Here is a 56,622-nt window from a genome sequence, read left to right as displayed (position 1 = left end):
GCCGTGCTGCACGGGCGCGACGTCGGCGACATAGCCCGCCGACTGCATGAGATCGCGGATCGAGTCGCGCTGCTGATCCAGCATCAGGCTGGTGTCCTTGCGCGCGGCCGCGAGGTGAACTGAAACCTCCGAGCCGACGAGGCGAAGGCGTACCGTGACGTTGCCGAGCGCCGGCGGTTCGAGATTGATCGTCAGGATCTTGAGCGGCTCAGGCGCATTGGTCTGCGACGTCGCGAGATCGGGGGCGGTGGACGCCGTCGGAGCCGGCGATTCCTTCAGCTCGGCGACGACTGCGTTGGCGACTTGCTGCGGGGCGCTGAACTGCGCCGGTGGCAGATGGGTCTCCTGCTGGACCACGGTAACCTTGGTCGCTTCGGGCAATGCGTCCCGCGCCGAGGCTTTGACGGCGCGCTCGACATTGGCCGTGACGGCCTCGAAGCCTTGCGTCGCGGGCATTGGCTTCGACGACACATCGCTGCCTTGTTGCGCGGCTGCCGCCGCCTGCGAAGGCGCGGCCTGCGAGCGCGTGCCCGTTGAAGCGGCAGCGGGCGGCGCGGGCTCGGCAGAGGTGACCTTCGCGGTGCCCTGGACCTCACGCTTCGTCGTGGCAGAGCGCTCGTCGCGCGCAGGCGCGTCCTTCTTGTCGCCCGCCGGCGATTGCAGCAGCGGCTTCACGGCCGGCACGGCGGCGAACTGCTGTTCGACGACCGCCGGAATGCTCGATCGGGCCGAAACATCGGTCTTCGCGCCGTGGTCGACCGGAGTTTGCGTCTCCGGCGATCTTTCAGTTTTCTCGTCGGACGATTTGCGAATGGGTTCGGACTCGTCGTCGGCCTCGGTGCGTTCGCGCGCCGTCTTGTCCTTGTCGGCCGGGCGCGCGAGGTGCGTGCGCAACGATCCGGCCTTCGCGCTCGTGTTGCCGCCCTCGTCGTTGAGCGCCCGCTTCGCGAGATTCGAGACGGTGTGCAGCAGATCGTTGAACGACGAATCTGCCGGCGATTTCGTTCCGGCGGATTTTCCCGAGCGCGATGCGCCGCGCACGTTGAGGCTTTCGGCGAGACCCGAAAAGACCTGTCCGGAGGTTCCACTGAGCTTCGTCATGGGCGATCCCTGGTAAGGCGTTCGAGTTCGCCGAGCTGCTTCCGCGCGCGTGCAAGCGTCTCGGTCGACGCGGCGAGATCGAGACGCGCCGGCGTGACCGGAGGCTTGTCGGCGGCGGCGGTGGATCCGCCCGCGAACGGCTTGCGGACATCGAGTGCGAGCTGCAACGTCGCATTTAGCAACGGAACGTCGCGCTCGGGCAACTTCGAGCGGTCGAGGGCCTTCAACTCGGCCACACCGCCGTCATACTCGTCAGTGAGCGCCCGCGAGACGCCGCGGAAGAAATGCGCGCGCTCGCGATCCTCCGACGCGTCGGCGCTAAGCGTCAGCGCACGCTCGCCTGCAAGCCGGGTCACCGCCAGCCGTCCATGCACCATCGCGGTGCGCGCGATCACGAGATAAAGCTTGAGGCGGCTCGCGCGGTCGATCTGCTCCAGCAGAGTGACGATCCGCGCAAAGCGGCGCTCGTCGAGAGCAATGCTCGATTGCGTCAGGCCGGAGGCGAAGCGCTGCCAGAAGTCCCCGGCATAGACCGAGTTGCGGTAATGGCGGATATAGGCGAGCGTCAGGAACTCGAACTTGTCGAAATCCTCGGCCTGCCCGACCAGCAGGATCTCGCGCCGCAGTGCCGCCTCCTCCACCAGCGTGCCCGGCAACAGCAGCCGCGCGTCGTCCAGGCGCTCGATCGCGAGCGATGCCTCGGCGCGCGCGAACAGCGCGCCCTGGACCAGCGCGACCTGTCCGCCCAGGCCTGTTGGCAGCGTGCGCGGCTTGACGTCCTTGAGCAGTTCGCGCGCTTCGTCCTGGCGGCCTTCGACATAGGCCAGCGCACCATTGAACAGCCGCTCGTCGACGTTCAGCTTGTCGCGCGGCAGCTTTCGGACGACCTGCGGCCCGCCGCCGCTGAGCAAGTAGATGATGACGGCCTGGCCGTTCTGCGCGTTGCCCCACACGCCCGGATCGGCGGCGAGGAACTTTTCGCCGACCTGCCGGGTCAGCGCGATGTGGCTGCCATGCGCAGCGGTGTCGCCACGGGCAATGCCATCCTGCACCGTCTGCAAGGTGCGCACGAGCTCATAGGGCTCGCCCGAGGTTGATGCCGGGGACGGTGCCGGATCGGCAAACGCGCACACCGTCGTGAACGGCAGCAGCAGCAGCGCGGCGCGCAGGAGCGGCCTGATCAAGGGCGCTTCTCCCGGATCAGGATCTCGATCCGGCGGTTCTGAGCGGCAGCAGGATCATTCGTGAGTTTCGGCCGCCGATCGGCGTAGCCTTCGACATGCTCGATCCGCTGCGCATCGACACCGGACCGGACCAGCATGTAGTAAGCCATCTGCGCGCGCGCGGTCGACAGCCGCCAATTGTCGTAATTCTCGGACTTGTACGGCCGATTGTCGGTGTGGCCGCGGACGATGATCATGCCCTGGCGCTTCGTCAGTAGCGGCCCGATCTTGTCGATCACGCGAATCAGCTCAGGCCGCGGCTCGGCCGAGCCGACCGCGAACATCCCGAAGCTCGCATCGTCGGTCAGGCTGATCAGAAGGCCTTCCTCGACCTGGCGCACCTCGGCCACCGGGCCCGCACCGGCCTTGATGTCCGATAGTGCATCCGCGATCGCGGACTGTAGTTGCTTGACGGTCGGCTGCTGGGTCTGTGCCGCATCGCGCGATTCGGAATTCTTCGCTTGATCGCCGGGGCGTGGCTGCGCGGCGGCATTGGCTTGAGCGCCAGCCTGGGCGCCCGGTTGCGGCGCATTTGCCTGGGCACTGCCATCGCGTTGAGCCTGCGAAGGCGCAGGCCCCGGCGGCAGCAGGGGCGACAGGCTTGCAGACGACGCGTCCGCGTTCGGCGCCACGCTTCCGCCGGCATCGTCCTGCTTGGCACGTTGCGCCTGCGGCTCGCCCTGACCTGTCCCGGACGCGTTGTCGCGCGCGGACGCGTTCGGCTTTGGCTCGCTGTCGACGAAGTGATCCGCATCCTTGGACGTCTGCGGCGTCAACTTCCAATAGCCGGGATCGAAGGGATCGCGGTAGGCATCGCCGCCCTTGAGGCCGTCCTCTTCGGCGGAGGTCAGCGCGCCGGCACGGCGCTGGCCCGAGGCCTGGTTCGCGCTGTTGGCGATCTCGGCAAGCGTCGCATAGGGATCGCGGAACAGAACCTTCTCTTCGAAGGAGGCAGGCTTCTCCGCCGTCGGCGAGTCTCCGCGACGTTCTTCGTTCGGCCCGGCCGGCTGACGCTTGCCGTCCTGGCCTTCGAACTGCGTCGGCTCCTTCTTGCTGAGATCCTTGAGGCCCTTCGGAGCGGGTGCGTTCTCCGCGAGCTTGATCGGGTTGAAATAGCTCGCGACCACCTGCTTCTGGTCCTGGTTGAGCGCATTGAGCAGCCACATGACCAGAAAGAACGCCATCATCGCGGTCATGAAGTCCGCATACGCGATCTTCCAGACGCCACCGTGATGCGCCTCCTCGGCGAAGGCGCTGCGCCTGCGGATGATCACCAGCTCGTGCTTGACTTCTTCCATGGCGGACTACCGGCGCGCCTCGTTCAGACGTTCGCTCCACGCCGCAATCTGCGTCTCGATCACGGTCTGGTCGGCGACAACACGGACCTCGAAAGTGTCGGCGGCTTCGTATTCAATCCCGGTTCGCCGGGCCGTCTGGAGCTGCGAGCGCACCAGATCGAGCAATTCGCCCGGGCCGGTGATCTTGAACACCGGCACCGGCGAATTGCCGGTCAGCGCTGCGATCTGCTCGACCAGCGATCCGATCGCCTTGTCACGGACGGCGTCGGCGAGGAAAGGCAGCAATATCCGCGCAACCGAGCTTGCGATGTTGGTTTCGATCTCGCGGCAGGCCGTCTCGAAGCCGCCCACGATCGTGGCCGCCTGCTGGTCGGACCATTTGGCCCGCTCCTCGCCGAGCCGGATCGCGCTGCGAACGCGCTCCTCGGCGACCCTGGCATCGCCTTCCGCGACACCGGCGGCGTGACCGCGACGATAGGCATCTTCGAGAAGATTGGCCGACGGAGCTTCCGCCTCGGGCGCCGGAAGCGGCGATTGAAGCTGCGGCTGCGATTGGACCTGACGCGGCGGCTGAGGCTGAGGCTCGCGCCGCACCTCCATCGGCCTTGTCAGCACATCCTGGATCTTGGGGGGCGGAGGCGGCGGCGGAGACTTGGCCCGCCCATTCGCGTCGAACTGCGTCAGGAGTTTTCCGATAGCCGCGTTCATGCTGCCTCCTCGCGTCGCATCCAGTCTTTAAGGATTGCTGCCGCCTGCATCTGATCGAGCCGGACGATCTGCTCCAGCCGCTTCTGCGGCGTCCGCTGCATCTTGCCTTCGAGATCCTCGACGAGGTTGAGCTCGGGGTCCTGACTGTCGGCCAGTGCAAGGGCCGTTGCAGCCTCGAGCTCGGCGGCCTCGGCCGCCTCGGTCTGCTCCTGCGCTGCGCGATGCGTCAGAATGCCGTTGACCGCGGGGCGAAGGCCGAACCAGACCAGCATCGAGGCAACGGCCAGGATGGTGACCGCATTGATGACGCTGCCGAGCTGCTTGTTGATCATCTCGACGAAGCTGATCGGCGGCACCGGCGCCAGTTCGCGCGAGCCTTCGATGAAGTCGACGGCCGTGACCTGGATCTGGTCGCCGCGCTGCTTGTCCAGTCCGCCTGCCGTCGCCGCGAGCTGGCTGATCTCGGCGAGCTTGCTGTCGACGATCGCCTGGTTGCTCTTGTCGCCGAGATCGGCGACGAGCCGCGCGCGATTGACCAGCACGGCGATGAAGAGTTTCTTGACCAAATAGCCGTCGCTCACCGTCGTCGTTGTCTTGGACGATACCTCGAAATTGGTGACGTCCTCGCGGCGGGTCTTGTCCTCGCTGGAATTCTTCGTGCCGCCGCTATTCACCTGCTGGTCCGGCAGGTTCTGCTGCACCGTGGTCGGCGTCGAACGGTCCGCATTCTGCGACGATTCCTTCTCGCGCACGTTCCGGACCGAACGCTCGGCGCGGCTCTCCGGGTCGTAGACCGTCTCGTTGGTCTGCCGCTTGTCGGTGGAGAGCTGCGGCGCGACGCTCACCTCGAAATTGTCCAGACCGAGATATGGCGTCAACGCCTTGCGGATGTTCTCCTGCACCATCCCGCCGACCGTCTTCTGGAGGCTCGCCATCTTGGTCGGGGCCGCGCTGGCTTCGTCCTCTTCGGCGAGCAGCATCGAACCATCGGCATCCAGCACCGTCACCTTGTCGCGGCTCATGCCGGGAATGGCCGCCGCGACGAGGTGGCGGATCGACTGCGCCGTGCGCGCCTCGATCGCGCCGTCGGTGCGCAGTACGACCGACGCCGAAGGCGGCTGCTGCGTCGCCCGGAACGAGCCGCGCACCGGCATCACGATATGCACCCGCGCCGCCTTGACGCCCTTCATCAACTGCACGGTGCGCGCGATCTCGCCTTCCAGCGCCCGCAGCTTGGTCACTTCCTGCATGAACGAGGTCAGGCCGAGCGAGCCGATCTTGTCGAACAGCTCGTAGCCGGAATTGGCGCTGGTCGGCAGCCCCTTCTCGGCAAGCAGCATCCGCGCCTGCATGGTCTGGCTCGGGCGCACCGAGATGGCGTCGCCGGCCGTATTGACGTCGAATGTGATATTCTGCTCGCGCAGCGCGGCGCCGATGCGCGTCACGTCTTCGCGATTCAGGCCTGTATAGAGCGTTTCGAACTCAGGCCGGCTCAGATAATAGGCGCCGCCGACGACGGTGACGAGAACGGCAAAGCCGATCAGTCCCAAGGCCATCAGGCGTCGCGGCCCAAGCTCCAGCAGATTGTTGAGCAGTTGCTGTACCTGCGCACGACTGAGCAGCATGTGACCTCGTACCAATGCGAACGTATGGGACACTCCGCTGCCAACCTTGTCTGAAGGTTGCGCGAGGAGGCGAATGTGTCGGTTCGCGGGCGAGGCGTTGCAATTTTACAAGGGTCCTGGACGACGCGATCAACTCAGCAGCAACAAGCGGGCGCACGGGCGCATGGCAGCGCAATCGGCTGCGGCGTGTTGCATGACGTCTGGCGTCGGAAGAACTTCCATTACGGGCACATCTTGTGCCGCCACACCCGCCGGTCATGGCAGGGACCGTGCTCCCGGGGGGAGCACGGTTGTTTCCAAAGCCGAAGCTTACTTGAACAGCGACAGGATGCTCTGGCTGTTCTGGTTGGCAATCGAGAGCGCCTGAACGCCGAGCTGCTGCTGAGTCTGAAGGGCCTGAAGGCGGGTCGATTCAGCATTCATGTCGGCGTCGACGAGTTGACCGACACCGCGATCCACCGAGTCCATCAGGGTCTTGACGAACTCCGTGTTGGTCGAGATGCGGTTCTTGACGGCGCCGAGGTCGGCGGCGGCCGAGGACACCGAGTTGATCGCAGTGGTGAGCTGCGTGATGTACCCATCGAGCGTGGTCTGGTCAGCCGTCGAGTCGGTCAGCGCGGAGATGTTGATCGTGTTGACCGACGCCGGGCCGCTCACCTTGTCCAGGATACCGGTCTGGGTCGCGGTATAGAGCGAGTAGTTGGCGATCGTCAGGGTGATGGACCCGATCGTCGGCGTGCCGCCCACGCGCGAGAACGACGACACCAGGTTGAAGGTCGCCGGGGTGGCGGCGGTCGTGCTCAGCCAGTTCACGCCGTTGAAGGTTGCCGCATCGGCGGTACCCTTCATCTGCTGCTGGATCTGGGTGATGTCGGCCTGGATCTTGGTGCGGTCGATACCAGCGGTCTTGGCTTCGACCAGCAGCGCCTGCAGCTTGGTCAGGCCGCCGGTCTTGTCGCCGACAACCGCGGTCAGAGCGGTGTATTCGGTGTCGACGGTCGCAGCCGACAGACCGAGCGAGTCGGAGACGGCGGAGAGCGCGGCGTTGTCGGCGCGCATCGACGTCGCGATCGACCAGTAGGCGGCGTTGTCGGAAGCAGTGGCCACGCGCTGGCCGGTCGAGATCCGGTTCTGCGTGGTCGCGAGCTGCGAGCTGACGCTCCGGAGGGTCTGGAGCGCGGTCATTGCAGCGGAGTTGGTAAGCAGGCTCGAGGCCATTCTTGACGTCCCTTTGAAACGGATTGAATTGATTTTGGGGACATACCGGGCTTGCACCGGTACGGCGGGGCGGCATCATGCCTTTGGGCGGCCGAAGAGCGGGCCCAACCTGTCGTAGCGGCGACGATAGCGCGCGAAGTTTGTGCGAGGCTTGTGGCGACGTGGCTGGACCGCAACACGTGAGCCAGGAGGTCACGACGCGTGACGAGCGTACGCCAAATGAAAAGGCCGCGCTTCGCGAGAAGCGCGGCCTTCCCGGATGGTTTTGAGGCTTAGCCGCGGAACAGCGACAGGATGCTCTGGCTGTTCTGGTTGGCGATCGAGAGCGCCTGAACGCCGAGCTGCTGCTGGGTCTGCAAGGCCTGAAGGCGGGTCGATTCCGCATTCATGTCGGCATCGACGAGTTGACCGACACCGCGATCCACCGAGTCCATCAGGGTCTTGACGAACTCCGTGTTGGTCGAGATGCGGTTCTTGACGGCGCCGAGATCGGCAGCGGCCGAGGCCACCGAGTTGATCCCGGCCGTGACCTGCGCAATGTAGCCATCGAGCGTGGTCATGTCAGCCGTCGAGTCGGTCAGCGCCGCGATGCTGATCGTGTCGATCGATGCAGCGCCGCTCACCTTGTCCAGGATGCCGCCCTGGGTCGCGGTATAGAGCGAGTAGTTGGCGATCGTCAGGGTGATGGACCCGATCGTCGGCGTGCCGCCGACGCGCGAGAACGACGACACCAGGTTGAAGGTCGCCGGCGTGGTCGCGGTCGTGCTCAGCCAGTTCACGCCGTTGAAGGTCGCCGCATTGGCGGTACCCTTCATCTGCTGCTGGATCTGGGTGATGTCGGCCTGGATCTTGGTGCGGTCGATACCAGCAGTCTTGGCTTCGACCAGCAGCGCCTGCAGCTTGGTCAGGCCGCCGGTCTTGTCGCCGACAACCGCGGTCAGAGCGGTGTATTCGGTGTCGACGGTCGCAGCCGACAGACCGAGCGAGTCGGAGACGGCGGAGAGCGCGGCGTTGTCGGCGCGCATCGACGTCGCGATCGACCAGTAGGCGGCGTTGTCGGAAGCAGTGGCCACGCGCTGGCCGGTCGAGATCCGGTTCTGCGTGGTCGCGAGCTGCGAGCTGACATTGCGGAGGGTCTGCAGCGCAGTCATTGCAGACGAGTTGGTGAGCAGACTTGAACCCATTTTTGATGTCCCTTTGAAGATTGAACTGTTTTTGGGGACATACCGGGCTTGCACCGGTACGACAGGGCGGCGTCATGCCTTTGGGCGGCGAAAAAGCAGGCCCAACCTGTCGTAGCGGCGACGATAGCGCGCGAAGCTTGTGCGAGGCTTGTGGCTCTGTGCCCGGACTGCAACAGGGCAGCCGAATTTGCGGCGTGCGCGCGGCAACACACCAAACGAAAGGGCCGCGCTTCGCGAGAAGCGCGGCCCTCCCCAGATGGTCTAAGGCTTAGCGGAACAGCGACAGGATGCTCTGGCTGCTGTTGTTGGCGATCGAGAGCGCCTGCACGCCGAGCTGCTGCTGGACCTGGAGGGCCGCCAGGCGGGTGGACTCCTGGTTCATGTCGGCGTCGACGAGCTGGCCGATACCGCGATCAACCGAGTCCATCAGCGACTTCACGAAGTCCGTGTTGGTCGAGATACGGGTCTTGACGGCGCCGAGGTCGGCGGCGGCCGAGGCCACCGAGTTGATCCCGGCCGTGACCTGCGCGATGTAGCCATCGAGCGTGGTCTGGTCAGCCGCGGAGTCGGTCAGCGCCGCGATGCTGAGCGTGTCGATCGACGCCGCGCCGCTCACCTTGTCCAGGAAGCCGCCCTGGGTCGCGGTGTAGAGCGAGTAGTTGGCGGTGGTCAGGGTGATCGAGCCCGTGGTCGGCGTGCTGCCGACGCGGGAGAACGACGACACCAGGTTCACGGTCGCCGGGGTAGTGGCGGTCGTGCTCAGCCAGTTCACGCCGTTGAAGGTCGCCGCATTGGCTGTCGCCTTCATCTGCTGCTGGATCTGGGTGACGTCCGCCTGGATCTTGGTGCGGTCGATACCAGCGGTCTTGGCTTCGACCAGCAGCGCCTGCAGCTTGGTCAGGCCGGAGTCCTTGTTGCCGATAACCGTGGTCAGAGCGGTATATTCGGTGTCGACCGTCGCAGCCGACAGACCGAGCGAGTCGGAGACGGCGGAGAGCGCGGCGTTGTCGGCGCGCATCGACGTTGCGATCGACCAGTAGGCGGCGTTGTCGGAAGCGGTGGCCACGCGCTGGCCGGTCGAGATCCGGTTCTGCGTGGTGGAGAGTTGCGAGCTGACAGACCGCAGGGTCTGGAGCGCGGTCATGGCGGTCGAGTTCGTAAGCAGGCTTGACATTGCGAATGTCCCTTTGATGTACGCGTTACATTTTCACGAGGGGACATACCGGGCTTTCACCGGTACGGAGGGGCGGCATCATGCCTTTGGACTGATGTGGGTGGGGTCCAACCCGCCGTGCCGCATTGCTAGCACGTCGAATCTTGCGCCGAGATTAAGATCGGCTTGAATTTCGCTGTAATATCATATAGTTAACATTACCCTCTGCTAACCATAGACCGGCACTTTTCGCTAACCATAACCGGCCGGCGATCGCGGTCGCTACGAGAACGACCGCACCAGTCCGGAGGCCAGCAGGTTCCAGCCGTCGATCAACACGAAGAACAGCATTTTGAACGGCAGCGCGATGATCGTCGGCGGCATCATCATCATGCCCATCGACATGGTAAGCGTCGCCACGATCATGTCGATGACCAGGAACGGCAGGATGATGAGGAATCCGATCTCGAACGAACGCCTGAGCTCGGAGATCATGAAGGCCGGAATGATGACGCGCATGTCGATGCGCTTGTCGTCGAACTTCTTGCGGAAGCTCTCCGCGGCGAGTGCCTCGAAGGTCTGGAGATCCTTGTCGCGGACATGGGCCAGCATGAACTCGCGGAACGGATCGGTGATCTTCAGATAAGCTTCTTCCTCCGAGATCTCGTTCTTCATCAGCGGCTGGACGCCGGTTTCCCAGGCGCGGTCGAAGGTCGGCGCCATCACGTAGAAGGTCATGAACAGCGCGAGGCTGATCAGCACCAGATTGGCCGGCGTGGTCTGAAGGCCGAGACCGGAGCGCAGGAACGACAGCGCCACCGCAAATCGCGTGAAGCTCGTCACCATGATCAGCAGTCCCGGCGCCACCGACATCACCGTGATCACCGCCATCAGCTGGATGATGCGGCCGCTGGTGGAGCCGTTGCCCGGCGGCAGCAGCGAGTTGAGGTCCGGAATCTGGGCCAGCGCCACCTCGGGCAGCACGACCAGAACCAACGCGAGCAGCAGGACTCTCACTCTCACTGAATCACCAAGGTCTCAATGATCAATTCGCGGATCTTGCCCGACGAGCGGATATTGGCGCGCTCCGTCAGGTCGTCGCGCAGATGCTGAAGACCCCGCGATCCCTCGAACTGGCCAACCGATGCCGACCGCAGATAGGTCACGATGTCCTCGCTGATATGGGCGGCCAGGATGCCGGCATCCTCGTCGCTCATGCTCTCGGTCACCATGGAGGCTTCGACACGGGCCCAGTTGTTGGCCGGCGCGGCGAGATTGGTCACGATCGGGGACAGCTTTCTCAGCCGTGCACTGCCGGCGTAGCTCGTGGCAAGGGGCGGCGGCGTGGCGCTCTTCTTCGCGTCGGCGGCGCGCTCCGCGGCCGCGAACAGCTGCAGGCCGGCAACCGCGCCCGCACCGATCGCGATCAGGGTCAGCACCACAATGGCCGCAATCAGGCGCATCACGTCCCCTGCCCTCGCGGCGCGGCGCGGTCGGCGCGATTCTCAGAATGGTGCCACGGCGTCATAGATCCGATGTCCCCATCCAGGCTGCTGCACGTCAGACAGATTTCCGCGACCGCCATAAGCCACGCGTGCCTCAGCGATCTTCTCGTAGGAGATCGTGTTGGTGCGCGAGATATCGCGCGGACGCACGATGCCGCCGACGTTGAGCACGCGCATCTCGGTATTGACCTTGAACTCCTGCGAGCCGCTGATCATCATATTGCCGTTGGGCAACACGTCGGTGACGATGGCGGCAATCGACAGCTTGATGTCTTCGGTACGATCGATCTGACCGTTCCCCTTGATCTGGGTGTTGGTGTTCAGATTGGCGCTGGTCGAGCCCTTGTCCTGCCATCCGGCGACGTCCATCAGCCAATCCAGCCCGAACTTGATTTGCGAATCGCGCGAACGATCGGTCTTGTTGTCGAGCTTGGCCTTGTCCTGCATCGAGATGATGACGGTCACGACGTCGCCGGTGCGCCGGGCACGGGGATCGCGATAGAGATCCGTGCCGTCGTCCCAGGTCGAGCGATAGCTGACGGGCGTACGCATGCGGGGCGTCACCGGAATCGGATCGGCCTGTGTCCTCAGGCCGGTGCCGACCGGCGACAGTCGCGGACCGGTCAGCACTTCCGCGGGATCGCCGATGCACCCGGTCAGCATCAGGAGCGGCAGGATGAGGATCAGATTCTTCATCTATTTGGTCTTTCCGTCATCCACGCGACGCATTCCGCCGAGCAGATCGGCAAGGTGCGCCGCGCGTGCCGTCTCCATCTCGTTGAAGATCGCGCTCGAGCTCCTCGGACTGAGTTTTGCAAGCACGGCGGCGGCGGTCTCGTCCGCCATCCCGGCGATCTGGGTCGCCGCGGCATCCGGCTTCATGCGCGAATAGATCTCGACGACGCTGGCTTCGGCCTTCTTCAGGAAGTCGTCACGCAGCGCCATCCACTTCTCGTATTCGGCGCGCTTGGCCTCGACCTCGGCGATCCGCTCCCGGAGCTGGGTCTCGGCCTTCTCCAGCTCCCTGAGCTGCCAGGCCAGCCGCGCATCGACGGCGGGGTCGGCGACATTGCTGCAGAACAGGGCGACCTCATTGTCCGCAGGTACGGCAGCCTGTGCCGGTGCGGGCTTCGGCGGCGCCGTGACGCTGCCCGGCTTGGCCGGGCGCGCGGGCGCGACTGCGGGCGCTGGCGCGGGCTTCTCGGGAGCCGGCACGGCCCCCGTGATCGCAGGTCCGGAATCTTCGGCGGCCCACGCCGTCGCCCGGAACGACGCATTGTCGCCCGGTATCGACGAGGCCGCCGGATACGGCTTCTGCGGTCCGGGCGCGCGGGCACGCGCGAACGACAGCAGGTTGAGCGGCTTCGACGGCTTGGCCTCATCCAGCGCCAGAACGGGCGAAGCGCATCCGAGCGCGCAGGCCGCGACCAGGAGGAGGAGTTTGGCTTTGTGATCCAGCTTCAGCATCGGGCCGCGTGCGATTCTCGGTCGAGACCTGAGCATTGAGCGACCAAGCTTGCACGACGCTTGTGCATCATTGCACGATGACGTCGGCCTGGAGTGCGCCGGCCGTTTTGATCGCCTGGAGGATCGCGATGATGCCCGACGGCTTCAAGCCGATCTGGTTCAGCCCGCGCACCAGGCGCTGGAGGTCGACGCCGCTCAGGATCGCCACCTGCGATCCGGCCTCGTTGGCCTCGACCACCGTCTGGGGAACGACCACCGTCTGCCCTCGCGAGAACGGCGCCGGCTGCGACACCACGGGAAGCTCGGTGACACGAACCGTCAGGTTGCCATGCGTCACGGCGACGGTCGATATGCGCACGTCGCGCCCGATCACCACCGTACCGGTCCGCTCGTTGATCACCACTCGCGCCGGCGTGTCCGGCTCGACCGTCAACTCGCCGATTTCGGCGAGGAAGCGGACGGGGCCGATATGGCGCGGCTTCGACAGCACGATGGTGCGGTAGTCGCGCTCGAAGGCGATCTGCGCGCGGTAGCGGCCACCGGCGTAACCGTTGATGGCGTCGAGAATGCGTGTCGCGGTGACGAAATCAGGGTTCTTGAGCTCCAGCACCAGGAACTCCATCTCGTGGAGGCTTCCCTGCACCTCGCGCTCGACCAGCGCACCGTTCGGGATGCGGCCCGCCGTCGGCGTGCCCTGGCTGACGTTCTGTGCCTGCCCTCCCACACTGTAACCGGCGACCGTGACCGCGCCTTGCGCCACCGCATAGACCGCGCCGTCCGCCGCCCGCAGCGACGTCATCACCAGCGTGCCGCCGAGCAGCGAGGTCGCATCGCCGAGCGACGATACGGTCACGTCCATGCGCTCGCCCGCCCCGATCGAGGGCGCCAAATCCGCGGTCACCATGACGGCTGCGACGTTGCGTGTGCGCAGCGTCGTCGGACGCGGGGGATTGTTGGTGCTCGTGGTTTCGTTCCTGACGTTGATGCCCATGTTCTCGAGCATCGATTGCAGGGACTGCTCCGTGAACGGAGCGTTGCGGAGCGTGTCGCCGGTGCCGTTCAGGCCGATGACGAGGCCGTAACCGACGATCTGGTTTTCGCGCAATCCCTTGATGTCCGCGATGTCCTTGATGCGGACGGCCGCCTGGGCGCTGGCGGCGGAAACGAGCAGGATGAGCGCAAGCAGGAATCTGGTCATGATCCATCCACGACCTTGACGGTGCCGTCCGGCTGGACGACGCCTCTGATGATCACGCCGGTGTCGGTGTTTCGCACCGGGATGAGCGCGCCGGTCGCGCCCGACTGCATCGCCGCGCCGTAGGTGACGATCGACAGGCCGCTGTCTTCCACCACGACCTTGACCATGGCGCCGCGGGCAATCGTCCAGGGATCCTCCACCGAATTGGTCGGAATCGGCTGGCCCGGCAGCAGCGCGCGCCGTGCCATGCGTCCGACCAGGATCTGGCGTCCTTCGATGAACATGGCAACGCCGAGCACATTCGGCGCGAAGGCACGTTCCGTGATCATGTCGTCCCGGATCAGCTCGCCGGCGCGGATCGACACGGCCGGCACGGGAAGCCGCTTCTCCTCGGCCGCAGCGAGGCGCGCCGAGACGAGAACCAGCAGCACGGCGGCCAACCCGCGCACCATCAAGCCCACCCTGTTCGACATCGAGAACACCGGAACTAGCGCATGCCCTTCGAGACCGTCTGGGCCATTTCATCCGAGGCCTGGATGACCTTGGCGTTCATTTCGTAGGCGCGCTGCGCCGAGATCAACTCGGTGATTTCCTTGACCGGGTCGACGTTCGAGGCTTCGAGATATTGCTGGTTGAGCTTGCCGTATCCGGAATCGCCCGGCAGTCCGACGACCGGCGTGCCGGACGCCGTGGTCTCGCGATAGAGGTTGCTGCCGAGCGGCTCGAGGCCCGCTTCGTTGGCGAAATTGGCGAGGTTGAGCTGGCCGATCTGCCGCGGGTTCACTTCCGTATCCAGCTTGGCAAACACCTGTCCGGTCTGGTTGACGACGACCTGAACCGTTCCCTGCGGTATCGTGATTGCGGGATCCAGCAGATAGCCGTCGGTGGTGACGAGCTGGCCGTTGGCGTTGGGGCTGAACGAGCCGGCGCGGGTGTATTGCACCTCGTTGTTCGGGCCGAGCACCTGAAACCAGCCGCGGCCGTTGATCGCGAGGTCGTAGGGGTTGCCGGTCTGCGTGAGCGCGCCCTGGATGTGCAGCTTGCGGATGGCCGTCGACTTGACGCCGAGGCCGAGATTGGAGCCTTCCGGGATCGGCGAGGAGCCATTGACGTTCGCGACGCCCTGCATGCGGTCCATCTGGTAGAACAGATCGGTGAATTCCGCGCGCGCACGCTTGTACGACGTCGAATTGATGTTGGCGATGTTGTTCGCGATGACTTCGATGTTGGTCTGCTGGGCGTTCATGCCCGTGGCCGCAATGGCGAGCGATTTCACAGCTTCATTCCCTCAGATCAAATCGACATCCGGACGACTTCTTGGTAGGCCTGCACGATCTTGTCGCGAACCGCGACCGCGGTCTGCAAGGCCTGCTCGGCCGACATCAGCGCCTCCACGACCTTCCGGGTCGATTCCTTGCCCTGCATCGCCGAGATCGACGCCGCTTCGCCCGCCTTCAGCGTCCCGATCGCGTCCGTCGTCACCTGCTTCATCACCGATTCGAATCCGACATCGTCGGTGGACTGAATGGCGGTCGGTGCCGCCGGCGCGATGGCCTGCGTCTCGGTCGCGCGGCTCGCCGCTTGCCCGGCGGAAATCGCGGTGGATGAAATTGCCTCAAGCATTGTCAGCTCCTCAGCAGGTCGATGGTCATGCCCAGCATCGACCGCACCTGTTTCACGACCTGGAGATTGGCTTCATAGGATCGGTTGACTTCCCGCATGTCGGCCATCTCGATCATCATGTTGACGTTCGGCAGCTTGACGTAACCGGCCTTGTCGGCGGCGGGATGTCCCGGCTCGTACTCCACGCGGTACGGCGTGGTGTCGACCCCGATCTCCTTGACCTTCGCAAGCTGCGCGCCCGAGGCGCGGTCCATGGCGGCATCGAAGGTGATGGTCTTGCGCTGATACGGATCGGCGCCGGCCGTGCGCCCCGTCGAGGTCGCGTTGGCAAGGTTTTCCGAAACGATGCGCATGCGCGTCGACTGCGCTTCGAGCCCGGAGCTCGCGACTGTCAATGACGCTTGCAGTGAGTCCAGCATGTCAATTCACCTCAGCTCTTCGCGCTCGACAGCAGCATGCGGTGGAACGACCGCACGACCGCCGAGTTCATCGAGTAGTCGCGACTGACGTCGCTGCCCTTGATCATTTCCTGCTCGAGGCTGACGGAGTTGCCGGAGTGAACCACTTCCCAGCTGTCCTTCTTCGCGGTCTTCCGCGTATCGGTCTCGGCCGCGGACAATTGCATGTGCGAGGGCGACGTCGTCGCGAGCCTGACCGGCGTGGCGTCGAGCACCTTGTTGAAGGGCTCGACGTCGCGCGCCTTGAAGCCCGGCGTATTGGCGTTGGCGACGTTGGTCGCGATGGTCGACTGGCGGAGCTCGAGGTACCGCGCCTGCGACGATGCGAGTTCGAAGAGATAAAGCGGTCCCACGACGGCCCCATGCTGATTTCTTAAGATTAAGTTTAGGGCCGCAAGCTTTCGTCAGGCTGATGCAGCCGACGCTATGCTCGGAAATCTACTGAACCTTCTCGGTCCGCGGCGCCTGCTTGGACTGCAGGAAGTAGATGATCTCGGCGACCGGCCGGAAGAATTCCGCCGGAATCACCTGGTCGACCTGAACCGCCTCATAGAGCGCGCGCGCCAGCGCCTTGTTCTCGATCACCGGGATCCGGTTCTGCTCCGCGACTTCGCGGATCTTCAGCGCGATCACGTCCATGCCCTTGGCGACGACCATGGGCGCTGCATTTTCCTCGCGCTTGTAGCGCAGGGCGATCGCGAAGTGCGTCGGGTTCGCGATCACCAGCGTCGCGCGCGAGGCGGACGCGATCATGCGTTGGCGCGACCGGTCGCGCGCCAGCGAGCGCAGGCGCGCCTTGATCAGAGGATCGCCTTCCGCCTGCTTGTGTTCGTCCTTGATCTCCTGCTTGGTCATGCGCAGCTCGCGCCGCCAGTGGAAGCGCGCCCAGGCGAGATCGATCGCGACCAAGACGATGGTGGCGATGCAGATCGCCGAGACGATCCGCATCGCGATGTTGAGAATCATCTCCGGCAGCGCGACCGGATCCGTGTACATCGCCTCGAACGCCCTGGCTTCGGACGAGCGCAGCACGAACACGACGACGACCGTCACCGAGACGAGCTTGAACAGCGACTTGGCGAATTCGACGAGGCCCTGCGTTCCGAACAGCCGGCTCCAGCCGCTGATCGGGGAGATTCGCGACAGCTGCGGCTTGATGCGCTCCAGCACCAGGCGCGGCGCATTCTGCAGCAACGATGCGGCGAGGCCGAACACCGCCAGGGTGACGACCAGCGGCACCAGGAATCGCAACGCCTCGAGGCCCACCACCGTGAGCAGGTTGCGCGCGTCCGCGCCGTTGCTGAGAGGGAAGCCTTCGGGATCGTCGAGCAGGCTCTTCAGCGTCGGCGTCAATTGCTGTACGCCCTGGCCGATCAGGAACGCCTGGATCACCATCAGCGCGGCCATCGAGGCGAAGATAGAAGCCTCCCGAGAGACCGGGATTTTGCCCTGTTCGAGCGAATCGCGGACTTTCTTCTCGGTCGGCTCTTCTGTCTTGCTCTCCTGATCGGATGTTTCTGCCATGCCCGTTCAGCGGTCAGCGGAAGACCAGCTCGTCCTCCTGCTCGGGGTTGAGCTCGATTTCGCCCTTTTCCGCCAGGTCGAGTGCAAGGTCGGTGATGACGCGACGCGCCTCCAGCACATCGCGCTGGTTCGACGGCTCGCCGATGGCGAGTTCGTGCTCGACGACGCGGCGGACGCGCGAGGCAACCGAGGACAGGATGAGTTCGCGGAAATGCTTGTCCGTGCCTTTCAGCGCGATAACGATGCGATCGGTCGGCACCTGGTCGAAGATCATGGTGCGCGCCTTCGGGGTCAAATTGACCACGTCGTCGAAGGTGAACAGCAGTTCCTTCAGAACTTCGGCCGACTTCGGACGCTTCTCCGACAAGCTCTTCAGCATGTCTTCGATATGGCCGCGCTCCATCTTGTTGATGATGTCCGCGACGCGCGCGTAGGTGTCGGCGCCGAGGTTGCGGGCGAAATTGAGCGTCAGGTCCTCGTGCAAGGTCTTCTCGAGGACTTTCATGGCGTCGTCGACGATCGGCTTGAGGCTGAGGACGCGCCGCATCAGCTCATTGCGCAGGCTCGACGGCAGCTGGCTCATCACCTTGGCGGCGCAGGACGGCTTGACCTTGGACAGGATCAGCGCCGCGGTTTGCGGATGCTCCTTGGAGAGGTACGTCGCCAGCGAGTTTTCCGACACCGACGAGACGCGGTCCCACACCGACCGGCTCGAATTGCCGAGCAGGTCCGACATGATTGCCGAGACCTGGTCGGCCGGCAGCACGTCGCCCAGCACGGCTTCGAGACCGCCGATGGTGCCGAGAATGTTGGCGCCCATCGAGAACTGCTGAGCGAACTCCTCGACGATCGACTCGAGCTCCTGCGCGGTGATCGGCCGCAGCTCGGCCGCGGCCTTGGTGACGATGCGGATATCCTGCGGCTCGAACTGCGAGAGCACGCTCGCGGCCGCCTGCCGGCCCATGGCCAGCAGGAGTGCCGCGACCTTTTCCGTTCCGCCTAGCGTGGCAACGCCTCGCTGCTTGATAGGAGCGACGCCGACCTGTGCCGCCATGATCAGGTATCACCCTGCCCCAGCGGTCCGACGATCTCTGTGAGCGAGACGCCGAAGCGGGAATTGTCCTCTTCGACGACGACCACTTCGCCGCGGGCAACGACGCGGCCATTGACCACGACGTCGACGGGCTCGCCGACGCGGTGATCGAGTGGAACCACCGCGCCGCGGCCGAGCTTCATCAGGTTCGCGACCGGAATGGTCGCTGATCCCAGCACCACCTGCATCGTGACGGGAATGCGCAGGATGGCATCGACATTGGCGAATTTGCCGGTTTCCTCCGCCGTGCGCGCGGCGATCTCCGCCAGCCGCTCCAGCGGAGACGCATCGGTCTCTCCCGATGCCGATGCAGACTCATAGTCGAAAGATTGCGCCATTTGGTATCGCCTCTTGGTATTTCCGCTCCCGGAGCGCCGCGACGGTCCGATCGCACGTGTTCTGCAAGTCCCGAATTCAATGCTTGTTCGCCTCGGCGCCGCTCACGGTTGAGGCCGGTTGGAGCCCGCTCCGCGCGTCGAGCGCCGCAATCGCCTCGTGGGCCTGATCTATCTTCGTGCTCAGCACATTGGCGAGCCGGCCGAGATTTGCAGTGGAATCATGCGCGGCGGTGATGACGGTGTCGAAGGCGCCCGCCGTCTCGTGGACGATGGTCGAGAACTCGCCCTGGTAACTGCGCAGCCGCGCCAATTCGCGGTGCATCCGGGTCACCCTCATGCTGGTGAACGCCAGCGCGATCAGCAGCACGGCATCAACGAGATAGGATATCATCGACGAACTCCCGCTTCTGATCGACGGGATCCGCCACCTGCATGGCGTAATAGCCATCGAGCTGGCCGATCTGACACCAGAACAGCACCTGGTTGTTGCTCTCGAGCCGGGCCAGCGTGCGTGGCGTGGCCTCGAGCTCCAGAACCTGCCCCACCTTGAATTGCACGACGTCCTCGAGGGAAATCATCTTCTCGTCGAGCACCGCGCTCAGCGTCACTTCGGTACGGTGAACCTCGCTCTCCATCTGCTCGCGCCAGCGCGGATCAGCCGCGCGGCCGTCGCTGACGACGACGTGGGCGAGCTTCTGCCTGAGCGGATTGAGCGCGGAGTGCGGAATGATCAGGAACATCTGGCCGCCGCGATAGAGCGCCTGCACCATCATGTTCGCGCAGATCGACATATTGCTGGCGCGCCCAATCGCGAGCGACGCCATCGCCGTCTCGACTCGCTCGACACGGAAGGTGACATTGGAGGTGCCGGCGAAGGCGCCCTGCAGCGCCTTGGCGAACCGCTCAAACAGTGCCTGGACCAGCCGGATCTCGATGTTCGAGAAGGTGCGTTCGACGTCGAGCGGCGGTTCGGCGCCGTCGGAGCCGAACATCGCCTCGACCATGGTGAATACGAAGTCGCGATCCAGCATGATGATGACGCGCGAGTCCCACTGCTCGGCATAGAGCACGGCGGCAACCGCGTTGCCCTCATAGTCCTTGATGATGTCGCCGAGCGGGTCGTTGGTGATGCCGTTGACGGAGAAGTAGCACGGCGTTCCGGCCATCGGCTGCAGGCTGTCGGTGCACGACGCCGCCATGCGATCGAAGATCACATTGAGCATCGGCATGCGTTCGATCGATATGCCGGCGGCGTCCAGCAGGTAGTTCGGCAACTGCTTCCGCTGATCGACGTCGAGGTCTTCCGTCATCATGCGCGGGCAGCCTTCGGTTCAGTCTCGGTCGCGACGGCCTTGGGACCTGCAATCGTCTCGTTCTCGACCACGTCGATCGACGGCCGCTCGCCACTCGCGATCATCTTGCGACCGTGCTCGACTGCGATCTGCGGCATGGCGCCGTTCATGAACGCCAGCAGCGTCTGCTTGACGATGATATAGGGCCGGCAGCGCTTCTCTCGCGTCATCTTGATCTTGATCGCGAAGGGCGAGAGGACGCCGTAGGACAGGAAGATGCCGGCGAAGGTGCCGACGAGCGCCGCGCCGATGAAGCCGCCAAGGAGCTTCGGCGACTGGTCGAGCGCGCCCATGGCCTTGATGACGCCGAGCACGGCGGCGACGATGCCGAGCGCCGGCAGCGCCTCGGACACGACCACCATCGAATTGTAGGGCGCCAGCTTGGCCTTCACGATGGTGTGGATCTCTTCGTCCATCAGCGCTTCAATCTCGTGCGTGCGCGCATTGCCCATGATGATGAGGCGGACATAGTCGCAGATGAACTGCAGCAACGGCGGATCACCGAGGACGCTCGGGAACGCCTTGAAGATCTCCGAGGACGCGGGATCGTCGATATGCGCCTCGACCTCGTTGCGGCCCTTGCCCCGGAGCTCCCGCATCAGGGCATGGAGCGCCCCGAGCAGATCGAGGTAATAGCGCTCGCTCGGCACCGCGCCGGTGATGGCCTGCATGCAGGCCACGCCGGTATCAACGACCGTTTTCCACGGATTGGCGACGATGAAGGTGCCGATCGCGGTGCCCAGGATGATCACGAATTCCCACGGCTGCATGAGCACGGCCAGATGCCCGCCCATGGCGGCAAATCCGCCGAGCAGTGCCGCTACCGTGATGAAAATCCCCACGAAACTGAGCAACGCGCCACTCCATCGCCGATCCCATCGGGAATATCTAGTCGGCGACGCTTGCGCGAGGCTGGCTTCGTGGTCGCCAGCCCCGCGCAAGCAATTGGCGGCAGCTTGAGACGAAGTCGCAACGGCGGCCAGAGGGGCGCGTGCCATGCTATCCACGATCGCGGACTACACCAGACTGACCAAGGACATGGGTAAATCGCTGACGCAGGTCGCGGCCCAGCCGGACGTCAGCCGCGACACCGATTATTTTCTCAGCCATATCGGCAATGTGAAGACGATCGACGACTTCCTGAAGGACTATCGCCTCTACTCCTACGCGATGAAGGCCTTTGGTCTCAGCGACATGACCTATGCCAAGGCGTTCATGCGCAAGGTGCTGACCGAGGGTGTCTCCGACTCCAAGAGCTTCGCCAACAAGCTGACCGACACCCGCTACCGGCAGTTCGCCGCCGCCTTCAATTTCGCCGCCCTCGGCGACAAAGCGACCCAGACCGCCGCCGCCACGACCGGTACGGCGACCCAATACGTCACGCAGACGATGGAGGAGAAGGCCGGCGACCAGAACGAGGGTCTGCGGCTGGCGCTCTATTTCACCCGCAAGGCCTCCACCATCAGCACCTCCTACCAGATCCTCGCCGACAAGGCGATGACGCAGGTGGTCCAGACCGCGCTTGGCCTGCCGTCGACCATCAGCGCGGCAAACATCGACGCCCAGGCCAAGTTGATCACGAGCAAGATCGACCTCACCGATTTCCAGGACCCGGCCAAGGTCACCAAGTTCGTGCAGCGCTTCGCCGCGATGTGGGATGCGACCCAGGCCCAGAACGACATCAACAATGGCAACTCGACCAACTCCGCGCTGGTCCTGATCGGCGGCGCGTCGTCGATGGCCGGCCTGGATACCGACATGCTCGCGAAGCTTCAGTCCATCCGGTTCGGAAAGTAAGTCATGCAATCGGCCCTCTATGTGGGATTGTCGGCGCAGGTCGCCCTCGAAAAGCGCCTCCAGACGATCGCCAACAACGTCGCCAACGTCAACACGGCGGCTTTCCGCACCGACGTCGTAAAGTTCGAGACCGTGCTGTCGAAGGCCGGCGCGAACCCGGTCGCCTTCTCCTCGCCCGGCGACAACATCATCTCGCGCGAGATGGGCAGCATCACCGAGAGCGGCAACCCGCTCGACGTCGCCGTGGTCGGACAGGGCTGGATCGCCTTCGCCGGCCCGAACGGCACGGTCTATACGCGGGACGGCCGCCTCCAGCTCGCCCCCAACGGCGACCTTCAGACCGTGTCCGGCTTCCCCGTGATCGATGCCGGCGGCGCGCAGATCACGCTCGACCCGAACGGCGGACCGATCGCGATCGCCCGCAGCGGCGCGATCACCCAGGACAACAACGAGATCGGCTCCATCGGCCTGTTCAACATTCCCGCCGATGCCAATCTCGAGCGCTACGGCAATTCCGGCGTCACGCCGGACCGGCCCGCGACCGCCATCGCCGATTTCTCCCGCGACGGCTTCAAGCAGGGCTATGTCGAGGGCTCCAGCGCCAATCCGATGATGGAATTGACCAAGCTGATCGCGGCTTCGCGCGCCTTCGACGGCACCAATTCGATGATCGAGGGCACCGAGAGCTCGCTCCAGAACGCAATCCGGACGCTGGGCGAGCCGGGCAAATAGACTGCGCTACATGCGCATTGAGGGTGGACGGTTTCCTTGAACGCTCTTCGGCAACTCGAGTGGGCGCTGCTGGAGCTTCAGCAGAGCACTCCCCTGGCCAGCGTCAGCGGCGCGATCTCCGAGATCGCTCCGACGCATTTCCGCGTCTCCGGCCTGTCGCGCTTCGTCAGGCTTGGTGAATTGATCGGCGTCAACTCCGGCGGCAAGCCCCAGATCGGCGAGGTGGTGCGGATCGACAGCGAGGGCATCATCGCCAAGCCGTTCGACCGGCAGTTCGCCGGCGGCCTCGGCTCGGTCGCCTACCGGATGCCGCCACTGTCCTTCGCGCCCGATCCGAGCTGGAAGGGCCGCGTCATCAACGCGCTCGGCGCGCCGCTCGACGGACAAGGTCCCCTCACCCCGGGATCGCGCACCGTCTCGGCGGAAGCCGAGGCGCCGGCGGCCATGAAGCGGGCGCGCGTCCACAAGCCGCTGCACACCGGCGTGCGCGTCATCGACCTGTTCGCCCCGATCTGCGCCGGCCAGCGCGTCGGCATCTTTGCCGGCTCCGGTGTCGGCAAATCGACGCTGCTGGCGATGCTGGCCCGCAGCCAGGGCTTTGACACCGTCGTGCTGGCGCTCGTCGGCGAACGCGGCCGCGAGGTGCGCGAATTCATCGAGGACGTGCTCGGCGCCAACCGCAGCCGCGCCATCACCATCGTATCGACGGGAGATGAAAGCCCGATGATGCGGCGGCTGGCACCGAAGACCGCCATGGCGGTCGCCGAATATTTCCGCGACCGGGGCGAATCGGTCCTGCTGGTGGTCGATTCGATCACCCGTTTTGCCCATGCCGCCCGCGAGGTCGCCCTCGCCGCCGGAGAGCCTGCGGTCGCACGCGGTTACGCACCGACGGTCTTCACCGACCTGCCCCGCCTGCTGGAGCGCGCCGGCCCCGGCGAGGAGGGATCCGGGACGATAACAGGCATTTTCTCCGTGCTGGTCGACGGCGACGATCACAACGAGCCGATCGCCGACACCATCCGCAGCACCCTCGACGGCCACATCGTGCTCTCCAGGCACATCGCCGACCAGGCGCGCTATCCCGCCGTCGACGTTCTGGCCTCGGTCTCCCGCCTCGCCCACAACGTCTGGGACCCCGAGGAGCGCGAATTGGTGAGCAAGCTGCGCACCATGATCGCCAAATACGAGGACACGCGCGATCTTCGCCTGATGGGCGGATATCAGACGGGGCGTGATTCGGGTCTCGACCAGGCCGTCGACATGGTTCCGAAGATCTACAGCGCCATGCGGCAGGACGCCTCGGCAGGGCCGAGCGCCGATCCATTCCGCGAGCTGCGAGACATGCTCAAGGGCGACTAGCCGGGCGCGGCCGGCGCGCCCGTCGTCGTCGTCCTGCTCATTATCGCGACAGTCGATCACGCATACCGCTGCGCCTCCGGCGCATGCGCACCCGTCGCCGACTGCCGCTTTCCGTCGCGCGCTAGCATCGGCCGTTCGGTGGAGATCGCGCCGCCGAGGCGAAAGCGATCCGGCGAACCCGTCTCGCTGTCATTATCACAACAACCGCTGCGTGCAATCCCTACGAGTTCCATTGCCGATTCTGTGACGGATCGCGCAAGTTGTGGATGACGCGCCGCTGCGCGTCACCGTCATGCACAAGCTTCCATCAATTTGCATCAACGGCGGACAGCAACAGGCGTGCAATCAAACCGTCGCACATTTGCGTGCAAGTAGCTTGTTACACTGCGTATTACGATCACCATCATGTGTCCTGACGAACGAGATTGTCTTGAACGTTACAATCGCTTCGAGCGACAGCCAGTCTTCGGGAGCGTCTCTACTTGATTTTGTTGAGAAGCTCATTCATCGTTTCGATGGAATACAAGAAACGTCTGCGTGTGACTTGAACTTCAGGGGCTACGGTTGAACAATACCGATCCATCGTCCGGCTGTGACGGCAACTCGGGCTTTCGTTCGACGACGCCACGATTGGCACACCATCATCGACACAGCTTCTCGCGCCGTATCTCGCAGGGTCCATCTGTCGAGTTCGGCGGCAGAACAGTCCGTGCTTTCGCGCGAGAGCCTGGCTCTGCGCATGTGTCGGATGTTGTGGTTGGTACGGCTTCTCGCGAAGGACTGGTGCGCAACGACGGAAGGCGGCTCCGGGGCGCCGCAGACGTGATATCCGGGGCAAGGTAGGAATTTATGCCGTTGGCACGCGAGGCCGTCGAGCTGCTGGTTCAGGCGGCCAGAGCCTGGTATTTCGAAGGCAATCAGCACGGGTTGCGCGACCGGGAATGGATGGCGCTGCGCTTTCTTCACCGCGCCAACAGGTTCTCGCGCACGCCGTCCGCGCTGGCCGGCTTCATCGGCGCGACCCGGGCCACGGCATCGCAGATCGTGAAGACGCTGGAAGCCAAGTCCTTCCTGGTGCGAAAGCCGTCGCACGAGGACAAGCGGTCCGTCGTGCTGCACGTCACCGCGCAAGGCGAGAAATGCCTGAGCCAGCACGACCCGATCAATCACGTGGTGAACGCGGTCACGTCTCTCGGCACCGACGAATGCGTCAGGCTGCGCGACTCGCTGCGCGAGATCCTCAATCATCTCGACGCGGCCCATCAGCGGCTCGATGCCAGCATCTGCCGCGACTGCATGTTTCTCGCCGAACGCAGTCCCGGCACGGGCAAGGGACGCGCGAGCGCCGAATTCATGTGCCGGCTGTACCGCGCCCCGGTTTCCCTCGAGGAGACCGAGCTCCTCTGCACCAGCTTCGAGCGCACCCGCGACCGCCCGAAGATCGAGGGGCATCTCGACCGCGCGCGCATGGCGAGCCAGGGATGAGGCGGGAGTTCGCGACGTGATGGAACGCGCAAGTTTCGGGCGGATGCGATCGCCGGCGCTTGCGTAAAGTTTCTCAGCGGTATCGTTCTTTGAAACACTCGTTTCCTCCGGTCTCCCGGATGCGCTGACCAGGCACGGGAACATAGTGGCGCACACTCCCTCCGCAACGTTATTGCGAGCGCAGCAAAGCAATGACGGAGTAGGAGGCATCGCCGTCGTCCTCCAGGTACCACTGTCATTCCCCGCGACCCGGCTACGCCAAGGCTTCGCCGGGGCTGAGGTCCAGGGCCGCCGAAGCTTTAGCGTAGGCGGCAAGCGGGGAATCCAGTACGCCGCGGCCTCTCGGCTCAATCACAGCCGTCTCTGGAATGCTGGATCGTCCGGTCAAGCCGGGCGACGACAGCGAGTGCCTGGTCGCAGACGCACCATCGCCTTCTCGCGGCGCATCTCGCCCGAGCTTTGCTTGATCTCTCCACCCTCGAAGCCAAGAGGGCGCAGGGAAGGCCGGGTGCTGACCTCGCACCCGCGGTCCGCTGCGCGAAAGGTAGCGCAAGGAAACCGCACAGCAGCATACAGGTGGTGCCAATCACTCGGCCTTCCCTGCGCGATGGTTGGACGGCTTATGCCGTGCTCTCCCGGGAGCCGAGTTCCTTCTGGCCTCCCTCACGCTTGCGAAAGTCACCGACACCGCGCCGGTTGACGCGACTGCCGCATTCGCAAAGCACTTGACCGTAGCAACGACGGCCAGGACCACACGTCTATATTTTGGTGTTCGGTGAAACACGCCGAAACTAAGAACACTCTTTAAAATAAGGGCTTTTCGACTACCCTGATGCGGGCTGTTTCAGCGGGCTTCACCAAAATAAGGGCCCGGCCCTAAGCCTTTCAGCGTCCGCACGACAAACTGAAAGCCCCAAAGCCGAGCCCTTTGGTCCCAAGCCTTAGGAGCCGAAACCACATGGATAGTAACATCACCCCCTCCCCCGCCGGCAAGCGGGGCCGCAATAGCAGCGCCATTCTGACCGACCGCATGTGCGAGAAACGCGTTGCCAAACGGACCAAGCTCTACGACCGTAAGTGCCCTGGTCTGTACGTCAGCATCACCACGGCAGGGGTGGCGACCTTCTCGTTCAAGTTCACCGACCGGGAGACCGGCAAGCAACGCACCGGCTGGCTTGGCGTCTACAATGCTGAGACCTTCACGGTCGAGGACGCCCGTAGCAAGGTCTACGGCCTCAAGTCCATGGGCGGCGAGGCGCTTGCCGAGACCTTCCGCGACCAGAAGACCGCGACGGCCAAGCGCGGCAAGACCGTCGCCGAGATCATCGACGAGCGAATCACCTGGATGAAGACGCCGGTCAAGAAGCCGGACGGCGAAATGCGGCCCCGGCTGGAGAGCTGGGAGAACACGGCAAGCCACCTCGATCGCCTCATCCGGCCCCGTCTCGGCAAGAAATTGGCCATGGAGGTCACCAAGCACGACATCGCCACACTCTCGAACGACATCGTCGCAGGCAAGTTCGGCAAGCCCTCGGTCAGCAACGCGCGCCATATGCGCAAGGCGGCCTCGGGCCTGTTCACCTGGGCGGCGGAGGCAGGCCGCGACTATGTGACCGCCAGCCCCTGCGTCAACCTGCCAAAACTCGATCCCGAACATCCCCGCACCCGGGTCCTCTCCGAAGACGAGATCAAGACGTTCTGGCACGGGCTGGACCGCAACGACCTTCCCTACGACCGCCGGACCCGGCTCGCACTCAAGTTCGAACTGGTCACTATGCTGCGCTCGCGCGAACTGCTCGGCGCGCATCGGGATGAGCTGTTTGACCTCGACGGCGAGCATCCGCGCTTCGACGTGCCGCTCAAGCGGGTCAAGAAGCGGCGGGTGATCCAGCAGCCGTTATCCGATCTGACGGTCGAGATCATCAAGGAGGCGCTCGCCTCGGATGGTCAGCAGTTTGTCTTCGAGAGTCCCATGTACAAGGGCCAGCCGATCCACCGGAAAGCGATGGCCGACGCCCTGCGCGGCACCAAGCACGAGACGAACAAGGACAAAACCAAAACCGCTGGCCTCTGCGAGCTGCTCGGTCTCAAGCCGTTCACGCCCCATGACCTGCGCCGGACGGCAGCGACCCTGGCCGGCGACCTCGGCTTCGACGACGCATGGATTGCGAAGTGCCTCGACCACGCCGCGAGCAAGAAGGCCGAGCAGATCGTGCCGACGGTCACCGGCAAAGTGTACAATCACTCCAAGCGGATGAAGGAAAAGCGCGCGGTGCTGGACGGCGTCGCGGCCGAGCTGCGGCGGATCGTCGGCGGGCGGACATCGAGAAAGGACGCCAATATCGGACTTCACGTTGCGGCCTGATCTATCGCCCCGCCTGAGCTTCGATCAGGCGGGCTTCAATCAGTAGTTCTGCGGGAGTGCGTTCAAGCAGCATTCATCACAGTCCATCTAAGTCCCGCGCCGGGAGCGGCGCGGCTGATGATGGAACCTCCATGCCTATTCCGAGGGATGACTTTGACCCTGTTGCCACAGTTGTAGACTGGCTCGACGCCTGCCGGCGTGGAGACGTCAACGCGCTGCTCGATCTGTATGATGAGCGAGCGGTGCTTGAATGCGCCTGCGAAGGCGTCAGCCTGACTGGGCGAGAAGCAATCGCTGCCTACTGGTCACCTAAGCTCGAAACGAAGCGAGTACTCTCATTTTCGCTGGACGACGTGAGCCTGACGGGCCACGGCGTTCAAATCGACTATCAAAATTACGAAGGCAAGCCGGTTCGCGTTTATTTTCGGTTCGGTGTCTCAAACAAGATCATCTACACAAGCTGCGCACCCATGGCTCGGGCGGCCGCCCGAAGCTCCGTCAACTGAGATAACGGTCCGCGCGGCCGCAGAGTTGCGGCCATTGTAGCTCTATCGAGCAGCCCAGCCGGCACGTCCCTAGCCGGCGGCACACATCAGCCCTTCGGCAGACACTCCGCTGCTTCACTTCACCTTCGCTGCTTCATCGAGACACTTGTAACCTGAGCCGCCGCGCGCCATGCACTGGTCGAAGTGTTTTGTCTGCCGCGCTGCCGTTGGTCCAGCAGGCTGCAGCTTTCCGTTCTTATCGACGCATTCGTACAGCAGGCCGGGTGTGCGCAGCGAGCAGGGCATGCACGACTGCTGGGCTTGCACCGCGCCCACTCCGACCAGCAGCAGCATCATCACAAAACAGCTTTGCTATCACATCAAAGGGGGCCGAATCGATTCGCACGGAGTCAAGACGCTGTGAATAGGTCGAATAACTGCGGGGTGTTTCCCCCGGACTCCGCGTGGCGCGCGAATCTCTGTAGGGTGAGTAGGTCAGGCGAACTTGATTCGTCTGATGTCCGAGGCAGCTGACGGCCGACCGGCGTGCGATGAAACGGTTCACGTCGTAGCCGCCCGGCTGACGATGCGGCCGGATGCTCTTCGTTTGGATCACGGTTGCCCCGCGTTGCCCTCTCCGAGCACACCGTCGAGCGATCGGCCGGCGCGTTCATAAACGGGCCTCGTTGAGGTCGGCTTCGCGGCCAGGCAGCAGGGTCGAGGGAGCGATCACAGCGATACCAAGCTCCGTCCATGCAGACCAAGCCGGTAGACCCAAAGCAGAACACGACTGGTACCCGATCGTCGCGGTGCGCCGACGAAGCAGTGACGATGTCCATCGTGCTCATGTCCGAGACGTCGACTGTCCCGAATCCTGCACGGCTCAAAAGGCGAAGGCGTGCCGTCGGCGAGGATTGATCTAGATCAAGCGTCGCCCGGTTTCACGATTCAGATTCGGCGCAAATGGCTGGAGGGCATGCGCCATGGATACCGTCAGGTGGATGATCTCCACCGCTCCGGAAATCTTCCTGCTGCTTTCCATCGCCATCGGCACGGTGCTGGGCCGAGTCAAGATTCGTGGTTTCTCAATCGGAACGACAGCCTGCATACTGGTGGTGGCCGTTCTTATCGGTCAGCTCGGAACCTTTACATTCCCGTCGCTGCTGCGCGTGCTTCTGTTCAGCCTGTTTGTGTTCACGATCGGCTACCGGTCCGGCCCCGAATTCTTCGCCTCCTTGAGCATCCGCACCATGGCGCAGGTCGCCATGGCGCTCGTGCTCGGCGGCACGGGTCTCATCCTCGTTTTGATATTTGCATTCGCGTTCAAGCTCGATCCGGGCACGGCCTCGGGACTTGCCGCCGGTGGGCTGACGCAATCTTCCATCATCGGCACGGCGTCCGGAGCGCTCGCGCAAGTCGGCTTGTCCAGTGATGCTTTGAAGCAGCAAGAAGCAAACATCGCAGCCGGATACGCCGTCACCTATGTCCTCGGCTATATTCTCACACTCCTGTACGTGCCGTTTGTCGCACCGAAACTGATGCGGATCGATTTGAAGGCGGAGGCGGCGAAGCTGGAGGCGGAGCTTGCCGGCGGCAACCCGCCACAGAGTGAAAATCTGCACTATCGCAAATTCCAGGCGCGCGCCTACCGAGTATCGGCCGCCGCGGGACGCACGGTCAAGGACGTCGAAGAGGAAATCGGCAGCCGCACTGTCGTCGAGCGAATCGTGCGGCAGGGAGCCGATATCGAGCCGCGCCTCGACAGCATCCTCGAACCCGGCGACGACATCGTCGTCGCCGGGCGAACCGCTGCCCTCGTCGCGGCAAAGCCGGTCATCGGCAAGGAAATCGATGCCGACGAAATCCTGAAGGCAATTCCGGGCAATGTGATCGACGTCCTCGTCGACAGCCGCCATCTCCATGGCCGATCGATCAAGGAGATCGCTGAACGCGTCGGCAACGACGCACGCGGCGTCTATCTCCGCACGCTGACCCGGATGGGCCGCGAGGTCCCGTTGGGCCCGGACACCCGCGTCTATGTCGGGGACGTCATGACGCTCGTCGGCAGCACTCGCAACATCGAGCGTGCCGCCACGAAGGTCGGGCAGATACTGCGCTCCGGCGACCGCGCCGACATCGCCTTTCTCGCAACCGGCATCGCCGCGGGCCTCCTCGCGGGTCTCGTCAGCCTCAGGGTCGGCGGCATCCCGCTGACCTTGGGCGGCGGCGGCGGCGCGCTGATCGCTGGCCTCGTCTGCGGCTGGATGCGGTCGCGCCGGCCGACCATCGGAGCGTTACCACGCGCGGCACAGCAGACACTGAGCGATCTCGGGCTCGGTGGCTTCATCGCAGCCATCGGGCTCGGCAACGGAGCCGCGGCCTGGGCTGCGATACAGGCGCACGGGGCGTTGCTGGTGGGCATGGGCCCGGTCGTCACGCTGGTGCCGCTGATCGTCGCGACACTGTTTGCGCGCTATGTGTTGCACATGAATCCGGTCATCACCTGCGGGGCGCTGGCCGGCGCCATGACCGTCGATGCTGCGGTGACCGGAGCCTGCGAAGTCGCCGAGAGTCAGACCCCAGTTCTCGGCGTCGCAGTGCCCTACGCCATCGGCAACGTCGTCCTGACTGTGCTCGGCCCGATCATCGTGGCACTCACTTATACCGGCTGACGGAGGCGACGATGCGTACGCAGTTGGCCGCAATCTTCCGACCGCTCTTGACGGCTTTGGTTCTCCTTGCCGCCTTCGGCTTGCCGGCCCTCGCCGAAGACAATGTCCGTCTCCAGCGATCATCACCTTTGCAGCAGGTCGCGGCGGTCGCGTCGACGGCAAGCCCAACAACAACTGCGCGCCGGACAGACTGGTCGAAGCGACCGCGGATTTGGGCCGTACCTCGCGGGTGCCATGCTGTGGTTCTATATCGAGAACGACACGTTCTTTGGCCCGGCGTTGTCGAAGCGCATGCATGAGGCTTTCACTGCGGCCGGCGGCAGGGCCGATATCATCTGATGCCGCCCTTCGGCAATGAGGGGCATTTCCTCGTCGGCTCGACCGACACAATTCCGATGTGGTCACCGCTCGTCGAAAAATCCCTCGACGCGCATAAATAGTTACAGAGGCTGGCGCCTGGAGACGCAACCATGATCAACGCCCCTTCAACGCCATGGCCCGGGCACGCTCGCACCTTCCTGTTGATTTTGTTCGCAGCGGCCATTGCCGGACCAGCTTCGGTCCAGAACGCCGCGGCGCAAATGCAGGCCTCTGAGGCGAAGCCCGCCGAGATCGCCCCTCGCGGGCAGCGCGAAGCCAAAGACATCACCTTCGGAGACTGGCAGAAGCTCTATGTTGATCACTGTTGATCACGCTGATGACGGTGCCGAGGAACTGGACTGCCATCGCGTGCTCCCATGGCGGACTCGGCCATGCTCCTGGTTTCGTCGGTCAGCGATTGTTATCCGGCGAAGGGGATGATGAGACGCCTTGATGCAGATCAAGAGAGCGCGGCGGCCCATAGCCAACATCTCCCCGCTGCGGAGCGCGTTCGGTACGGATCCAGGCAACCGTCAGCTCCCAAGCCACCGACAGAATGATCGGTCCGATGAAGAGGCCGATGATGCCGTGGACGAGGGTTCCTCCGATCACCCCGATCAGGATGACGAGCGCGGGTGTGGTCAGGCCTCGCCCCATGACGAGCGGCTTTAGGATGTTGTCGAGCACCGATACGATCACGAGAAACACCGTCAGCAGAAGCGCGATCGGGAATTCCTTGTCAGTCCAGATCCAGATAATGACCGGCAGGATGACGATCGTTCCGCCGATCTGCACGATCGACAGCAATAGCACCACGAACGCCAGTAGTCCCGCGCTGGCGATACCGGCCAGCTTGAACCCAATGCCGGCGAGCAAGGATTGGACGATCGCGACGCCGATCACACCCTGCGCGACCGCACGGATGGTGGTACCCGCGAGGTCCAGAAAGTGCTCGCTCTGGTCGGGCACGATCCGTGACAGAAAGTCACGACCCGCGGCCACGAGTTGCGGGCCATATGGAAACAGGACGCCAGCCACGATCACGGACAGCAGGAACTTTACGGTCCCCACACCGGCATTGCCGGCAAATCCGAGCAAGGTCGTCGCGAAGGGCTTGAGATACGGCACCACTTCGCGCAGAAGCGAACGCAGATTGGTCGAGGCCTGATCCCAGAGATCGAAGAGCCGAGGCCCGACGAGTGGCCAATCCTTGATCGATTGAGGTGGCGACGGAACCAACACCTCGCCGGCGGTCATTTGGCCGGCAAGATCCCTGATCCCGTCGACTGCGCCCATGCCGAGCCACGTCGCGGGCCCAATGACAACGGCGAGACTGATAAGGGTTAGGATCGCTGCCGCAAGTTTCGGCCGGTCGCCGAGGATTTTGGCAAGGCGCTCAAACACCGGATTAAGCGCGACGGCGAGCACGACACTCCAGGCCAGGATTGGCACGAACGGACGGATCAGGAGCAGTGTCCAGACGATCAGGACCGCGAGCAACCCCAGCCGGATCACAAGCTGGATGACCTCGTCTCCGGAGATGATCTGGCGGAGTGTTCTCACGGACGCGCCTTCAGCCTTGGCCACGCATGTTGCGGGTGAGTGAGCTAGTTCCCCCTCTCGCGCGGAGGTCTTGATCCAGATCAAGCGACCACGACCGGCCGGGAGGCCCATGGGCGGGATCGGGCAAGTGCGTCGCCCGGCCTCTCGACACCGGAGTCCGCATGTCGGTCACCAGTGCACGAGAGCGCTTGCGCGACGGCAGTCCGGTCGAAGTTCGCGCGCTTCGGCCGGAGGACGAGGCCGACATGCTCCCCGCACTAGACCAAGCGAGCCCGCAGTCGTTGCAGCGCCGATTTTTTGCGATGAAGAGCCATTTCAAGGAGCGCGCCTTCTTCATGGACGTCGATTTTAAGAATCATATCGCCTTGGTTGCGCGCGCGGAGGAAGCAGGCCGGAAGGCTGTGGTTGGCGGCTGCCGATATATTGTCTCCGAGCCCGGCCGGGCCGAGATGGCTTTCATGGAGGTCAATGCATGGCAGGGGCGCGGCGTTGGCTCGATGCTAATGCGGCACCTCGTCGACATCGCGAGGGAAACGGGACTGAAGGAATTGACGGCGGAAGTCCTGCCCGAGAACACATCAATGTTGAAGGTCTTCGGCAGGTTCGGGTTTAGGTCGGCTGCGCGGCGAGATCCACAGACAGACCTGGTAGCATGCTTTCCATGGGATTTTGCCCTCCCCCGAGGCCGCACCAAGTTTCCGTTGCAGGGACGCGCGCGCAACCGATCACTCCGCAAGCGCGCGATAAACTGACGCGTGGCCTATCTTGAGGGCCTTTGCAATGGCAGACGGGCCAGCGCCGCTGGCCTTCATTTGCCACTGTGTTCGCCGTATTGGTTGGCGGCTGGATGTTCCGCTACGAGCCAATCGGGCAAGGCTTCGAACACAGAAACCGCTTCACGGGCGCGACCAGTAGAGTTTCCTTGGAATGCTGGACAGATAAAGATTAGGCCGCCACTTGGACATTGCTTCTCCGCGGCCGCCTCAGTTGGCGGCCTTTTCGGCTAGGCGAGACTGGCCGAGCAGTGCGGCCCCGTGTGTATGCCGCCATCGCGATACACGTTAACTCGCCGTCGCTCAACTTCTCTACGCGACGCGAATCGCTCATCCCGTCCGGCTCGTTGATACGCCATCACGCAAGCTCGGATGGCACCTCGACTTTGGCCCGCCATTTCCCGGGGTCTACCGGTTGGCAACCAGTTGCACCGTTGGACGTCCACCGTTTAGCGCTCTGAGTTGGGTTATGTATTCTTCAGGCTTCAACAAATGGAATGGAGCCTTCAAGCCCATAAAACTCGCTATGCGACCGATGAAATTGGTGCAGTTGGTTGTTCCCGCGTTCCACACCGGCGAGGTCGCCTGAAGACGCTTGATGTAAGCAAATACCTTTTTGGCGTCAGCCTCATTCAAGTAGACTCGATAACTGGCTGTCAAATATTGCTCATCGAGGTCACCATAGCTCGCGCCGGTTTCAGAAGGCACAAACATGAGATGTCCCAATACGTACGGCAGCGTGTCACCTGCTGGATGCAGGCCGGCAACTTCAACCGCCCTTTGGCTCGTCTTGCCGTACCAGACAAATGCGTGTCCGTAGGATGCAGCAGTGCGGGCGCGAAAATCGACGTAGTAGGGTCCTTTAACTGAAGATACCCGGGCCGGCTTTGCATCCGACGTGGCTGGCGAGCTGCTTGGCGCAGCTGCGGCCGGTTTCGTAGCGGAGTTGATTGAAGTCTTGGGGGCAGTGTCCGGTCGCTGCTGAAGATCAGCGCGCCCCGCGAGTTGCTGTGCACTAGCGCTTCCCACGGAAGCCGCAAAGATTGCGACCCCGACAATAAGTCGCAGATCGCGGTATTCCCAGATCACCCTTGCCACGTTCAACCCTTCTTGGACCCACCACAGCCCAAGCCAAAACATTATTGAAGGTGAACGCCTCCGGCCCCCGACGGGCCGAAGGCGCTTGAATCTGCGGGATTAGCCCTTGGTGACTAACGGAGCCGGCGCCGGAGCCTTGCCGATCGGGTATTTGCCGACTGGAGTTTTGCCGACGGGATATTTACCAACCGGCGCGGTCTGGACGACGGGCTGCGGACGAGGCAGATCCGCGGCAACTGCCGCTCCCACCAAAGCCAAAGACGCAGTACCCGCAATTACGAATTTCAGCATCAATCTCCCCTGAAGTTGCCCGCTACCCCTTACCGATTCTGAACCTAGCCGGACGCTCTACCCACACAACAAATAGATGCCCGTGCGGACAGTCGCGCGATCCCTTTTTTGGCGAATGTTGCAGAAGGGGCACGCTTTCTTTCAGCATATTGATGGGAAAATCCTACCGGTCCGCTCCGCGTAGACCCGGTAGCTGTCACCGAAAGTTTCCAACATCATTCGCTCTTCCTTGCCGACGCAACCAAAGAACAAGATCCCGAAGCCGGCCAGGCCCGCGAAACCGGCAATCCAAGCAATGCCTGGGCGATAGCCCACAGCCAAAATGCCGAATACATCGGTGTCGAACTTTCCGATAAATCCCTTCCGTCACGAGTTCATGATTCTCCCGCACGTCGAGACTTATCGACCAATTCCGGCCGAGTGCACGGTGGGTCAGGTGAAACACGCCCAGAGCTGCAATCGCAAAGAGAGACCCCAGCCAAGCCAGGGAGGATAGAAGCTGCGATCTGCAAAATGAGGTATTCCTGTCGCTACGTAGACGAGCGGAACAAGTCCAAGTCCCGAAAGAGATATGAGCAGGAGCGCAGTTTCCAGGGGCCGCGAGCGCTCCACACAACCCTCGCACGACGAGAACGCCGCGCGTACTTGTAGCGTACCCAGCCGATCACCAACGCGACGAGAATGACTTTTGAAATGGTGGGCGTCATTTGAATCAGGCTGCCGCGCCCGGACTTCCCAGCAGTTCGCTTGCTGACGGCGGCACGCTCGCAATAAGTCCTCCGTCGTCAGCGATCATCGACGCGGCGCCATCCGGGGCGAGCGTCTGGGATTTGGCTGAAATAGGTCCGCATGTGAGCATGAAGTAGTCATACGATGTTCGCCTATCATTTCCACTGACGAACTGCCGTGCATACGGGAGAAATTGAGAGGATGCGTCGATACATGTCGTCGTCAAGCATTCGGCTAAGTCTCACGACCCTGACGGCATGTCTCACACGGGCCAACTCAAGACCATACCGGCTTCGTCCTGCTTTCTCTCATCCGCGGAGTTGCGTGGCAAGAACACTCCAAGAAACCTACGGACCGACCGTTCACGACTAAGCCAGTGGCTGGAAAACTGGTGCGGCTTGCCGGTGTCCGGTAGCCCGGCGCTGGCGGCGCGCTGTAGGGCCTTCTAATGGCCTCACCCTTGACGCCGGTTCTGTGTCGTCGTGGCGACGGATGCCTAGCACAGCGAAATGACGCGACGTGCCAACTCTACGAACCCACAGACCAAGAAAAAGGACGTGGTGTGGCTCGCGCTCAACAGTCGCACGCCATCCGCTTCAACGAACACCTGACCGGCGGCGGACCCGACGATCTTCAAGCACGTCTGCCAGATGGGGCTGGAAGGGATCGTGTCGAAGCGGACGGCGGACTATCGAAGACGTGGCTCAAGTCGAAAGAACTCGGCGAGCGAGGCGGTGCGCCGGGAGCGCGTGGAGGATGGCGTTAGTCTCGGCGCACCCCGGCCTTCATAGTTCTGCCCAAATGGAAAACCCGACGAAGGCGAGTACAGCCACGCTGAGAACGATAATCGTAATCGCCCCCACTTCGATAATGGAAAGCCGTCTTGCCATGCGCCAATTTTTTCGGCAGTCGAGCGACAGCGTTGATCTGGATTATGTGCGGCGACCATCACGCCCAGCAGCCGCTCCATCAGCGGCTTCGGGCAACCTTGATCGCAGAATGCCGCTAGTGACAGTTTCGGGTCGTCTCAGCCTTCGTGGTTGCACCGCTTAAACCATCGGCGCGCTAGCAAGTCATTCCGGTCGCACATCTGCGGACGGCTCGACGGGTATGGCGGACGGTGGTTCTTGCGACGCACACACCGTTAACTCGTGTCCTACCCGCGCCGCAGGCAGCAGCGACTTCAGTGATCATGCCGTTGGGCGGAGGAGTAATCGGCGCAGGTGTCATGGCTTGCGCCGATACTGCGACCGATAAGGCGAAGCCGGCAATAGCAATCAACCTGATCATTCTGCACCTCCCTTAACCGTCCAAACATCCCGACCTCTCACGGCAGGGGATGGGACCGGCTCTCGTGTGAAAGCATGCGAGCTTCCGGCGCTGGCCGTTGGAAGGCTTGAGATAGATCAAGGTCTTTCTCCGTTTAAAATGGCGCATATTACCGCGGTGATAGGTAAACTCCGGGTAGGCGTATGGGGCGCTATATCGACGAAATCCTACAGCCTGGCGAAAGGGTGCTGTATTCGACCAACGAACACTGGGTGTACTTTCTGCCTGCAATCGGGGCGTGGATCGCGGCGGTCGCATTTCTGGTGCTGTGGCGCTTGGCCGCCGTCGACGCGCTGACGTTGGTTTACTTGGTATTGGCGGCGGTCGCTGGGCTTGCGGCCTCGTACTGGACGGCGACGGCTTGGTTCCACCGCTGGACCACCGAGACCGACGTTACCAACATGCGGGTCGTCCACAAGGCCGGTTTCATTAAGAGGCGGACCTTTGAGATGAGCCTCGACAAGGTTGAGAGCGTCGATGTCAATCAAAGCGTTCTTGGCCGCCTTTTGAACTATGGCGACCTCACCATTCAGGGCGTCGGCGAGGGTACGCAAACCATTTCCACCGTTAGTTCGCCTCTCGCGTTTCGCAGCGCCATCACGACAAGACCGGTTGGCACGTAAATCGCGGCATGGTTTGACAGCCGCCGCCCCAACAACGCCCCCGGAGCCCCCCGCGCTGGCGATTTTGCGGCGGCGCTCGCGGGGGACCCGGTGGCGCTGCGGCTCTGCCTTGACCGGATTATCCTGCCCCAAAGATCAACTCGTGGCGTTCGCGCTGCCGCCCATCAATCATCGTCAGCTTTCCGCGCGGAAACCCATCTTCGCCCCTCATTTGGCGAGCAAGCCCGAGGTGGCGCCCGTTGCAGCGTTGAGCCACCACAGCCGTAGCCCCAGCCACTCGCGCGAATGTGAATTGATCTGAAGCAATGGGCTTTGTCTGGCTTCGATACGCTGATGCGATGGAGTCGATCCGTAAGGAAATTCTGATGCGCATTCCAACTTTGGCGATTTGGGCAACGATCTCGGTTTTGGCGGCCGCGCCAACTCAGGCCCAAACATATGGCGGGAATGCTCCGATCTGCCTACAACGTTGGTACTGGGGCGGAGGCGAAACTTTCTACTGCGGCTATAGCTCGATGGCGCAGTGCCACGCCAATGCATCGGGCCTCTCCGCCATGTGCGTTACCAATCCATATTTTGCAAACGCACAAGGGCCACGGGAACCAGCCTATCGGCAGCCTCGTCGCGCCTACTAGATCGGACAGGGGCGCGACGACTCGGGTTGAGATGGCTGACGCCTCTGGAGAGCCCGCCCCTCGATCCGATCTCGCACGAGCCGCATACGCTGGCGCTGAAGCGAAAATCCGCTGATGGAGGCCTGCGGCGCTGTAGGTGCATCGATCTGCGACAACCAAACGACTGAACGGGTATGAAATCCGGACAATTCTTGATCTTCAGTGTGACCGCGGCCGTAAAGAGGCCAAACGGACCCAGCGTCCTTTGGCAGTCATCTCACTGTTGTCAGCGTCGGCTACACGACCGACATGAGCTACGATCCATCCACGATAGCCACATTGCGCCGCGCGTTGGACGAGGTGCTGCTTGACGCCCGTTTCCATCAGCGGAAGTCGGCTTCGGCGCTTGAAATTGCTGAACATCTTCTGGCGCGTGCGGCGGACGGAGAACGGGACCTAGAGCGCCTGAAATGCTCGGCTTTCAAGAAATTAATCGGCGATGCCGCGCGCTTGCCGAGCTGGACTGCGTAGCGATCTCAAGACTCTTGCGGGCAGCTCTTGGGGATCGGTAAGGTCGATCGACGGCGACTTTCACTTGACGGCCTTAGTTCTCCTTCGGCGCCACGCGCCACGATCCTCAGCGCGTCATCCGGCAGCGGACGTTGCTCGGAGAAGCTGTTAGCCAGGACAAGGCGGCGGTTCTCCGGCTTCAGGCAGCCTGGCCAGTGCGGTGACGGCATTGCGGATGTTGGTGACCGGTGGCCCGCCGAACTTTGGTGGCGGCGGCATGCCCCAGCGCATCATGGCCAGCTCGCGGCCGGTGTCAGTGTTGCCGGGTAACCCGGAAACACGACCGGCATCGGTGCGAGGTTGCCGGCATAGCGGTTGACGACGCGAAACAGCGCGATGATCGCGGCTTGGTTGGTTGTGATGCTGTAGAGGTTTCACGTGCGCTTTGCGGACTACCGCTTCTTAAAGTCCGTTAGCTTGCGCATGTAGTAACCCTGTCTCTGAACGGCGAGCTTAATGTCCTCGCTGACGCTCGCTACTTCTAGCGCAATGCCCACCCGGCGGTGAGGCAGAATTCTTTCAGCATGGGGCAAGCCAGTAATGGAGCAAGTTCATGAAAAAGATGCATCTAACAAAACTTGCAATTGCGGGCTCAACTGTCGCATGCGCGGCACTGTTCTCGTTTAGCTGGTCTGAACAACGCGGTGTCTCTATGTCAGTCGAGAGTGCCCAAGCACGGGTCGGTCGACCACTGACCCCAATGAGCGTTGCAGGTGTTGCTCGCCGGCAAGACCGACGGGCTGCGTACCGGTATGGAGCCGAGGTAGTCGGCGCTAGCGTCGCCGGCGCGGCCGCCGTCGGCGGCGGCTACATCTCCCAACTGGGGATGGGGAGGCGGCCCTTACTACACAGGCGGAGCTCGGGCAGCCAACGCCTACTATGCGGCGTCCACGGCCAGCTCCAGCAATGGCTGGTACATAACTCCTACCGGCATGGCCTGCACATCGGAGACTTTGGTCACAGGCACCAACGGTTTGCCGTTCCGCTGCCCGTAAAACACACGCGAAGGCCGGTGAAGCGGGCATCGACTTCGGCGCGTCAGCATACCAGCGACGTTATGGCACCCTGATCTGCTGCAGACTAGCGGAATTGATCGCACGCCCGGCACACCGAGTCAGCAAGGAAACGACTAGGAGGCGGTCCAAACGGCTGCCTCCTGATCAAGCTCTTTCTGATTCTGCACGCGGATTGATGTTTCCTTTCAAAGGGCACCAACGGAGGGTGACGGTGATCAGGTTATTGGCTGTCCATCGCGATATCGATGCAGGTGATGCCACGCGCGCCGATTCAACCAGACGGCTTCATCACGCGTTGGAAAATAGATGACAGCAATTTGGTGGCCTGCTCCTGAAGCCGAGAAGTCCCCTCGAAACGAAGACGCTCCATGGCCGAAAAGTTGTGTTGAATGCTACCGCGGGCCACGATGTTGGTTTATGCACCAAGGCTAGGGGCCCGCCGGCAAATCCTCTATCGACGCACTCCGACGCGATTAACGCCGCCATTGGCATTACCGCCGACGTTATGACGGACTGCAGCGCGCGCAACGGGCCGTGGCCGGAGGGCAACGCCAGCCCGGGCAACGCAACCCACCGGATAGTCGACGTACTGGCAATACACGATCGCGCGGGCCGGTGATGGAGCAAGCGTGGCCCCTGCAAGTCCCAGAAGTGCGCTGGCAGCGATTCCTGTAACCGTCACTGACTTTATCGAAAGTCGCATCTTAGCCTTCATGATGTCCTCCTAAGGGTAGCAGAAGCCGCATTCCTACGGCTTACGATAGCGTGTGCCCGGACACATGAGCGACATTGACGTACATCAAGGGTGAACTGGGCTGTGCGTTAACTCCGTCGAACATCCTCCGTGTTCCCTACCGCCCGTCGCCTGGTTTACTGACAGCACCAACCGCGATCTTGATTCAGATCAACCAGCTTCATGATACCCGCACCAAAACAAGAGACCGACTGGGCTAGGGCAATTAGTTGGTGCGTGCGATGACGCCGACTTGGTATGTCACCTTCGAGGTTCGTAAACGCGGCACGCTGCCGAAGCAGCGGAGCCCTCGGGAAACAAGGACCTTCGCTACGGAAGCAGAGGCCAAGGCATTCGTTCGTGCAAAGCTCGACGAAGGTCTCGTTGTATTTGCGGGCACGATCAATCCGCATGTCCCCAGGCAACTCATTCCGTCGCCCCGCATCCAAGCTTGGCTTGTCGATGAACAATGGAACGCTGAGCCAGATACAGGTCCCGACGCGGAATAAGCACGTTCCCATGCACATACACCGCTCTCAAGTGGTGCCATCTTGTTACGGGCTTAGGGTCTCATCGCTCTTAGACTTGTGGACGTTCGTAGCACTTCATAAGAGCTCGCGTTCTCTGAACGAGAGAAATCTGAGCGAGGGGATAGGGACGCTGAAAAGGCCTTCGATGGCTGCGCTCAGTCTCGCAGCGCTGAGCATGACGGCTCCTGCCATGGCCGCCGATATGGCCGTCAAGGCGGCGCCGCCGGCACCGGTGGTGGCGATCTACAACTGGAGCGGATTCTACATTGGCGCCAACGGAGGCTGGGGGCAGAGCCATGGTTGCGTGGATTTCCTGACGCCCGCCGGGACAGTCGCAGGTGGTTGCGCTGATCGTTCGGGCGGCCTTGTTGGCGGGCAGATCGGGTACCGCTGGCAAACGAACCAGTCTGTGCTCGGCTTGGAGGCGCAGGGCGACTGGGCCGAGATCAAGAACACACGCGTCAGCTTGATCGATCCATTGATCTCAACCACAGGCAAGATTGATGGCATTGGGCTGTTCACGGCTCAATTCGGATGGGCATGGAAAGCGTCGCTGTTCTATGTGAAGGGTGGCGCTGCGGTGACGCGCAATCGCTTTGATGTCTTCAACAACCTCACCGGAGTCGGCCTGACTCCGCAGGTCACACGCGCTGGGGCGGTGCCCTCGGTGTCGGCTGGGAATACGGTTTCTCGCCGAATTGGTCGTTCGGCATCGAATACGACCATCTCTGGATGGGGCGTGACAACACGTCCTTCGCGGGCGTGGTCACGCCAGGGGGCATCACCCTTCTCGGCAACGGGGTCAGTCAGGATGTGGACATGGTCACACTTCGGTTGAACTATCGTTTCGGCGGTTATTCGGCACCGGTCACCGCTCGCTATTGAACCGTACTTCCGCGCAGATTAGAGGTCCCGGCATGGCACCGGGGCCGCTCAATTAGGAACGGCAAAGGGTCTTCGCTTCGACCCGGCTGTCAATTCTGACGATCGAAGCCGGCGAGTTGCTGCCGGTCCAACAGTACGATCTGGCGGTGGGTGGCACCGATGAAGCCGAGGATGCCAAGCTTGCTCAGATGCGATAACGCCCGCGAAACGGTTTCCAGCTTGAGTCCAAGGTAGTCCGCGATATCACGCCGTGACATTGGCAGTGCCAAAATGCCGGCGTCGGTGAGCCGCTCGTCCATCTCAAGGATGAAGGCCGCGACGCGCTCGATCGAAGTTTTGCGTCCAAGGAGCAGCATATGGTCTTCCGCATGCTTCAGATTGCTGGTGGTCATGCGGAGCAGATGCTTGGCCAGCGCGCCATCACTGCCGGAAATTACATCGAGATTCTGTCGCCGAATGAGGCGAACCGTCGTGTCCACGACGGCTTCTGCCGTAGAACGGTGCAGGCTTCCATTCTCCAGTCCGAAGATATCGCCGGAAACGTAAAAGGCGCCGATTTGCCGGCGGCCATCACGAAGCAGCTTGTAGCTTCGTACCGCGCCTGACTTGACCTGATAGACATAATCGGCGGGTTCCTTTTCGCCGTAGATCTTGTTGCACTTCCGATAGGTAAGTTGGCTCAGGCTGACGATCGGATTGGTTTCGGTCGGTATCCCCAGTTCGCAAAGGGAGTGCGGATGAGGCACCGACACTGAGGTGATATGCATCAGCATTGGACCCATTCCTTAATCTTGTGATGATGGGCCTGGTAACCGTGCAATTCCGGTGCCGGGTTAGGGGCGTGCATGGTGACAAGATTTTCAGGGATAGTGCATTCTCGGTATTGTCCTAAAGTTCATTGCACCAAAGAACAACAATGCCCGAGTTTGGATCTGTTTGGTTGCGGCGCTGCGGCGCAGAAATCTGCCATCGGTCTGCAGCTTAAGACCGGCGCTACGGTGATTGTTGGTGGACGTGTTCAATTTGCTCCCCGACGCTTCCCCAATCCGAGAGCCTGAACACGCCGGTCGCGGCCGCCTGCGGAGTGGGCAGAACGCGGATCAACGGCGTCTGCGTTGCAAGGACGACGATCCGCCAAACCCGGCGTGCAGTGCGCAGGTGTCTCCGTTGGCAGGGAAATGTCTGTGCGATGTACGAATAGGAGCCGCGAGACTCGGCGTTTGGATCTTATCCGGACGCCGATCACCAGGTTCTGAAGCCGAACCAGCCGAACTGTCCTTGTCGTGCCGCCAGAAGCATCTGCGGCTGGACGTTTCGCCTCGGTCGAGCCGCAACATGCAACATCTTGCGTTGTCGCTTGCGATCGACGGTTTCAGGCGGGCGTGTATCCTGTTTCGGCAGCATCGCGAAAGAATTCGCCACCGCCGGGCTCAGTGGGACGGTAACGGGCGGTTCGGCCACATCCGATGAAGTTGCGACCTCGGTCGCCTCGGCCACGGGCACAGCGGCGACGATCACCGGCGACTGGGTATCGAAGACAATACGCTCGGGCCATTTGCGATCTGAGTGGATAAGTATGGCCGGCCGGTCCGCAGCCGCCTGATCGACGGTCGGGGCCCTCGGCAGCCAATAATCTGCAACAAAGAGCAGTGCGAGCAACACTGCTCCGACCTTCCAGAAATATGCCGCCAGTGGCATGCCGGTCGCTCCGGTGCGCCCCGAAACATTGACCTGGGCTCTACGTCGTCTGTTACCTGCAGCAAGATGGCCACGAGCTGCTTGATATAGATCAAGCGCGTTCGATCGCTCGCGAACGCGCTCTAACTGTAGCCGGTAATGCGCGCAACTGCCTTCATGTACTTGAGATCAAGTGCGGCGTCACCTCCGTCTGACCGATAGTTGCGAGCGGTCAGGCGATCCGAATTCAAGCAGGTCTCAAGATCGAACCTGATATGCGAGCACCATCCCAGGGCGCTCTTCTCTGCCTCTTCCTTGGAGGGGCCAAACCCCACAAAGGTCTGAACGTGCCCGGCCTCGCCGTCGGCCCTCGATACGAGATTGATTTCTGAGATGTAAAAGGACGAACACTGGGCGGCGCTGGTTCCCTGATTTAGATCAACGTAACCGCGCAGTGCGTCACCATTGTCGTGTGGGGCAACTCGCCTAGGAGATGGCCGATGTTGAAAATAGTAGTTGCCGGAACAACCGCACTCTTCCTTGCTGCATCCCCGATTGCCAACGCGCAAACCTCGCAAACCTCTTCTGCGACTCCGGAACGGTTAAATGCAGCCGACCGGAATACGCTGACGGACATGAGGATTGATCTGGTAAAGGCCGCGTTGCAGCTGACACCTGACCAGGAGAAATACTGGCCCGCTGTAGAGAGCGCCATTCGTGCCAGGGCGGAGGACCGGAAAGCCCGCCTTGCAAAAATCGGAGAAACAGTGGGTAGACGGGCTGACGAAAACCGTGTCGAAGCCCTGCGCAATCGTGACCCTATCACCTTCTTGCAGCGGCGCTCGGAAGCATTGGCTCAACGATCAGCCGATTTGGATAAACTCGCCGAGGCGTGGCAGCCACTCTACAAAACGCTTAATCCCGAACAGAGGCAGCGCATGGCGGCCATCGCGATTCTGGTACTCCACGATATGAGTGATGCCGTAGACCGGCGCCGTGCGCTGTCCGAGGACGAGGACTGAGCCAAAGCAGTTCAATTCGAACCTAATGCATAATGGTCGGAGCATACGCAGCTAACTGACTGTATGCCTAGACGATGTTTGCTAAGGGTCTTGGCTGTAGAAGCACACTTTTGTAGATGAGCCGATAGCAAGCCAAGACCGGCTCGGCCTCAGGCCGCGATCACATAGATCAGCGGCTTGATCCCGACGATGTTGATGACCCGTGTCAGGCCAGAACCGAGAGTGCCATCTCGGCGGCTACTTTTGGGAGCGTTCTAGTGAGGAAGTGGGTCCTTCCCATGCGTGCATTCATCGTGCCGAACGGATGCTCGACTGTCTCGCGACGTTGGCGCATAGCGAGCGGGTTCAGGCATTCAGGCAATAGTGTCCATTGCTCACGATCCGCCTGCTCAACGAAGCGCCTCTCTGCTTCCCCCGCAGAATCACGAGAGAATCATGGCAAAGCAGCAGCGTTTCCACACAGCCAGGGTCACGAGCCGCAATACTTGCGGTGAGCAAAATCAAGTCGGCTCTGCCGCCAACAGCAGACCTCAGCAAGACCTCCCACACTTGTCGCGATGACCCAGGAAAAGAACTCGCTCCGGCAAAGAAAACCGAATATCTCCAGCGCAAGCAACTCTTGGTCGAGCCGAGACTGCGTCATCGCCGTAATACAAATATCCCCCGCTGTTACCATTCTGTCACGGATTTCGACGCTGCTTGTGCCCTAGTATTGAATGCCGTCTAACTTGGGGCCCCGCGGTTCGCGGAGCGCTTTGCAGTAGCCGCCACTGGTTGCAAATGCCGCCCAGAGGTTTGCAATGAGATCAAACAAACCGGGAAGCCGCGTCATCAACAATGCGGCAGCGGTTGCTGCTCTCGTGCTTTGCGCTGATGTTTCGCATGCCGACCAGGGCGGTAGCTCGTTCTGGTTTCCGGGTCAGTTTGCGAGCCTCGTGGCCATGCAGCAGACACCGGGCTGGGCGCTCAGTGTCATCGATTACCATTCCTGCGTCGCCGCAACCGGGGGCGCTGCTGCGGCCAAAGAGATCCTGGCCGGCAAAATCCCCGCGAACGTCAACGTTAATCTAAATCTGAGTCTGAGCGGGCGGGCCGACCTGATCGCCCTTGCGCCATCGTATACTTTCACGACGGCGGTGCTTGGCGGGCAGTTGGTCGTAGGCATGTCCGGCCAGTACGGCAGAGCCGCCACCAGTATCGCCGGAACACTGACAGCGATAGCCGGACCGATTGTGATGACGCGCACCGGAATGCTCGAAGGCTCACTTACCTCCTACGGCGACCTCGCGCCATTCGCGCAACTGCTATGGAGCCATGGCGTCGACAATTACATGGCTTACGTCACGGGCAATATTCCCGTCGGCGACTATGATCCGACGCGGATTCCCAACATCGGGCTCGGGCACGCCGCGATCGACATTGGAGGCGCCTATACCTATTTCGACCCGGCGGCAGGAAACGAAATCTCGGGCGTCGCCGGCCTTACCTACAATTTCAGGAATCCTGATACCCTGTACCGGAGCGGCATCGATTTCCACTTCGACTGGGGCGCATCGCACTACCTCACCAAGCAGCTTTTCCTCGGCATTGTCGGATATGCCTACCAGCAAATCACCGACGATTCCGGCCAGAACCCGATCCTCGGTGGCTTCAGGTCACGCGTTTTCGGTGTCGGTCCGCAAATCGGGTACGGCTTCCCGGTCGCAGACATGCAGGGCTCCCTTAGCCTGAGGGGATACGGCGAATTCGGTGCAGCCAACCGTCCGTCAGGATGGAATACCTGGCTGACGTTCACCATTTCCCCGTCCGCGCCTGCCGCCATAGCGCGCACGAAGCATCTGGTTGTGAAATAAACCTCGTGCCAACCGGACGTCGGCTGCGATCGGCCGATGTCTCAAATGGGTCAAAATGCGAAGGACTCAACGTAAGCAAGTCGGCCTCGTTGAACGGACCTCAATGAGGCGTGTCACCACTTCGCTGATGGGCCAGACCTGGACTCATCGCCGCAGCAAACGACATGCACGAACCGCAGTGATTTACTCAATCAATCGTCGGCGCGGGCGAGTGATCGAGCACTTTGATCACCGTCTCGTACCTTGTCGGCGCGCATCGCGCTCCGTTAGTAGACACCACGCCGCACGGCACGACGCGTATGGCGGTAATCGCGACGGTCGACACGACGCGCAGTCACGCGGGCGCGCCGATACGTGTAGGCCTGCGCTTGATCAACGCTTAACTCCACGACGCCACGCGATGTAACCTGCGGCGAGACTGGAATCGTCGCCAACACCACTGCCGCAAACAGCAGCCCGACAATTGAGTAAGCCCTCATTGCACCTACTCCTATTATCTACCATGGCCGTCAATGTCGGCCACTGTCACCAGATGTCAATGAATATGTGCAGCGCATCGAGCGACATAGTTTTCGCCAAAGCTTTGCACATGACTGCTCCGGATACTCAGGCCAGCAGGAAAAGGCGTCGAGGGGAATGGTGCACTGCGTTCATGCGCGCTGCACAAATCATGGAATGCTCATGTCTCAATTGGTCAAAAGCAGCGGTGGACGCCAAGTTGGATCGGCGTCCGGTTTGCCCCTGACAGCCGACATGACACGCGCTCAATCGACCTTCGGCTAAGGGGCCAACAAACCGCCGCTGCCGCAAATTCTAAGACGCAAATTCCTTCGTTGATTGGTCAATAGCGCTTACTCAACTAGAGCGCGCACATTTCCAAATTTTCCCGACTGTTGCCGCTTAGGCACATCGAATGCTAGTCGGCTCAGCTAGGTTCGAGCTGGAACGCCGGACATCCAAAAAAGAACCGGCATCGTTCGGGTGAAACGTGGATGGAGCGAGAATAATGAGGAAGATTTTGTTAAGTGGCGTGGCCTTGCTGGCAGTGAGCATGGCGGCCCCCGCGTCGGCGGCTGATATGGCGGCACGCCCCTACACCAAGGCGCCGCCGCCGGTGGTCGCTCCGATCTATGACTGGACCGGTTTCTACATCGGCGCCAACGGCGGATGGGGCCAAAGCCACAATTGCGTGGATTTCGTCACGCTCGCAGGCACAGTTGCAAGCGGTTGCCGGGATCGGTCGGGTGGCGTTGTCGGCGGGCAGGTCGGGTATCGCTGGCAATCCAATCAATTTGTGTTCGGATTGGAAGCGCAGGGCGATTGGGCCGACCTCAGCAACACGCGCGTCAGCCTGTTCAACCCGACGCTTTCAACCACAGTTAAGACCGACGCCATCGGTCTCTTCACGGGCCAACTCGGTTGGGCGTGGAACGCGTCACTGCTCTACGTGAAGGGCGGCGCGGCCGTAACCAGCAATCGCCTGACAATATTCGACAACACCACCGGGATCGGTCTGGTCTCGGCAGATAACACGCGCTGGGGCGGCGCGCTGGGTGTCGGCTGGGAGTATGGCTTCGCACAAAACTGGTCGGTCGGTGTTGAATACGATCATCTGTGGATGGGACATGCGAACAACTCCTTCTCCGTGGCCGATCCGCGGCTTGCGGCCGTACTCAACGACCGGATCAGCCAAGACGTGGATATGGTCACTCTGCGCTTCAACTATCGCTTCGGCGGGTATGGAAAAGCTCCTGTCGCGGCGAGATACTGATCGCTCCAGTCTGCGCAAACCAAAGCCCCGGCTCGCCGGGGCTTTTTTGCGGGCTATGTATGGCTAGCGGTTGCTGCATCTTTGCAATGTCTGAGGTGGGTGAGAGCGCCGGTTTACAGATGTTGCGGCTGCTTTCGGTCAGCCCAATAAGCCGACGATAGTTGAGCGGCCTCGAACTTCTCAGGCCGGAGTTGCTGCGAGACCGACGCATCCTCACTCTCTCGCCGGTAGGGGCGCTCGCGAGAAAGCTGACTTTGAGCGGCTCGCCCAGGAAATCGATCCCTTTGTCGCGGCGAATGGAGAGCTGGCCGGCCTAATGATATTCGCAAAGGCCTTTCCGGGCTGGGACAGCTCAAGCTCGTCGGAGGCTATCATCGACAGGTGAAGCGCGTGGTCGTCGTGACTGACAGCGAGCTCTTCAAGGCCATACCGCGGATGGCGAAGCACTTTGTCTCGGCGCAAGTTCGTCGATTTTCGTCCGATCAAAAAGCGGAGACGCTGGCGTGGCTGGAAGCGCAATGATCCATATCGGCGTGATCCGCCCATAGTGCTCCCGCCAGGACAAGCCCCGGCTCATAGGATGGAAGTATCGGGCTTCTGTTTGATCCAGATCAACCTCCCTTTGTTAAGCAGCGCTGCACTAACACGGCCTGTGGCAAGCACCGACGCAGGCGAGACGTGCCCCTCTTATCGACGATGGCCTTGAGGGCGCAGGCTTTCACTGCCGTCGCATCACAGATGGAGCCTTCCGATGTGGATCCTGATGTACGTCTTCTCGTATTCAGTTAGTCCAGCCGCCACAAATGACAGAGCGGAATGGAGGCTCCTTCCGACCGTGGTATTCCAGGAATTTTCCAGTGAAGAGCGCTGCCTGACAGCGAAGTCCAAACTGGAGGAGAGCTTGAAGGAGGCGGGAGCCAGGATGAGAAGCGGTTTGGAAGACTTGAAGAGCGTGGGTCAGGCTTACCCAGCGCAGATCATCATTGCCTTCAACGTGGAATGCGTACCGAAGTAGAGGCAGCGAACCACGACCGCGCCGCGCGCCAGACGGGAAGTCCTTGTCGAAAGCAACAATCGTTCGCAGGCTAATTCTTCGAAAAGATTTGGAGGGGAAAGGGAATCGAACCCTTGTATTCAGCTTGGAAGTCAGACGCGGCCGCCGGGTACGGCAAACTGTCAAAAACCATTCGGCGGTCGCAAGAAATGTAAGCGCATAGCCGTCCGATAACTGCGGGTGTCCTGCGATCGCCTCAGATTGCCGCTCCAAACCTACCCGCTACCCGAACGCCCAGTGACATCGTTCCTGCCGCAACACATTCGAACGTAGTACCGGGGTCAATGCAATGTTGAGAGGCCCAAACATGAAATTCCTGACGGCATTGCTCGCTGCAGCATTTTCACTGGGATACGCCGGCCCAAGCGATGCCGTTGTGAGGATTACCAACGATCGGGGTGGGTTGATCCAACGTTACTTCGATCGGTACGAAAACTTGAAGAACACGGGCCAGACCGTGATCATCGATGGCCTCTGCGCCTCGGCCTGTACGATCGTCCTAGCTAAGATCCCTTCGGAAAGAATCTGCGTAACTGAAAGGGCAAATCTTGCCTTCCACGCAGCCTGGGACCTGGGGGCTGGCGGACGCCAAATTACAAATCCAGAAGCCACACGAATAATGTATTCAATGTACCCGGCTCCGGTTCGGAATTGGATAGCAACGCGTGGCGGTTTGTCTCCTCACACAATCTTCCTGCGCGGCGCGAGGCTTAAGGCGATATTTCCTCCTTGCTATCTAGACGCTGCGGTTTTCCTGCGCTCGTAGTGATCAGATGCTGGTCTAACCCAGCCGTTCCGCGCGAGGCGTTAACATATTGGCGACGAACCACTGTGCACCCTGAATGGGTATTGTGCCGCCGGCAGCGAACTTCATTCGATCATGCAATGAGGAGGACAAGGATTCAGGCGAGGGTCTGCGGGGGCAGAGACTTCCTCAATTCGAGCGACCTCGTAACTTCCCAACGTCGGCATATTGCTGCGCGAACCGCCGGGCCTCCTCTGCGCATGGATTAGGCTCAGGTACGTTTTGCCTGGGTCGTCGTCAGAGTTGTCCGTAAATCTCACGGTATAAGGTGGTAATGGTTCAAGCCTATCCGGCCCAATGCGGATTCAACTAGGCCCTTGAGATCAAAAATCGCCCAGTAGCCCTGAAAGGCGTGAATGAAACGCCAGCGATAAGTCAGTCGACCAGGCTACCGCAAACGCCCACACGAGCACTCCGAGCAAGTACGATACTCTGATCGCAGCGCCCGCTCGATCGATCCCGTTCAGACCGTCGTGGTGCACCCCTGCGACGAGACCTCCCTGCGCTGCGGCGTCCTCGACAGCGCCAGCGCGGGCATCATCCGACCGATCCTGGTGGGTCCGGAGGGGAAGATCAGAGACACGGCCGACACTCACGGGCTCGACATCGCGAGAATCGAGATCGTCGATGCGCCGCACAGCGAGGCGGCCGCCGCTAAGGCCCTCGAACTGATCCACGCTGCCCACGGCGAGATGCTGATGAAAGGCAGTCTGCACACCGACGAGCTGATGTGTAGCATCACGGCCAAGGCCGGCGGTCTACGCATGGACCGGGCCACAACCAGACATCGGCATCTGATCGATCACCTCGTTAGCGCGCAGTAGGAATGGTCCGAGCGAGTCGTTGAAAACGTAAAGCGCGTCCTGCGCGACCACTGAGCGACACCACGTCTCGCGGCGGCGGTGAGGCCCCCCGCTCGGCCCGCGCGTGCGGCAACTCCTACCAACCACTCAACGGAAATCTACTGGTTCGCCCGTTCGGCGTCGGCGGTAGCCATGTATTTCGATTGGAAATGCGCAACCCGCTCGCGCCACATTCCGACGAACGCCCCCGATGTCAGCTTATCCACCGATTTCCACGCGGTTTTGACGGCCGGAAGGGTATTCCGCCAGATCGCGCGTTTGCACCATTTTTCGCGTTTCTCCCTCCCTTCGCTGGTGGCACACATGGATTTCCAAGCGATGCGATCGGGTTGGCTGATGTGCTCGGCGGCGCCTTCCCAGCCTTGTTGATGGATCAAGTAAAGATCACTCAAGGTCGGCTTCTTCTGCGTCACCCACTCGAACAGAATGCCTTCGGTAATGACCTTGTAGGCTGCCGCAATGGCATTGTCGCGGGGATCAAGAATCTGCCCGGAGCCGAATTTGTTGAACTCGTACTTGCTCAGTTGAAACAGGCCGATATACGACCCCGTGCGCTGCTTGGGGTCGAAACCGGACTCGATCTTGGCAACCGCTTTCATGAAATGGAAGTCCAGACCGAAAGCGTCGGAAGCGCGCTTGATCTCCTCGACCGGCGTTCCGACCGGGATGTCCTTGAGTGACTTTAAGACGATCTCCGCCGGTTTCTCGGCAGGAGGCAGTTCGGACCAGACGTAATAGATGAGATAGCGAAAATCCTGCGTCACCGGCGCCGAGTTGGAGGCATTGCGCGTTGTAGGCCCCGGTTGGGCGACATCATGGTGGCCCAAGTCCACCGATTCCTGCACGGGCGGTAAATCGGCCGACAGCATCTGCGACGGATCGGGCAACGCAGCCACGACGATCGATTCCGGCTTATCCGAGGCCGCCGTCGTGTGGGTGGCCGTCCCCGCCGCGGGTTCGGCGGCCGTCGCCACTTCGGCGCCAGCCACAGCAGCGTTCGCGACAACGGTGTTAGCGACAACGGCGTTGTCCATTGCGATTGCCTGCGGTTCATCCGCGAGCCTGGCGTTGGCGGCGAGCGATGCTGCGCGATCCTCGATTGGCACTGCGCCGATGTTCTCGGTGCCGGCCGAACCGAAGCCAGCCAGCCAGCCAACGATCCCCCCCGCGAGAACGACCGTTCCGCAAAACGTCGGCACCACTGCCGTAAATCGCCGCGGGTTCATCATCCCGTCGCCTCCAAAGGCCCCACCCGAGCAATGCTGCACAGCCAAGCACGCGACGGGTGAATTTTCGGGTCGAGACATGGCCGCGCAATGGCGCAAACCGCGGTTCATCATCTTTTCCACGAAGTGTTGCCCGCATGCAACGCGCCGGCGGCAAGCAATTGTTCTGCGACGTAAGCGTGTTGGGAAGTTTCGGACCCATGCGACGCATGCGGCTAGTTCGCGGCGAGCCGACCATGGTGAATGTCGGACCAACAGGTGCGCTTGAGTGGCCGTAGTCGGGGATGCCGTCCCTTCGAGCGGTCTGTCGTTGACGATTTATGGGATCATCTGAGCGAACCGAACCCATTGCCCAAGATCAAAGCGTCCGTCGCAACGGCCCTCACACCGTACATTGATCGGCCCGGCGATCGGCGCGACGGCTATTGCCGATTGTCTTCTTCCGGCAGATTGGCCTCGTCATTGGAATTGGTCCAATTTTCGACCCACTGCGACCAGATTTGAAGACGAGGCTATGGTCGGTAACGCCACGCTTTTTGCGTTGGACCTCGCATGCAACTTCACTGCATGAGGCACTGAATGAGGAGGCAGACTCCAATAATAGCTTTCGCCGCTTTCATGCTCTCTACAGGGATCGCACACGCTCAGTTTCCGTTTTGGCCGCAGGACAGGTTCTGGCCAGGCCACTACGCTCCGTTCAAACACAAGCACTATCACCGGCAGACAAACTCTGGATCTGCGAAGAACGCTCGGCCCGAGGCCCCTCCGAAGGGCCCGCTCCAGATCATCATCTCGATCGCTGACCAACGGGTCTCGCTTTTTGACAACGGGGCACTGATCGCACGCTCGACGGTGTCCACGGGAACTCAGGGGCATCCTACACCCCTGGGCGTATTCAGCGTGATCAGCAAACAACGATGGCACCGCTCAAATATTTATAGCTCTGCCCCCATGCCCTACATGCAGCGCATCACCTGGTCAGGGATTGCGTTGCATGCCGGTGTCGTGCCTGGGCATCCGGCGTCACACGGCTGCATCCGTTTGAAAAATGACTTTGCCATTCGACTCTGGCATCTCACGAAGCGCGGCACGCGCGTGATCATTGCGCACCACGATGTCCAGCCGGTCGAGATAACCAGTCCGCACCTCTTTAAGCCGAAAGCAGTGTCCGGTTCGCCGGAATTTCAGGCTGCTACAGTCGTGGGTAAGAGCGTTAGCACAGCCGCGGCAACGCATGGATCACCGGTGTCCAAGACCGAGACTACAGAAGCCACTAGTCTCCAGGTTCCAAACTCGGCTGCCGCTGAAGGCACACCCAGAAAGATGGCCCCGATCTCCGTCTTCGTGAGTCGTAAGTTGAGCAAGCTCTTCGTGCGTCAGGGCTTCTCGCCGTTGTTTGATGTCGCGGTCAAGATCGAAAATCCGGAGGAGCCCCTTGGAACGCACGTGTTTACCGCAATGGAATTCCAGAGCGAGGGAGCGGCTATTCTCTGGACCGTCGTGTCGATTCCGGACGAATTTCCTCGCATCGAGGATGCCACAAAAGAACGCGAAGCGCCCGTGAAGCAAACCGCCCTATCGGTACCGTCTCCCGATAAAGCCAACGCTGTCCTCAGCCGCATCGAAATACCGCGGGATACCGTTGAGAGGATCTCTAAACTTCTGACGCCGGCCTCTTCATTGATTATTTCCGACGACGGATTTAGCCACGAGACGGGAAAAGACACGGATTTCATCGTTGTAACGCATTGATGCGGCGGCGCAACCCACCGACATACGATGCCGCTGCGCAACCCGCTGGAATTGTTCGACCGCAAATCTGGTGCAAGATTCTTGATCTCCGCACCTAACCCAAAGCAGCGCGGTCCGTTCTGGGTCAATCGCGTCGGTCTGGGCGATGACTGCGGACTTCCGCTCCACCCTCCTAAACAGACGTCGTCAGCGCCTGCTGGCAGCCTCGCAGTTGCCAGCAGCCGCTGTTAGCGTTGGGTCGGAAAATGCTTGTCCCAGTCGCAATTACTTCGGTCGCCCGTCATGCGGACGAAGCAGGCCTCGTGGCCACTTGGCGATTGCAGACAGCCCAAGAAAATTGTCGGGCTCCAGAGCACATTAGTCGGGATTGTTTTGACGGTCGGCTTTGTGAGGGGGCTTTGCCGAAAATATGCATGCTTTCATCCGGAATTTTCCCTCCCTCGGTGGGTCTGCGGAAAGAATGCTTGGCATCGCGTCCTGAGGCTTCGCGTTATCGTGTCACTTCCTGTCGAGCATGAGCTTGATGGCGGTCGCAGCATAGCGATTGCCGTGCTTCGTCAGGTGACCGGCTTCCGCGAGCGTTGCCGCGATTTCGCGGAGTGATCGCTTGCCGCCCTTGGGTCTTGCGCGCGCCAGTTTACGGGCTAACTCGACCGTCTCGGGCGCTCGCTCAGCAATCGATTTGCGGCCCTCACCCGATGCAATCCGATAGAGTTCATGATCGTTGAGCGGTTCGGGGAGGTACGCGCCCTCGCGGTAGACGATTATTCCCCACCGCCACAATTGGTTCGCGGTTCGCCCCGCAAAATCCAGGTGCGGTCGGGAGAAGGATTTTCTAAAAGCGAACATGCCGCGAACGGCAGGCATAGATCGAATGCTTGCTGATGCTTGGCTGTCGCGTGCATCGATTGCGGCATCCTAGCTCGACGAACGGCCGAACCAATCAGTCTAAGCTGGCCCTCTCTCGACCCTGCCAGTGGATCGTGACGTTTGACCAGAGCCTGCTTACGTCATACGCGCCGATCTAGCTGTATCTTAATGTCCGGTCTGGCCTCGACTGCTGACGTGCCGGACGTCTTGCCTTTCTTCGCCTTAGGGCCATCTGCGGACTCATGCACCGCAACAAATCACTCCGGCATTCGATCAGATCGCGAGCTATTTCAGAGCGACAATTCGGATGCCACCTAGCTTGCGTTGTTGAATGAGTTCAACAAATCGAACGTAGGACCTGTGAAATGCATCGTGTCCCGTTGGGGTCCCAGCTTGTCGAGCTTCCTCACAGTCGTTGATACATTGCCAGTCGTACCTGGAGGACTGGTCCCCATTCATCTATTAAATCAGTTGCTGAAAGCACCTTAATGCCGCTGCTCTCGACCGGGCCTACATGCGCGCAGTGTCAGACGGTCAAAAAACTCGCACGATGAGCTGCGGGGATTGGAAAGACTCCGCAGAGGCTGACAAGACCCGTCGCCGCTCCAGCTTCATCGATTCGGCTGCGAGCCTACAATCTACGAGATATCTACACCCCTTTGGCGAAGTCTACTCCTAACGGGAAACTGACAGGATATGGGACTACGCAAGTGCGTTGCCCACATCCCACAGGCGCCACAACAGCAACAAGAGTATTTCAATCTAAGGGCGAAAAGGTTATTTCAATCTAAGGGTGAAAATGCTACTAGTTTCGCTGTCCCTTTGGCCCGCTTCCTCTCCAATGGATGGGGGCCAACTCAAGCTTCAGGATTCATGATGATGGCGAACATGTCTGCGCTCGATCGGTGCAAGCACTTCGGTGTAAGTAATATTCGCGGAATGGCCTATATGCCGGGACCAAGCAATTACACCAAGGAGAAGAAAGCGCAGTATTTCGATTCAGACTTCTACAACGGAGATTTCCAGGCGTTGTGGAGTCCCAAAGGCGACGGCATGGGGCCTGATGCCCGAAGCGATCTTCAGCGCTTCAGCGAAAAACTGGGGGCCAATTTCATCCATTGCTACGACTGGTCGGCCCCGGTGCCGGAAATCGGCCTGCGGAACCATCTGGTCTTCCTTGCGCGCTGCGCCAAACTCGGAATGAAGGCAACGGTCCCGATCAGCAACTATACTTATCTGTGCATGGCCGACACCCCCAACAAAAAGCCGTGGGAAAACCCCGCGACGGCTCATCTGAATATCCAGAAGGTGTTCAAGGAAATCTACAGCCAGGGCCAAGGGCCGGCTCCCGGCGCCGGGATGTGGAAGATCTTCAACGAATACGAATTGTGGTACGACCGCAATCCGGCCCACGTGGTAACCGCCATGACATGGCTCGTCGAGGAGGAAGACAGGCTCAATCTTCCCGATTCAGCGCGGTTGCCGATCATGGTCGATTGCTCGTTCGGTATGAAGGACGGTATCGAAGGTGCGGGGTATGTCAAAGACGTCTGGGACAGGCTGATAGGCCAGCCTCGGATCGGCAGCTACAGCCCGCGCGATTTCTGGAACGCACGCTTCGTCTTCGCGACCAACCCGCAGAATGACGG

Annotated in this window: 54 protein-coding genes and 5 pseudogenes (2 of these 59 cut by a window edge); 24 read left to right on the top strand and 35 right to left on the bottom strand. The window is 61.8% G+C overall.

Going from position 1 to position 56,622, the window contains the following annotated elements:
* From fliK to motA, 24 genes are all read right to left on the bottom strand, one after another.
* Positions 1-1,101: the 5' portion of a flagellar hook-length control protein FliK gene (gene fliK / locus AB7290_RS08315; protein ID WP_085405305.1), read on the bottom strand. The gene continues 225 nt to the left of window position 1, outside the view; only the first 1,101 of its 1,326 coding nucleotides appear in the window; its start codon is at positions 1,099-1,101; the stop codon falls past the left edge of the window.
* Positions 1,098-2,285 carry a chemotaxis protein gene (locus AB7290_RS08310; RefSeq protein WP_085405306.1) on the bottom strand — a complete coding sequence of 396 codons (1,188 nt, stop codon included), beginning with the start codon at positions 2,283-2,285 and terminating at the stop codon, positions 1,098-1,100. Before AB7290_RS08310 ends, fliK begins: the two co-directional genes overlap by 4 nt.
* A complete protein-coding gene (locus AB7290_RS08305) occupies positions 2,282-3,622 on the bottom strand; it encodes a MotB family protein (protein WP_085405307.1) in 1,341 nt (446 codons plus the stop codon). The genes AB7290_RS08310 and AB7290_RS08305 overlap by 4 nt, the downstream gene beginning before the upstream one ends.
* Positions 3,623-3,628: 6 nt before the next feature.
* Positions 3,629-4,330 carry a hypothetical protein gene (locus AB7290_RS08300; RefSeq protein WP_085405308.1) on the bottom strand — a complete coding sequence of 234 codons (702 nt, stop codon included), beginning with the start codon at positions 4,328-4,330 and terminating at the stop codon, positions 3,629-3,631.
* Entirely contained in the window at positions 4,327-5,955 is a 1,629-nt protein-coding gene (fliF, locus tag AB7290_RS08295) for a flagellar basal-body MS-ring/collar protein FliF (protein WP_063981305.1), read from the bottom strand. Before fliF ends, AB7290_RS08300 begins: the two co-directional genes overlap by 4 nt.
* Before the next feature lie 309 nt (positions 5,956-6,264).
* Complete coding sequence (locus AB7290_RS08290; protein WP_063981304.1) at positions 6,265-7,173, bottom strand: flagellin N-terminal helical domain-containing protein; 909 nt, start codon at positions 7,171-7,173, stop codon at positions 6,265-6,267.
* Positions 7,174-7,445: 272 nt separating this feature from the next.
* Positions 7,446-8,357, bottom strand: coding sequence for a flagellin N-terminal helical domain-containing protein (locus AB7290_RS08285; protein WP_063981303.1), 912 nt, complete (start codon positions 8,355-8,357; stop codon positions 7,446-7,448).
* Positions 8,358-8,625: 268 nt separating this feature from the next.
* Positions 8,626-9,531 carry a flagellin N-terminal helical domain-containing protein gene (locus AB7290_RS08280; protein WP_071909957.1) on the bottom strand — a complete coding sequence of 302 codons (906 nt, stop codon included), beginning with the start codon at positions 9,529-9,531 and terminating at the stop codon, positions 8,626-8,628.
* Between the two features lie 261 nt (positions 9,532-9,792).
* Complete coding sequence (fliP, locus tag AB7290_RS08275) at positions 9,793-10,533, bottom strand: flagellar type III secretion system pore protein FliP (RefSeq protein ID WP_071909955.1); 741 nt, start codon at positions 10,531-10,533, stop codon at positions 9,793-9,795.
* The gene (locus AB7290_RS08270; RefSeq protein ID WP_085405330.1) at positions 10,530-10,973 is read right to left on the bottom strand and encodes a flagellar basal body-associated FliL family protein; all 444 of its coding nucleotides are present in this window, start codon (positions 10,971-10,973) and stop codon (positions 10,530-10,532) included. Before AB7290_RS08270 ends, fliP begins: the two co-directional genes overlap by 4 nt.
* 42 nt (positions 10,974-11,015) lie before the next feature.
* A complete protein-coding gene (gene flgH / locus AB7290_RS08265; RefSeq protein ID WP_028153467.1) occupies positions 11,016-11,711 on the bottom strand; it encodes a flagellar basal body L-ring protein FlgH in 696 nt (231 codons plus the stop codon).
* Positions 11,712-12,482 (bottom strand): MotE family protein, encoded by a 771-nt coding sequence (locus AB7290_RS08260; protein ID WP_063981300.1) that lies wholly within the window; start codon positions 12,480-12,482, stop codon positions 11,712-11,714.
* Between the two features lie 67 nt (positions 12,483-12,549).
* Complete coding sequence (gene flgI / locus AB7290_RS08255; protein WP_063981299.1) at positions 12,550-13,680, bottom strand: flagellar basal body P-ring protein FlgI; 1,131 nt, start codon at positions 13,678-13,680, stop codon at positions 12,550-12,552.
* A complete protein-coding gene (gene flgA / locus AB7290_RS08250; RefSeq protein ID WP_063986113.1) occupies positions 13,677-14,132 on the bottom strand; it encodes a flagellar basal body P-ring formation chaperone FlgA in 456 nt (151 codons plus the stop codon). Before flgA ends, flgI begins: the two co-directional genes overlap by 4 nt.
* Before the next feature lie 35 nt (positions 14,133-14,167).
* On the bottom strand, positions 14,168-14,956 hold the full coding sequence (gene flgG / locus AB7290_RS08245; RefSeq protein WP_085405310.1) for a flagellar basal-body rod protein FlgG: 789 nt from the start codon (positions 14,954-14,956) through the stop codon (positions 14,168-14,170).
* Between the two features lie 17 nt (positions 14,957-14,973).
* Positions 14,974-15,303, bottom strand: a complete 330-nt coding sequence (locus AB7290_RS08240) for a flagellar hook-basal body complex protein FliE (protein ID WP_085405311.1) — start codon at positions 15,301-15,303, stop codon at positions 14,974-14,976.
* Positions 15,304-15,305: 2 nt separating this feature from the next.
* On the bottom strand, positions 15,306-15,722 hold the full coding sequence (gene flgC, locus AB7290_RS08235) for a flagellar basal body rod protein FlgC (protein WP_014492659.1): 417 nt from the start codon (positions 15,720-15,722) through the stop codon (positions 15,306-15,308).
* 11 nt (positions 15,723-15,733) lie between these two features.
* Positions 15,734-16,114: a flagellar basal body rod protein FlgB gene (gene flgB, locus AB7290_RS08230; protein ID WP_014492658.1), complete on the bottom strand. Its 381-nt coding sequence runs from the start codon at positions 16,112-16,114 to the stop codon at positions 15,734-15,736.
* 85 nt (positions 16,115-16,199) lie between these two features.
* Positions 16,200-17,285 carry a flagellar biosynthesis protein FlhB gene (flhB, locus tag AB7290_RS08225; protein ID WP_039153365.1) on the bottom strand — a complete coding sequence of 362 codons (1,086 nt, stop codon included), beginning with the start codon at positions 17,283-17,285 and terminating at the stop codon, positions 16,200-16,202.
* A 13-nt stretch (positions 17,286-17,298) separates the two neighbouring features.
* Positions 17,299-18,339: a flagellar motor switch protein FliG gene (locus tag AB7290_RS08220; protein ID WP_014492656.1), complete on the bottom strand. Its 1,041-nt coding sequence runs from the start codon at positions 18,337-18,339 to the stop codon at positions 17,299-17,301.
* A gap of 2 nt (positions 18,340-18,341) precedes the next feature.
* Entirely contained in the window at positions 18,342-18,716 is a 375-nt protein-coding gene (fliN, locus tag AB7290_RS08215) for a flagellar motor switch protein FliN (protein ID WP_063981297.1), read from the bottom strand.
* A gap of 76 nt (positions 18,717-18,792) precedes the next feature.
* Complete coding sequence (locus tag AB7290_RS08210) at positions 18,793-19,107, bottom strand: hypothetical protein (RefSeq protein ID WP_063981296.1); 315 nt, start codon at positions 19,105-19,107, stop codon at positions 18,793-18,795.
* Positions 19,088-20,029 carry a flagellar motor switch protein FliM gene (locus AB7290_RS08205; RefSeq protein ID WP_028153460.1) on the bottom strand — a complete coding sequence of 314 codons (942 nt, stop codon included), beginning with the start codon at positions 20,027-20,029 and terminating at the stop codon, positions 19,088-19,090. Before AB7290_RS08205 ends, AB7290_RS08210 begins: the two co-directional genes overlap by 20 nt.
* Positions 20,026-20,922, bottom strand: a complete 897-nt coding sequence (motA, locus tag AB7290_RS08200; RefSeq protein ID WP_085405312.1) for a flagellar motor stator protein MotA — start codon at positions 20,920-20,922, stop codon at positions 20,026-20,028. The genes AB7290_RS08205 and motA overlap by 4 nt, the downstream gene beginning before the upstream one ends.
* A 142-nt stretch (positions 20,923-21,064) precedes the next feature.
* Between motA and AB7290_RS08195 the strand changes: the two genes are divergently transcribed.
* The 6 genes from AB7290_RS08195 to AB7290_RS08170 all read left to right on the top strand — a co-directional run bounded on the left by AB7290_RS08195 (position 21,065) and on the right by AB7290_RS08170 (position 28,315).
* Entirely contained in the window at positions 21,065-21,865 is an 801-nt protein-coding gene (locus tag AB7290_RS08195; protein WP_085405313.1) for a DUF1217 domain-containing protein, read from the top strand.
* 3 nt (positions 21,866-21,868) lie between these two features.
* Positions 21,869-22,597, top strand: coding sequence for a flagellar basal-body rod protein FlgF (gene flgF, locus AB7290_RS08190; RefSeq protein ID WP_071909949.1), 729 nt, complete (start codon positions 21,869-21,871; stop codon positions 22,595-22,597).
* Between the two features lie 36 nt (positions 22,598-22,633).
* Positions 22,634-23,959, top strand: a complete 1,326-nt coding sequence (gene fliI, locus AB7290_RS08185; protein WP_063981292.1) for a flagellar protein export ATPase FliI — start codon at positions 22,634-22,636, stop codon at positions 23,957-23,959.
* Positions 23,960-24,808: 849 nt separating this feature from the next.
* The gene (locus tag AB7290_RS08180; RefSeq protein ID WP_028153455.1) at positions 24,809-25,444 is read left to right on the top strand and encodes a MarR family winged helix-turn-helix transcriptional regulator; all 636 of its coding nucleotides are present in this window, start codon (positions 24,809-24,811) and stop codon (positions 25,442-25,444) included.
* Positions 25,445-26,402: 958 nt separating this feature from the next.
* Positions 26,403-27,809 carry a tyrosine-type recombinase/integrase gene (locus AB7290_RS08175; protein ID WP_085405591.1) on the top strand — a complete coding sequence of 469 codons (1,407 nt, stop codon included), beginning with the start codon at positions 26,403-26,405 and terminating at the stop codon, positions 27,807-27,809.
* A 131-nt stretch (positions 27,810-27,940) separates the two neighbouring features.
* Positions 27,941-28,315 (top strand): YybH family protein, encoded by a 375-nt coding sequence (locus AB7290_RS08170; protein ID WP_085405590.1) that lies wholly within the window; start codon positions 27,941-27,943, stop codon positions 28,313-28,315.
* A gap of 114 nt (positions 28,316-28,429) precedes the next feature.
* Here the strand turns inward: AB7290_RS08170 and AB7290_RS08165 are convergent, their stop codons facing one another.
* Positions 28,430-28,651, bottom strand: coding sequence for a hypothetical protein (locus tag AB7290_RS08165; protein WP_085405589.1), 222 nt, complete (start codon positions 28,649-28,651; stop codon positions 28,430-28,432).
* A gap of 626 nt (positions 28,652-29,277) precedes the next feature.
* Between AB7290_RS08165 and AB7290_RS08160 the strand changes: the two genes are divergently transcribed.
* From AB7290_RS08160 to AB7290_RS08150, 3 genes and pseudogenes are all read left to right on the top strand, one after another.
* Complete coding sequence (locus AB7290_RS08160; protein WP_441253372.1) at positions 29,278-30,966, top strand: aspartate:alanine exchanger family transporter; 1,689 nt, start codon at positions 29,278-29,280, stop codon at positions 30,964-30,966.
* Between the two features lie 115 nt (positions 30,967-31,081).
* Positions 31,082-31,406: pseudogene (locus AB7290_RS08155) on the top strand (dienelactone hydrolase); the annotation flags it as partial.
* A 30-nt stretch (positions 31,407-31,436) separates the two neighbouring features.
* On the top strand, positions 31,437-31,655 hold the full coding sequence (locus AB7290_RS08150; RefSeq protein ID WP_441253371.1) for a hypothetical protein: 219 nt from the start codon (positions 31,437-31,439) through the stop codon (positions 31,653-31,655).
* A gap of 82 nt (positions 31,656-31,737) precedes the next feature.
* Here the strand turns inward: AB7290_RS08150 and AB7290_RS08145 are convergent, their stop codons facing one another.
* Positions 31,738-32,889 carry an AI-2E family transporter gene (locus AB7290_RS08145; RefSeq protein WP_245344286.1) on the bottom strand — a complete coding sequence of 384 codons (1,152 nt, stop codon included), beginning with the start codon at positions 32,887-32,889 and terminating at the stop codon, positions 31,738-31,740.
* 161 nt (positions 32,890-33,050) lie between these two features.
* On the opposite strand from AB7290_RS08145, the gene AB7290_RS08140 reads away from it, so the two are divergent.
* Complete coding sequence (locus AB7290_RS08140; RefSeq protein ID WP_085405586.1) at positions 33,051-33,641, top strand: GNAT family N-acetyltransferase; 591 nt, start codon at positions 33,051-33,053, stop codon at positions 33,639-33,641.
* A gap of 429 nt (positions 33,642-34,070) precedes the next feature.
* Here AB7290_RS08140 and AB7290_RS08135 read toward each other — a convergent pair whose 3' ends face one another.
* Positions 34,071-34,691 (bottom strand): hypothetical protein, encoded by a 621-nt coding sequence (locus AB7290_RS08135; RefSeq protein WP_434057417.1) that lies wholly within the window; start codon positions 34,689-34,691, stop codon positions 34,071-34,073.
* Between the two features lie 168 nt (positions 34,692-34,859).
* A complete protein-coding gene (locus AB7290_RS08130; RefSeq protein WP_085405585.1) occupies positions 34,860-35,051 on the bottom strand; it encodes a hypothetical protein in 192 nt (63 codons plus the stop codon).
* A gap of 2,201 nt (positions 35,052-37,252) precedes the next feature.
* On the opposite strand from AB7290_RS08130, the gene AB7290_RS08125 reads away from it, so the two are divergent.
* From AB7290_RS08125 to AB7290_RS08115, 3 genes are all read left to right on the top strand, one after another.
* Positions 37,253-37,732: a PH domain-containing protein gene (locus AB7290_RS08125; protein WP_085405584.1), complete on the top strand. Its 480-nt coding sequence runs from the start codon at positions 37,253-37,255 to the stop codon at positions 37,730-37,732.
* A gap of 305 nt (positions 37,733-38,037) precedes the next feature.
* Positions 38,038-38,367, top strand: coding sequence for a DUF3551 domain-containing protein (locus AB7290_RS08120; RefSeq protein WP_441253370.1), 330 nt, complete (start codon positions 38,038-38,040; stop codon positions 38,365-38,367).
* Positions 38,368-38,655: 288 nt separating this feature from the next.
* Complete coding sequence (locus AB7290_RS08115) at positions 38,656-38,877, top strand: hypothetical protein (protein WP_038946060.1); 222 nt, start codon at positions 38,656-38,658, stop codon at positions 38,875-38,877.
* A 116-nt stretch (positions 38,878-38,993) separates the two neighbouring features.
* Here AB7290_RS08115 and AB7290_RS08110 read toward each other — a convergent pair.
* Positions 38,994-39,206 (bottom strand): annotated as a pseudogene (locus tag AB7290_RS08110) (SOS response-associated peptidase); the annotation flags it as partial.
* 1,177 nt (positions 39,207-40,383) lie between these two features.
* On the bottom strand, positions 40,384-40,647 hold the full coding sequence (locus tag AB7290_RS08105) for a hypothetical protein (RefSeq protein WP_085398219.1): 264 nt from the start codon (positions 40,645-40,647) through the stop codon (positions 40,384-40,386).
* Between the two features lie 260 nt (positions 40,648-40,907).
* Here AB7290_RS08105 and AB7290_RS08100 point away from each other — a divergent pair, with 260 nt between their 5' ends.
* Both AB7290_RS08100 and AB7290_RS08095 read left to right on the top strand, forming a co-directional pair.
* Complete coding sequence (locus AB7290_RS08100; RefSeq protein WP_071913258.1) at positions 40,908-41,174, top strand: hypothetical protein; 267 nt, start codon at positions 40,908-40,910, stop codon at positions 41,172-41,174.
* Between the two features lie 166 nt (positions 41,175-41,340).
* A pseudogene (locus AB7290_RS08095) lies at positions 41,341-42,080 on the top strand (outer membrane protein).
* Between the two features lie 89 nt (positions 42,081-42,169).
* Here AB7290_RS08095 and AB7290_RS08090 read toward each other — a convergent pair.
* Together AB7290_RS08090 and AB7290_RS08085 are read right to left on the bottom strand one after the other, a co-directional pair.
* Positions 42,170-42,853 (bottom strand): helix-turn-helix domain-containing protein, encoded by a 684-nt coding sequence (locus tag AB7290_RS08090; RefSeq protein ID WP_085398221.1) that lies wholly within the window; start codon positions 42,851-42,853, stop codon positions 42,170-42,172.
* Between the two features lie 469 nt (positions 42,854-43,322).
* Positions 43,323-43,778, bottom strand: a complete 456-nt coding sequence (locus AB7290_RS08085) for a hypothetical protein (RefSeq protein WP_439037048.1) — start codon at positions 43,776-43,778, stop codon at positions 43,323-43,325.
* Between the two features lie 479 nt (positions 43,779-44,257).
* Between AB7290_RS08085 and AB7290_RS08080 the strand changes: the two genes are divergently transcribed.
* Positions 44,258-44,779 carry a Spy/CpxP family protein refolding chaperone gene (locus AB7290_RS08080; RefSeq protein ID WP_038945733.1) on the top strand — a complete coding sequence of 174 codons (522 nt, stop codon included), beginning with the start codon at positions 44,258-44,260 and terminating at the stop codon, positions 44,777-44,779.
* 149 nt (positions 44,780-44,928) lie between these two features.
* Here AB7290_RS08080 and AB7290_RS08075 read toward each other — a convergent pair.
* Positions 44,929-45,122 (bottom strand): annotated as a pseudogene (locus AB7290_RS08075) (IS5/IS1182 family transposase); the annotation flags it as partial.
* Positions 45,123-45,579: 457 nt separating this feature from the next.
* On the opposite strand from AB7290_RS08075, the gene AB7290_RS08070 reads away from it, so the two are divergent.
* The 6 genes and pseudogenes from AB7290_RS08070 to AB7290_RS08045 all read left to right on the top strand — a co-directional run.
* On the top strand, positions 45,580-46,632 hold the full coding sequence (locus tag AB7290_RS08070) for a SphA family protein (protein WP_085398420.1): 1,053 nt from the start codon (positions 45,580-45,582) through the stop codon (positions 46,630-46,632).
* Between the two features lie 1,006 nt (positions 46,633-47,638).
* Positions 47,639-48,403 carry an outer membrane protein gene (locus AB7290_RS08065; RefSeq protein ID WP_085398421.1) on the top strand — a complete coding sequence of 255 codons (765 nt, stop codon included), beginning with the start codon at positions 47,639-47,641 and terminating at the stop codon, positions 48,401-48,403.
* Positions 48,404-48,724: 321 nt separating this feature from the next.
* Complete coding sequence (locus tag AB7290_RS08060) at positions 48,725-48,925, top strand: STAS/SEC14 domain-containing protein (RefSeq protein WP_085398422.1); 201 nt, start codon at positions 48,725-48,727, stop codon at positions 48,923-48,925.
* Positions 48,926-49,154: 229 nt separating this feature from the next.
* Positions 49,155-49,418 (top strand): hypothetical protein, encoded by a 264-nt coding sequence (locus tag AB7290_RS08055; protein WP_085398423.1) that lies wholly within the window; start codon positions 49,155-49,157, stop codon positions 49,416-49,418.
* A gap of 346 nt (positions 49,419-49,764) precedes the next feature.
* Positions 49,765-50,223 (top strand): hypothetical protein, encoded by a 459-nt coding sequence (locus AB7290_RS08050; RefSeq protein ID WP_085398426.1) that lies wholly within the window; start codon positions 49,765-49,767, stop codon positions 50,221-50,223.
* 471 nt (positions 50,224-50,694) lie between these two features.
* Positions 50,695-51,035, top strand: a pseudogene (locus tag AB7290_RS08045) (phosphate acetyltransferase); the annotation flags it as partial.
* A 188-nt stretch (positions 51,036-51,223) separates the two neighbouring features.
* Here the strand turns inward: AB7290_RS08045 and AB7290_RS08040 are convergent.
* Positions 51,224-52,354: a transglycosylase gene (locus AB7290_RS08040; protein ID WP_245343912.1), complete on the bottom strand. Its 1,131-nt coding sequence runs from the start codon at positions 52,352-52,354 to the stop codon at positions 51,224-51,226.
* 576 nt (positions 52,355-52,930) lie between these two features.
* On the opposite strand from AB7290_RS08040, the gene AB7290_RS08035 reads away from it, so the two are divergent.
* Positions 52,931-54,103 carry a L,D-transpeptidase gene (locus AB7290_RS08035; protein ID WP_085398424.1) on the top strand — a complete coding sequence of 391 codons (1,173 nt, stop codon included), beginning with the start codon at positions 52,931-52,933 and terminating at the stop codon, positions 54,101-54,103.
* Between the two features lie 498 nt (positions 54,104-54,601).
* Here the strand turns inward: AB7290_RS08035 and AB7290_RS08030 are convergent, their stop codons facing one another.
* A complete protein-coding gene (locus AB7290_RS08030) occupies positions 54,602-54,970 on the bottom strand; it encodes a hypothetical protein (RefSeq protein ID WP_144030574.1) in 369 nt (122 codons plus the stop codon).
* 891 nt (positions 54,971-55,861) lie between these two features.
* Between AB7290_RS08030 and AB7290_RS08025 the strand changes: the two genes are divergently transcribed.
* Positions 55,862-56,622 carry the 5' portion of a hypothetical protein gene (locus AB7290_RS08025; protein ID WP_439037050.1) on the top strand. It continues 439 nt past the right edge of the window, so 761 of the gene's 1,200 nt are visible here — the first part of the coding sequence; its start codon is at positions 55,862-55,864; its stop codon lies off the right edge, out of view.

The organism is Bradyrhizobium sp. 613_E4_N2_2, assembly GCF_052075995.1.
GTDB lineage: Bacteria > Pseudomonadota > Alphaproteobacteria > Rhizobiales > Xanthobacteraceae > Bradyrhizobium > Bradyrhizobium barranii.
Note: the sequence above shows the minus strand (reverse complement) of the source record. Positions and strands in the feature narration are given on the sequence as shown.

Coding starts and splice junctions, on each gene's coding strand:
- AB7290_RS08305 (WP_085405307.1), bottom strand. CDS start 3,622: ATGGAAGAAGTCAAGCACGAGCTGGTGATCATCCGCAGGCGCAGCGCC.
- AB7290_RS08300 (WP_085405308.1), bottom strand. CDS start 4,330: ATGAACGCGGCTATCGGAAAACTCCTGACGCAGTTCGACGCGAATGGG.
- fliF (WP_063981305.1), bottom strand. CDS start 5,955: ATGCTGCTCAGTCGTGCGCAGGTACAGCAACTGCTCAACAATCTGCTG.
- AB7290_RS08290 (WP_063981304.1), bottom strand. CDS start 7,173: ATGGCCTCGAGCCTGCTTACCAACTCCGCTGCAATGACCGCGCTCCAG.
- AB7290_RS08285 (WP_063981303.1), bottom strand. CDS start 8,357: ATGGGTTCAAGTCTGCTCACCAACTCGTCTGCAATGACTGCGCTGCAG.
- AB7290_RS08280 (WP_071909957.1), bottom strand. CDS start 9,531: ATGTCAAGCCTGCTTACGAACTCGACCGCCATGACCGCGCTCCAGACC.
- AB7290_RS08270 (WP_085405330.1), bottom strand. CDS start 10,973: ATGCGCCTGATTGCGGCCATTGTGGTGCTGACCCTGATCGCGATCGGT.
- flgH (WP_028153467.1), bottom strand. CDS start 11,711: ATGAAGAATCTGATCCTCATCCTGCCGCTCCTGATGCTGACCGGGTGC.
- AB7290_RS08260 (WP_063981300.1), bottom strand. CDS start 12,482: ATGCTGAAGCTGGATCACAAAGCCAAACTCCTCCTCCTGGTCGCGGCC.
- flgI (WP_063981299.1), bottom strand. CDS start 13,680: ATGACCAGATTCCTGCTTGCGCTCATCCTGCTCGTTTCCGCCGCCAGC.
- flgA (WP_063986113.1), bottom strand. CDS start 14,132: ATGGTGCGCGGGTTGGCCGCCGTGCTGCTGGTTCTCGTCTCGGCGCGC.
- AB7290_RS08240 (WP_085405311.1), bottom strand. CDS start 15,303: ATGCTTGAGGCAATTTCATCCACCGCGATTTCCGCCGGGCAAGCGGCG.
- flgC (WP_014492659.1), bottom strand. CDS start 15,722: ATGCTGGACTCACTGCAAGCGTCATTGACAGTCGCGAGCTCCGGGCTC.
- flhB (WP_039153365.1), bottom strand. CDS start 17,285: ATGGCAGAAACATCCGATCAGGAGAGCAAGACAGAAGAGCCGACCGAG.
- AB7290_RS08220 (WP_014492656.1), bottom strand. CDS start 18,339: ATGGCGGCACAGGTCGGCGTCGCTCCTATCAAGCAGCGAGGCGTTGCC.
- fliN (WP_063981297.1), bottom strand. CDS start 18,716: ATGGCGCAATCTTTCGACTATGAGTCTGCATCGGCATCGGGAGAGACC.
- AB7290_RS08210 (WP_063981296.1), bottom strand. CDS start 19,107: ATGATATCCTATCTCGTTGATGCCGTGCTGCTGATCGCGCTGGCGTTC.
- AB7290_RS08205 (WP_028153460.1), bottom strand. CDS start 20,029: ATGATGACGGAAGACCTCGACGTCGATCAGCGGAAGCAGTTGCCGAAC.
- AB7290_RS08195 (WP_085405313.1), top strand. CDS start 21,065: ATGCTATCCACGATCGCGGACTACACCAGACTGACCAAGGACATGGGT.
- flgF (WP_071909949.1), top strand. CDS start 21,869: ATGCAATCGGCCCTCTATGTGGGATTGTCGGCGCAGGTCGCCCTCGAA.
- AB7290_RS08180 (WP_028153455.1), top strand. CDS start 24,809: ATGCCGTTGGCACGCGAGGCCGTCGAGCTGCTGGTTCAGGCGGCCAGA.
- AB7290_RS08175 (WP_085405591.1), top strand. CDS start 26,403: ATGGATAGTAACATCACCCCCTCCCCCGCCGGCAAGCGGGGCCGCAAT.
- AB7290_RS08170 (WP_085405590.1), top strand. CDS start 27,941: ATGCCTATTCCGAGGGATGACTTTGACCCTGTTGCCACAGTTGTAGAC.
- AB7290_RS08165 (WP_085405589.1), bottom strand. CDS start 28,651: ATGATGCTGCTGCTGGTCGGAGTGGGCGCGGTGCAAGCCCAGCAGTCG.
- AB7290_RS08160 (WP_441253372.1), top strand. CDS start 29,278: ATGGATACCGTCAGGTGGATGATCTCCACCGCTCCGGAAATCTTCCTG.
- AB7290_RS08150 (WP_441253371.1), top strand. CDS start 31,437: ATGATCAACGCCCCTTCAACGCCATGGCCCGGGCACGCTCGCACCTTC.
- AB7290_RS08140 (WP_085405586.1), top strand. CDS start 33,051: ATGTCGGTCACCAGTGCACGAGAGCGCTTGCGCGACGGCAGTCCGGTC.
- AB7290_RS08130 (WP_085405585.1), bottom strand. CDS start 35,051: ATGCTGAAATTCGTAATTGCGGGTACTGCGTCTTTGGCTTTGGTGGGA.
- AB7290_RS08125 (WP_085405584.1), top strand. CDS start 37,253: ATGGGGCGCTATATCGACGAAATCCTACAGCCTGGCGAAAGGGTGCTG.
- AB7290_RS08120 (WP_441253370.1), top strand. CDS start 38,038: ATGGGCTTTGTCTGGCTTCGATACGCTGATGCGATGGAGTCGATCCGT.
- AB7290_RS08115 (WP_038946060.1), top strand. CDS start 38,656: ATGAGCTACGATCCATCCACGATAGCCACATTGCGCCGCGCGTTGGAC.
- AB7290_RS08105 (WP_085398219.1), bottom strand. CDS start 40,647: ATGAAGGCTAAGATGCGACTTTCGATAAAGTCAGTGACGGTTACAGGA.
- AB7290_RS08100 (WP_071913258.1), top strand. CDS start 40,908: ATGACGCCGACTTGGTATGTCACCTTCGAGGTTCGTAAACGCGGCACG.
- AB7290_RS08090 (WP_085398221.1), bottom strand. CDS start 42,853: ATGCTGATGCATATCACCTCAGTGTCGGTGCCTCATCCGCACTCCCTT.
- AB7290_RS08085 (WP_439037048.1), bottom strand. CDS start 43,778: ATGCCACTGGCGGCATATTTCTGGAAGGTCGGAGCAGTGTTGCTCGCA.
- AB7290_RS08080 (WP_038945733.1), top strand. CDS start 44,258: ATGTTGAAAATAGTAGTTGCCGGAACAACCGCACTCTTCCTTGCTGCA.
- AB7290_RS08070 (WP_085398420.1), top strand. CDS start 45,580: ATGAGATCAAACAAACCGGGAAGCCGCGTCATCAACAATGCGGCAGCG.
- AB7290_RS08065 (WP_085398421.1), top strand. CDS start 47,639: ATGAGGAAGATTTTGTTAAGTGGCGTGGCCTTGCTGGCAGTGAGCATG.
- AB7290_RS08055 (WP_085398423.1), top strand. CDS start 49,155: ATGTGGATCCTGATGTACGTCTTCTCGTATTCAGTTAGTCCAGCCGCC.
- AB7290_RS08050 (WP_085398426.1), top strand. CDS start 49,765: ATGAAATTCCTGACGGCATTGCTCGCTGCAGCATTTTCACTGGGATAC.
- AB7290_RS08040 (WP_245343912.1), bottom strand. CDS start 52,354: ATGATGAACCCGCGGCGATTTACGGCAGTGGTGCCGACGTTTTGCGGA.
- AB7290_RS08035 (WP_085398424.1), top strand. CDS start 52,931: ATGAGGAGGCAGACTCCAATAATAGCTTTCGCCGCTTTCATGCTCTCT.
- AB7290_RS08030 (WP_144030574.1), bottom strand. CDS start 54,970: ATGCCTGCCGTTCGCGGCATGTTCGCTTTTAGAAAATCCTTCTCCCGA.